This is a genomic window from Micromonospora sp. NPDC050276 (assembly GCF_044459545.1).
In the GTDB taxonomy this organism is placed as follows: domain Bacteria; phylum Actinomycetota; class Actinomycetes; order Mycobacteriales; family Micromonosporaceae; genus Micromonospora.
Genome location: NZ_JBITJA010000002.1, coordinates 345468 through 400633, shown reverse-complemented (window position 1 = coordinate 400633; position 55166 = coordinate 345468). Strand labels below are relative to the sequence as shown.

The following is a 55166-nucleotide window of genomic DNA, read 5'->3' as shown; positions in this document are numbered from 1 at the left end:
GCCCGGCGCCGGGCCGCGTGGCGGTCATCGGGTGCGCTCCGCGAGCGTTCGGACGATCATGTCGGTGGTGGAGCGACCGTCCAGGTAGGGCACCACCACGGTGTTCCCGCCCCACCGGCGCAGGACCTCCGCCTCCGGCAGGGTGGCGGTCGCGTCCCCACCGCCGGTGGCGTAGTCGCCGCCCTTGACCCAGACGTCGGGGCGTACCCAGGACAGTGCCGCCTCCGGGGTCGGCTCGTCGAAGATGAGGACCGCGTCGACGCAGCTCAGGGCGGCCAGCAGTCGGCTGCGGTCCCCCTCGGACTGCACCGGCCGGTCCGGCCCCTTCAACCCGGCCACGCTGGCGTCGGAGTTCAGGCAGACGATCAGGCAGTCGCCGAGTTGCCGCGCGGCCTCCAGGGTGGCGACGTGCCCGGCGTGCAGCAGGTCGAAGCAACCGCCGGTCGCCACCACCGTGCCGCCCGCGGCCCGCACCTCGCCGAGAAGCGTGGCGACGGCGGCGACCCCGACCCGGTCGGCCCGAGCACCGCCCTGGGTACGCGACCCGGGCGTGCTCCCCATCCGCACCCCCGGCGTCGACGGCGGCAGTGCCGCCGCGACTCCCCCACCCGCCACGTACGCGGACGCCTCGGCGACCGCCGCCTGCACCGCCTCGGAGACCAGCGCGCCCTGGGCCAACGCGAGGCTGGCGGCGGCCGCGAACCGGTCGCCCGCCCCGCAGGTGTCTCCCTCGGCGCTGCCCGGTGTCGGCACCACCAGCGGCGTCGACCCGGCGTGGCAGAGCAGCGCGCCGTCACCACCCAGCGTCACCGCGACCGCGCCGGCTCGCCAGCGCCGCCGTAGCCCCTGCGCGCCACGGGACGCGGTGGCCAGTCGGGAGGCACCGGGCAGCGCGGGGACCAGCTCGCGGACCTCCGACTCGTTCGGGGTGGCCAGGTGGACGCCGGGCACCGCCGCCGGGCCGCGCGGATGCGGATCCCACACCACCGGCGCGCGGGTGGCGGCCAAGGCGTCGCGCAGCGCGGGCTGCCGGGCCACCCCCCGGCCGTAGTCGCTGACCAGCACCGCCGACGCCGCGCCGATCACCCGGAGCACCTCGTCGGAGGGCTGCCCCGGCTCCCCGGACGTGCCGCCGCGATCGTGGCGCAGCAGCACCCGTCCCCGGGCCCGCAGCCGGATCTTCTCCGGCGTCGCCCCGTTGAGAGCCAGTGGGTACACCCGCACGCCGGCGGCGCCGAGCAGAGCGCTCAGTCGGGCCCCGCCCGCGTCGTCGGCGAGAGCGGTCACCAGCACCACCTCGGCGCCCTGCGCGGCGGCGAACACCGCCGCCAAACCGGCCCCACCGGGCCGGTCGGTGGCCGAGGTCTCGTCGAGCACCGGCACCGGGGAATCCGGGCAGAGCCGGTTCACCACACCTTCCACATCCCGGTCGAGCAGGGTGTCCCCGAGCACCACCACCGGTCCCCTCACCCTTGCCTCCTCATCCTCACGCGTCGACCTGTTGTCCGGTCCCACCGTCGAGCACCACCTCGACCCCGGTGCGCACCGGGGTCGAGAGCCGACCGGCCGGCGCGGGCTCCCCGGGCGCGCGGTGGACGATCCCCGGTTCGGCGGCCGCTGCCAGCGCGGCGGGCAACTCCTGTTCGAGGTACTCGCAGAGCAGATGGCTGGTCACGAGATGCAGCTCCTGGACCACCTGGGTGTCTCCGGAGGCGACGGCCAGCACGTCGTCGCAGGCGTCGGCGAGCGGATTGGGGGCGACCCCGGTGAGCGCCCAGGTGGTCACACCGACGTCCCGGGCCGCCTGCGCGGCCGCGACCAGGTTGGGGCTGGTACCGCTGGTGCTGAGCAGCAGCAGAACGTCGCCGGGTCGGCCGTGGGCGCGCACCTGGCGGGCGTAGACGTCGGTGTAGCCGTAGTCGTTGGCGATCGCGGTGAGCGCGCTCGTCTCGGCGTGCAGCGCGATCGCGGACAACGGCTGGCGGTCGTCTCGGAGCTTGCCGACCAGCTCGGCGGTGAGGTGCTGGGCTTCGGCGGCGCTGCCGCCGTTGCCGGCGACCAACAGGCGACCCCCGGCGGCCAGCCGGTGCGCCAGGTCCGCGCCCCAGCGCGCCAGCTGTCGCTCACACCGCCGGTACGGCACCAGCGCCTCGGCCAGATTCGTCAGGTGGATGTCGAGCAGGCTGCCCGCCGGCATCAGGCCACCACCCGGGTCGGCCGGCGCACGGCGGCCACCTCGCTGTAGACCTCGACGAGCCGCTCGGCGGTGGCCGCCCACGAGTACCGCGCCCGGGCCCGCTCACGGGCCGCCGTCGCGTACGCGAAACGCCTGATCCGGTCGTCGAGCAGCCCCTGGATCGCGGTGGCCAGCGCGTGCGGGTCCCGGGCCGGCACGAGGTCACCGGTGGTCCCGTCGACCACGGTGTCCCGAATGCCGCCCACGGCCGTGCCGACGACCGGCACCCCACAGGCCATCGCCTCCAGCGGGGTCAACCCGAACGGCTCGTACCAGGGCGCGGCGACCAGCAGGTCCGCCGAGCGGTACCAGCGGCCCATCTCCTCCCGGGGCACCGCGCCGACCAGGTGCACCCGGTCGGCCACCCCGCACGACTCGGCGAGGGCCCGCAGCCGCCGCGCGTACGGGTCGGTCTCCAGCAACCCCTCGGGCGGGCCGCCGACGACGACGCACTCGGCGTCCGGGACCAGCGCCATCGCGCGGATCACGGTCTGGAAGCCCTTGCGCTCGACCAGCCGACCGACGGTGAGGATCCGGGCCCGTCCCGGTTCGCGGTCGGCCGCCGGCCCGAGTGGGGCGAAGGTGCTGAGGTTGACCCCGGAGGGCACCACGGTCATCCGGGAGCGAGGCACCCCCATCCGGACCAGCTCGCCCACCTCGTCGCGGCACTGCGCGACGATCCGGTCCACGGAGCGGCCCAGCTCCCGCTCGTAGGAGATTCGTCGGGCCGGGCTGGTGTCCTGCACACCCTGGTAGCGGCGCTTCACCGTGCCCAACGCGTGGTACGTCTGCACCACCGGCACCCCGGTCTGCCGGCCGGCGGTCAGTCCGGCCAGGCCGCTCATCCAGAAGTGCGCGTGGATCACCTCGGGCACCCAGTCGCCGCCCCGCCAACGCTCGATCAGCCAGCGACTGAAGTCCCGCATGTGCGGCAGCAGCGCGTCCTTGGCCACCGGCTCGGCCGGGCCGGCCGGCACGTGCACCACGTCGTACCCGTCCGGGCTGCGGACGGTCACCGGCAGGTCGGGCGCGTCGCGTCGGGTGTAGACCCGCACCTCGTGCCCGGCGGCGGCGAGCGCGGCGGACAGCTCCGCGACGTGCGTGTTCTGGCCGCCGGCGTCCTCCCCTCCGAGGACGGCGAGCGGGCTGGCGTGCTCCGAGATCATCGCGATCCGCATACTTCCTCCTCCAGCAGCCGGTCCCAGTCAGCGAGGAAACGGTCGAGGCCGTACCTGTCGCGCGCGGCGGTTCGCGCCGCCGCGCCGGCCTGCCGCGCGGTGTCCGGTTCGGCGATGAACCGGCGGGCGGCGTCGAGCAGGGTGTCGGTCCGGGTGGCGAGGGCGCCCGCCTCCGGAGGCACCGCCATCACCGCCTCGGTGGTGGCGAGCGCGACGACCGGCATGCCGATCGCCATCGCCTCGATGAGGCTGAGCCCGAGGGAGGTCCACCGGCACAGGTGCAGGTACGCCCGCCGTCGGGCCAGCTCGGCGTGCATCCGGTCCTGGGGCACGTCGTCGTGGCTGGTGAGCCGCTCGGCGGGCAGCCCCAGGTGGTCGGCCAGGCCGGCGACGCCCATGCCGAACACGTCCAGCGGCGCGATCTCGGCGAATCGGGGCAGCAGGTCGGTGCCGGTGACCCGACCTCGCCGGACCGGCTCGTTGATCACCACGGCGAGCCGGTCCAGCTCCCCGGTGTAGGACGCGGAGGGGGCGACGATGCCGTGGTCGACCACCGTGGTGCGGGTGGCGCCGGTGTCCCAGAAGATCTGGTTGAACCCGGTGACGTGGGCGATGAGCAGGTCGTCACGGTCGGCCATCGGGTGCCGGGTGTTGGGCACGTCGCCCTTGGGGGTGTTGTGCTCGACGTAGATCGCCGGCACGTCCCGGCCGGGGCGGCGGCGAAGCCACTCCTCGGCCCGGTCGATCTCCTCGGGGCGTTGCAGGATGACCAGGTCGACGTCGGTGCCCGGCAACTCCTCCGGAGTGACCTCGACCGCGCTGTCCGGCCACGGGTAGGTGCGGGCCCGGCCGAGGCCGTACGGGCCGCGGTCGGGTGTGGTGGGAATCAGGTAGCGGTGGCTGCCGTGCACGAACGACGTGGTCCAGGAGCCGTGCACGTGCCAGAGCAAGATGTTCATCGGCCGCCACCACCACTGACGGCGAGCGTCCGAAGCGCGTCGACCACCTCGTCCGGGTCGATGGCGCTGAGGCAGGGGTGCCCGGGGACCGGGCAGCTGGCCGCCCGGGTGTCCCGGCAGGGCGCGGCGGCGTCGCCGAGCCGGACGGTGGGCACCCGGTAGGGCCCCCACTGGCCGAACGGCACGGTCGGCGCGAAGAGACTCACGACGGGCACACCGGCCGCGGCCGCCAGGTGCGCCGGTCCGGTGTTGCCGACCACGACCGCGCTCGCGTCCGCGACGATCGCCGCCAGCCCGGCCAGGTCGGTCCGGCCACCCAGGTCGGTGCCGCCGGCCGCCGCGACCCGAGCGGTGACCGCGCGCTCGTCCGGGCCACCCGTGACGAGCACCCGGTGCCCGGCATCGGTCAACGCCCCGGCGATCCGGGCCGCCACCTCCGGCGGGCACGCCCGGCTCGACGCGGCCGACCCGGGGTGCAGCACCACGTACCCCGGGTCGCCGAGTTCGGCCGGGCGCGGCGGCACGGCGTCTCGGCGCAGCCGAAGCACGGGTTCGTCGCCGTCGGGCAGCCGGTGACCGGCGGCGGCGGCGAGGGAGAGGGCGCGTTCGGGTTCGGGCACGCCGACCGGCACCCGGTGCCGGATGTCCAGCAGCGAGCCCGGATAGTCGTCACTGATCGCCGCGATCCGGTCGATCCCCGCCATCCGCAACAGCAGCGCCAACGGCAGGGCGGACTGATGGAACGAGGTGAACACCACCGCCTGCTCCGCGCCGACCGCGCCGAGGCGCGCGGTCAGGCTCCGCATGGCCTCCGGATCGACCGGCCCGGGTGTGGGGTCGATCCACGGCAGCGGATGCTCGATGATCTCGTCGACGGCGGGCAGCAGGTCAGCGGCGGCACGGCCACGCGGCCCGCACAACAGCACCACCCGCTGCGCTCCGGCCGCGACGGCGCGGATCGCCGGCCCGGTGACCAGCACGTCGCCCGCCGAATCCGACCGGACCACCAGCGCCGTCCGTACCGGCCCGGTGGGCGGGGCCGAGGGCTGCACGGCCTGTTGGCGGCGCAGGATCTCCTGCACCGCCGCCGGCAGATCGGTGGCCACCCACCCGGCGGCGGCGATCTCCTCCGGCCGGGTCACCGGAGTGGGCACCAGCACGCCCGCGGCGCCGGCGGCCAGCGCGGCGGCGACGTCCCGGCCGATGTCGCCCACCATGACGCACCGGGACGCGGTGGTGCCCAGCTCGCGGGCCGCGGCGTGCACCAGACCGGGTGCCGGCTTGCGGCAGTCACAGCCGTCGGCGTCGTCGTGCGGGCAGACCAGCCACGCGTCGAAGCGGCCCAGCAACTCCTCGACACGGGCGTGCACCGCCCGCATCTGCTCCCCGGTGAAGTAACCCCGGGCCAGCCCCGACTGGTTCGTGACGACCGCCAGCCGCAGCCCGGCCGCGCGCAGCCGGTCCAGCGCCGCCCGCGCGCCCGGCACCGGCCGCACCTTCTCCGGGTCGCCGTTGTACGGGACGTCCTCAATCAGGGTGCCGTCACGGTCCAGCAGCACCGCGTCGTACAGGACGGGTCTCCGGCCGTCGACCTCGGTGCGACGAGGCCCGGCGGAACCGGCGCGGTCAGCAGCGGCATACACCCGGGCTGACCTGCGCTGATACGGATCCTCCTGGTCCTGTCGCACAGCCGGCGGGTTCCCGGCGCCCCGAGGAGTAAACGTCGTCGTCGAGGGGGTGGGCCAACGCCGCCAGCGACGCCCTGGTGGGCCTTACCCGCCGCGCCGGAGAAGCTAACCCGCCAGCCGTTAGCCCCTGCCGTGCTGCGGGTATGGAAGCCCAGTGGCGATTGTGGAGAAAGTGATCGACGCTCCCCCGCAGCAGGTGTTCGACGTGCTCGCCGACGGGTGGACGTACAGCGACTGGGTGGTGGGCACGGCACACGTGCGGGACGTGGACGACGCCTGGCCCCGGGTGGGCAGCCAGCTGCACCATCGAGCCGGGCCGTGGCCGCTCTCCCTGCAGGACGCCTCGACGGTGCTGGTCTGCGAACCGCCGCACCGGCTCGTGCTGAAGGCCGGGCTCTGGCCGGCGGGTGAGGCGATCGTGGCCTTCACCCTCCAACCGGTCGGCGAGGGTGCCACCCGGGTCCGCATCGGGGAGGACTTCGCCGCCGGTCCGCTGCGCTGGGTCCACAACAAGGTCAACGATCTGGTGCTGCACCGGCGCAACCGGGAGACGCTGGCCCGGCTCTCCGACATCGCCACCCGGCAGAGGGGGGCGCCGTGACACAGACCGTGGTGGTGACGGGCGCGAGCGCCGGCGTCGGTCGGGCCGTCGCCCACGAGTACGCGGCGCGCGGTGCCCGGCTGGCGCTGCTGGCCCGGGGCGACGCGGGTCTGGCCGCCGCCGAGCGCGAGTGTCGGCAGCGCGGCGCGACCGATGTGCGCGGCTACCGGGTCGACGTGGCCGACGCTGGTGCGGTGCAACAGGCCGCCGACGACGTGGTGCACCGGTGGGGCGAGATCGACGTGTGGATCAACAACGCGATGGTGTCGGTGTTCGCGCCGGTCTGGGAGATCCCGGCGCGCGAGTTCCGCCGGGTCACCGAGGTCACCTACCTGGGAACGGTGCACGGCACCCTCGCCGCGCTGCGGCACATGCGCGCGCACGGGCGAGGCACGATCGTGCAGGTGGGCTCGGCGTTGGCCTACCGGGGGATCCCGCTGCAGTCGGCGTACTGCGCGAGCAAGCACGCCGTCCAGGGCTTCAACGACTCGTTGCGCGCCGAACTGCTGCACGACTGCCCGGGGGTGAAGCTGTCCATGGTGCAGCTGCCCGCGGTCAACACGCCGCAGTTCTCCTGGGTTCGCACCCGGCTACCGCGGCATCCGCAGCCGGTGCCGCCCATCTTCACGCCGGAGTTGGCCGCCCGGGCCATCGTCTGGGCCGCCGATCGCGGCACCAGGGAGCTGAACGTGGGTGGCCCGACCTGGCAGGCCCGACTGGCCGACATCCTGGTCCCCGGTCTGCTCGACCGGAAGCTGGCCCGCGACGGGTACGACAGTCAGCAGACCGGCGAGAAGATCGATCCGGCGACCTGGCGGGACAATCTGGACCACCCCGGCGATGAGGAGACGGACCGGGGCACGGCCGGCGTCTTCCTCGGCCAGGCCCGTGATCGTTCGACGGCGCTCTGGGTCGGCACGCACAAGGCGGCGCTGTCCGGTGTCGCGCTCGCCGTCGCCGCGCTGGCCCTCAGCGCAGTCGCTCGCCGCCGACGCTGACCAGCGCAACCTCTTGACCAGGGCGTCAACCCCCCAATGCGGTGGGCCGCCGCGGTACGCAACGCCCGGGAGGGGTGCCTCTTTCCAACCTAATGCGGCAACTGGATACCCTTTCCATGACCCTTGTCCGCAAACCGAGGATGTCCGACATGATCAAGCCGGTGCAGTTGCCGTCGCCGTGGCGGGACGCACGCCTGACCGTCGTCGTGCCCACCTACAACGAGGCGGGCAACCTCCCGACGCTGGTCGAGCGGCTGCTCGCGCTGCCGCTGCCGGGGCTGCGCATCCTCGTGGCCGACGACAACTCCCCCGACGGCACCGGGGAGGTGGCCGACAAGCTGGCCATCGAACACCCCGACCGGATCGAGGTCGTGCACCGCGCCGGCAAGGAGGGCCTCGGCCGGGCGTACGTGGACGGGATGAGCCGGGCGATCGAGGGCGGCGCCGAGTACGTGGCGCAGATGGACGCTGACCTCTCGCACCCACCGGAGGCGTTGCCCGGGATGCTGGGCGCGCTGCTCTCCACCCAGGCCAGCGTGGTCATCGGCTCCCGGTACGTGCCCGGCGGCGAGCTGGACGAGAACTGGCCGCTGTACCGCCGGGCGCTCAGCGGCTGGGCCAACCTCTACGTGCACACGCTGCTGCGGGTCCGCATCCGGGACCTCACCGCCGGCTTCAAGATCTGGCGGGCCGACGCGCTGCGCGACATCAACCTGGAGCGGGTGCAGTCCAACGGCTACAGCTTCCAGGTGGAGATGCACTACCTCGCCACCAAGCTGGGGCACACCATCCTCGAGGTGCCGATCCGCTTCGAGGAGCGGCGCGACGGCGTCTCCAAGATGACGACCGCGACCAAGGTGGAGAGCGCCCTCATGCCCTTCCGCCTCCGCAGCAAACACCGCAACATCACCCGCTAACCCCACCCCACCCCACCCCCAGCCCGCCCCCACCCCGGTCGATCATGGAGTTGTGGTGCCCGTTGAAAAGCCGAGCGGGCGCTTTGTCACCCACCACAACTCCTTGATCGACGGGTGCGGGCGGGATCACGGCGGGGTGGGAGGCGGGGTCGGGTCAGGGGGTTGGGTAGATGGCTTTGTGGGCGGTGGTGATGGCTGCGGCGTAGGCGCGGCCGGTCAGGGCGCGGTCGCGGGCCAGCGCCGCGCGGGCCGCGTTCGCGCCCGGTGCGCCGTGCACACCGCCGCCGGGATGCGCCGACGCGCTGGCCAGGAAGAGCCGGTCCACCGGGGTGTCCGCCCGGCCCAGGCCCGGAATCGGCCGCAGGAACAGTTGCTGGTACGCGGCGGCGGTCCCGCCGCCCAGCGTGCCGCCGACCAGGCTCGGGTTGCTCTTTTCCAGGTCGGCCGGCCCGGCCACGTGTCGACCCACGATCAGGCGTCGGAAACCCGGGGCGGCCGCCTCCAGCACGTCCTCCATCCGCTGGACGTGCCCGGCGACGTCCTCGGCCCGCCAGTTCCGCCGGAACGGCAGATGGGTGTACGACCAGAGTGACTCGGTGCCCGGCGGGGAGTGACTGGGGTCGGCCACCGACATCTGCCCGACCAGCAGGAACGGGTCGCGGGGCAGCTCACCACGGGCCAACTCGCTGGCATAGTGGGTGAGCCCGTTCAGGTCCGCGCCGAGGTGCACGGTGCCGGCGCCGGCCAGTTGCCGGTTCGTCCAGGGCACCGGCGCGGAGAGCGCCCAGTCCACCTTCAACGTGGAGCCGTCCCAGCGGAAGTGCGCCAGGTCCTCCATCAGCCGCGACGGCAACGCCGCCGCGCCGACCAGGTCGAGGTAGAGCGCCGGCGCCGGCACGTCCGCGAGTACGGCCCGTCGGGCCCGCCACAGCGTGCCGCCCTCCGTCCGGACCCCCATCGCCCGGCCCCGGGCGGTGAGCACCCGGTCGACGCGGGCACCGTAGAGGATCGCGCCGCCGCGCTCCTGTAGCCGATCCACCAGCGCGTTCGTGATCTGTTGTGCCCCGCCGTCGGGCACCGGCCAGCCGACCTGCTGGCCGAGCATGGCCAGCAGCCAGCCGTAGACCCCGGAGCCGGCCTCCTCCGGGGACAGGTCGGTGTGCAGGGCGCAGCCGGCCAGCAGGGCCGGCCCGCCGGAACCGTCGAAAAGCTCGTCGCCGAGTTTGCGAACCGGCACGACCAGTCGCCGCGCCAGTCGCAGCGCTCCGGCGACGCGCAGCCGACGCAGCAGACCCAGCCCACCGCGTACCGGCGGGAACGGTGAAGTGATCGTCTCCAGCATCGGCTCGGCCACGTCGAGCCAGTCGGTGTACGCGTTGAGCCACCGCTTGCCGTCGCCGGGCGCGAACTGCTCCAGCGAGGCGGCGGTGATGTCCGGGTCCCGGTTGATCACCGCGGCGCGGCCGTCCGGCAGCAGGTGCGCCAACACGTCCGGTGCGTGCCGCCAGGACAACCCGTGCCGGCCCAGGTCCAGGCCGTTCAGCACCGGTGAGGCGTACCCGAGGGGGTAGAACGAGCTGTAGAGGTCGCTGAGGTAGCCGGGCGCGGTGACCTCGGCGGAGCGGACCGCGCCGCCGGGCACCGCCGTCGCCTCCAGCACCACCACGTCCCAGCCGGCGTCCGCCAGCAGGTTGGCCGCCACCAGGCCGTTGTGCCCGGCGCCGACGACGACGGCGTCCGCGCTCTGCGCGGCGGTGGTTGTCATCAGATCCGCCTACCCGGCGCGCAACCGGGCGAAACGCGTTTGCCTCGCCCGGGCCGGGGCATCCAGCGCCGCATGTACACGGTTGCGCAGCTGGTGGGCGGAGTGTGGGGTGCGGGCGGCGACGGCGGCGAGCTGGTGGTGCGTGATCCGGCGGACGACGCGCCGGTGAGCACGGTGCCGGTCGCCACGGCGGACGAGGTGGGCAAGGCGACCCAGGCGGCCCGCAACGCGGCGGCCCAGTGGGCGGCGACCTCGCCGGCCGAACGGGCGGCGGCGCTGCACCGGGCCGCGGACGCGGTGGCGGCGGTCATCGAGGAGTTGACGGCGGCGGTCACCGCGGAGATGGGCAAGCCACTGGCGGACGCCCGTGGTGGCGTCGAGGCGGGAATCGGCACGCTGCGACAGTATGCGGAGCTGGCGCCCCTGCGGGGCGGACGCACGCTGAACGGCGAGGCCGACGCGCTGGACTTCCTGACCCCGCAACCGCGCGGTGTGGTCGCGGCCATCACGCCCTGGAACGACCCGGTCGCGGTCTCCTGCGGACTGCTCGGCGCGGCCCTGGTGACCGGCAACGTGGTGCTCTACAAGCCGAGCGAACGGACGCCGGCGACGGGCTGGCTGCTGGCCCGGGCGCTGGATAAGGCGCTGCCGGCCGGCGTGTTGTCGCTGCTCACCGGCGGCCCGGAGGTGGGCGCGGCGCTGGCGGCACAGGAGGTCGACGTGGTGGCCCACGTCGGTTCGACCGCGACCGGGCGGGCGATCGCCGCCGCCGCGGCCCGCAGCGGCGCGAAGGTACTCCTGGAGAACGGGGGCAGTGACCCGCTGATCGTGGACGCGGGCGTCGATCCGGAGTGGGCGGCGGAGCAGGCCGCCCTCGGCGCGTTCGCCAACGCCGGGCAGATCTGCGTGGCGGTGGAACGGCTCTACGTGCACCGGGAGGTGGCCGAGGACTTCGTGGCCGCGTTGGTCCGACGCGCCGAGGCGCTGCGGGTCGGGCCGGGGCGGGATCCGGGTACCGAGTTGGGCCCGCTGGTCGACCGGCGGCACCGGGACCACGTACATGGGCAGGTCGCGGCGGCGGTGGCGGACGGCGCACGGGTGCGGACCGGCGGCGAGGTGCCGGACGGGGCGGGGGCCTTCTACCCGGCCACCGTCGTCACGGACTGTCGCCACGACATGCCGCTGGTCCGCGAGGAGACGTTCGGACCGGTCGCCCCGGTGGTGGTCGTCGACTCGTTCGACGAGGCGCTGCGCTGCGCGGCGGACTCCCCGTACGGGTTGGCCGCCACCGTCCTGACCCGGTCGATGAGTCATGCGCAGCGGGCCTGGCGGGAGCTGCCGGTGGGCACCGTCAAGGTCAACGCGGTGTTCGGGGGCGCGCCGGGGGGCGCCGCGCATCCGCGCCGGGCCAGTGGCCAGGGCTTCGGGTACGGCCCGGAACTGCTGGACGAGTTCACCGCCACCAAGGCGGTGCACATCGAGGCGCCGGGCGGCGGGCACTGGTGAGCAGCACGGGCGGACGCAGGGGTGGCGCGTCCGCCCGTACCGCGTCGGTGGTGCTGGGCGGCGGCCGTCAGTCGCCGCGCGCCTTGCGGGTGGCGCGGTCGTTGGCCTTCTCGATGGCCGTGACCAACTCGGGCTTGGTCATGCTGGACCGGCCGGGTACGTCGAGTTTGCGGGCCACCGACATCAGGTGGTCCTTGGTGGCGTTGGCGTCCACCCCACCCGCGGTGGGGGCGCGCCGTTCCGGTCCGCCACCGGCGGCCTGCTGGTCGCTGGGGCCCTTGCGGCCCTTCGGCTCCCAGTGGTCGCCCACCTTCTCGAACTGATGCTTCACGGCGGCGAAGGCGGTGCGGTGCGACCGCTCCCCCTCGCCGTAGGTCTCGACCGCCGAGTCGTGCGTCTTCTCCCAGGTGCGCTGCGCCTTCTCCGGGGAGCGTCGCAGCGTGCTGGGCAGGTCCTCGCGCCCGGGCATCTCGTCCTCCTCCGTGTCGACAGGGTCCTGGTGACCGTTCCCCGGTGGCGCGGCGGCAAACCCTAGCGGCACCCGCCGAACGCTGGGCGGGTTTGTCGATTTCGTGATCCGGGTACCGGCGGGCCAGGCCAGACCGGACGACCGGTCATCCGGCGGCCGGGGCGCAGGGAGCGGGCATGACGACCACGGAGCCCGGTACGACGCTCGACGGCACACCGGGCACCCCGGTGCCGCCGCGGATGCGGCAGTTGAGCTGGCGGACCTGGCGCGGGGTGCTGGTCCGCAGCGTGCAGAACTTCGTCACCGACAACTGCTCCGACTGGGCCGCCGCGCTGACCTACTACGGCGTCCTGGCGCTCTTCCCGTCCGCCATCGTGGTGGTGGCGCTGGTCGGCCTGGTCTCCAGCGGCGAGCAGACCGTCGACACCGTCGTCGACCTGGCCAACCAGGTGGGCGCCGGGGCGGTGCTGACCGACGACAAGGACGGCGTGGTCGGGGTGATCCGAGCCGTGGTGTTGGAGCAGAGCAACCCAAAGCTGCTGCTGAGTTTCGGCCTACTCGGCGCGCTCTGGTCCGCGTCGGGCTTCATCGGCGCGTTCACCCGTGCCTCGAACGCCGTCTACGGGGTAACCGAGGGCCGCCCGGTCTGGAAGCTTCGGCCGCTGCAGATCGGCCTGGCGGCGATCACGCTGGTGCTGCTCGCGGTGGTCGCCCTCGGTCTGATCGTCAGCGGACCGGTCACCGATGCGGTCGGCGACCTGATCAACGCCGGCGGCCTGGCCCGTACGACGTGGAGCCTGGCGAAGTGGCCGGTCCTCGCCATGATCATGATGGTGCTGCTGTCCCTGCTGTTCTGGATCGCCCCGAACGTACGTCAGCCCCGGTTCCGCTGGCTCACCCCGGGCGGCGCGGTTGCCCTGGTCTCCTGGGCGGTGGCGTCTTTCGGCTTCGGCCTCTACGTGGCCAACTTCGGCTCGTACGACACCACCTACGGCAGCCTGGGCGCGGCCATCGCGTTCCTGGTCTGGCTCTACCTGTCCAACTCGGCGCTGATGCTCGGCGTGCAGATCAACGCCGAGGTGCAGCGTGGGCGGCAGTTGCAGGCCGGCGACCCGGACCCGGAGGACCCGGTGCTGCCCCCGCGCAAGCCGGCCGAGGACTGAGCCCCGTTCCAGGTCGGATGTCCGGTCTCCGGCCGGGCCGAGGGCCGGTTCATGACCCGGTGCCGGTTTATCGGGCGGGGTGCCGGGTAGCGCAGAAGGCATGGAGCGTGGCAACAGCAAGCACGGACCGAGGATCGACGAACAGATGAGCCAGGAGGTCAGCGGCCTCGTACAGGGGCCGGGGACCGGTGGCTCTCGGGTCGACGAGTCGCGGGTGCCGGAACCGGCCGGCGAGGACCAGCCGGAGACGACCACCGCCCCGGCCGGCGACCTGCGCACCGGCACCCCACAGGGGATGAGCTCCACGGACGTCGAGCAGCGCAGCCGGCTGGGCCGGTTCATCTCGATGAGCGCGCTGCCGGGCGACCGCCTGGTGCTCATCGCCAGCGCCCGGGAGAACGAGGCGCCGGACGACATCGTGGCGGCGCTGGAGCGGCTGCCCGAGGGCACCGTCTACCAGACGGTCTCCGAGGTGTGGGCCGCACTCGGCAACAAGAACGAGACAACTCGCTGGTGAGCAGGATCGCCCCCGATCCGAGCAAGCACCAGTGGCTGAAGGAGGTTCCCCAATGAGTGGCGTTACCGAACACGTGGACGTTTCCGTGCCCGTACGCACCGCGTACGACCAGTGGACGCAGTTCGAGGAGTTCCCCGAGTTCATGGAGGGCGTGCAGGAGGTCCGGCAGCTCTCCGACACGATGACCCACTGGACGGTGGACATCGCCGGGGTGAAGCGCGAATTCGACGCTGAGATCACCGAACAGCTGCCCGACGAGCGGGTCGCCTGGCGCTCGACCGGCGGCACGCAGCAGGCCGGCGTGGTGACCTTCCACCGCCTGGACCAGGACAAGACCCGGGTCACCCTGCAACTCGAGTTCGAGCCGCACGGCGTGGTCGAGCAGGCCGGTGACAAGCTCGGCATCGTCGACCGGCGGGCCAAGGGCGACCTGGAACGGTTCAAGACCTTCATCGAGCGGCGTGGTCAGGAGACCGGCGCCTGGCGCGGATCGGTGGACCGTCCGCGGCCGTGATCTCGAGCAGTGACACCGATGGCCGCCAGGAGACTGGCGGCCATCGCCGTGTCCGAGCCTGGTCGTGCGGCGCCGTTTGCGATCATCGCGCCCGGGTACGGCGGTAGACATGACCGACGACAACATCAGGGTGTGGCGGGACGAGGAACGGCTGCCGTTGGAGGAGTTGGAGCGCGCCGTGTCGGGCTCCAGCCTCGACGGGCAGGCCGACGACGTGACGGGCAACGACGCTGGCGAGGAAGCCGCGTTCGGGCACGGGCCGGCGGCGACGGACCGCGAGGGGCAGGCCCAGAGCGGCAACAGCCGGGAGGCCACCGACCCACAGCGCGCCTACCGCCCGTCCACCACCGGCCGCACCGGGCCGGACGTCTGAGGATCGCTCCCGGGCTGGCCGGGCGTGGGACCCTCGTTCCCGGTCTGGGCGGGCGCCACCGGTGCGGAGGGCCCGGCGGTGGGTCGGCGCGCGCCCCACTCGTAGAGCACGATCAGCGCCAGCGCGAGCGCGAGCAGGGCCGAGCCCAGCACCTGCACCGACGTGTTGCCGATCAGCACGCCCAACCCGGCCGGGACGAGCGCCGCGCCGACGCCCGCGGCGCCGATCTGCAGCCCGATGGCCCGGTCCGCGTGCGCCGCGCCGACCCGCTCGGCGGTGGTGAGGGTGAGCAGCGGGAACACCGGCGCGGCGGCGAAACCGACCACGACCAGGCCGAGTACCGCCAGGACGGCCGGCCCGGGAACGGCGATCAGCGCCGCGCCCAGGGCCATACCGGCCAGGCTGGCGCGCAGCACCATCCCGGACCCCAGTCGCTCGGCCACCACCCCCTGCACCACCCGGCCGACGAAGAGGCTCCCCCAGTACGCGGAGACGCACCCGCCGGCCAGCGCCGGGCCCAGCCCACGGCCCTCGGTCAGCAGCAGGAACGCCCACAGCCCAGCGGACACCTCGATGGCCACGTACAGCACGAAGGCGAGCGTCCCCGACCAGACCGCCGGCAGCCGTAGCGTGTCCCGAGCCGGAACCCGGATGGTCGGTGCCGGCCCGGCAGCCGTGGCGGCGATCGTGGCCTGAACACCGACGTCCGCCTCGGTGGGCGCGGTGGCGTCCGGCTCGGTGCTGGCCGGGACGCCGCGGTGCCAGGCCCGCACGGTGAGCGCGAACGCGGCGGCGAGGACGAGTTGGGCGGCGGCGATGACGCCGTAGCCCCAGCGCCAGGACAACCCCGTGCTCAGCACTCCGGTCATGATCAGTGGACCGATGGCCACGCCGAGGCCGAAGAAGGCGTGCAACCAGTTCATGTGCCGGGGGCCGAAAGCCCCGGCGGCGTACGCGTTGAGCCCGGAGTCGACCGCGCCGGAGCCGAGCCCGAGCAGCAGCGCACAGCCCACCAGCACCGCCAGCACCGGGCTCACCGAGTAGCCGGTCAGCGCGAGGCTGGCCAGCAGGGTGCTGCCGGCGAGCAGGGCGCCCACACCGACCCGGGCCAGCGTGAATCCGGCCAGCACGCTGGAGGTGAGATAGCCGACGGTGCCGGCGGTGAGCACCCACCCGACCGCCTCGGTCGGCACGTCGAAGTCGCCCCGGATCGAGGGCCAGCCGACGCCGAGCAGCCCGTCGGGCAGGCCGAGACTGACGAACGCGAGGTAGGCCAGCAGGAGCAGCGAGGGACGGGGGCGCGCGAGCGTGGTGGACACGGGACACCATCCTGCCGCAGGCGCACCCTAGCGCCGTCGGCACCCGATCGCTCACTGCGCAAAGAAGTCGTGTCCGTACGGTTGAGAAAACGGACAGCTCATCCAGAATCGGCCGATCGGAGGACGGCAAGCCGCCTCGTTCGCGTAAGAATTTCGGGATGCATCATGGCTCCGGAATCCTCTCGACGCGTCAGCGCCGGCTCGCCTGGCTCGGTTTCCTGCTCGCCGCGCTGCAGGCGCCCGTGTCCGCCTGGCTCGTCACCGACGAGTCGTGGCTGTTCAGCCTCTGCGTCGCGCTCATGGTGGCCACCGTGATCATCGCCGACGACGCGGCGCGGCGACGCCCCGCCGACGCGACAAGCGACTAGCCAGCACTGCCCGGCCGGGCCTCGTGCCCCGGCCGGCCCCGACTGCGGCGGCGTTCCTTCATCTCCGCCTCGTAGAGGTGACGCCGCCCGCCCACCAGCTCGTCGCGGGCCTGCCGGTCCAGCTCCCGGAACAGCGTGTGGTAGCCGTCGTCGAAGTCCTCGACGATCTGGAACGTCCACCGTCCGGCGATGACGTTGCGGCCCCGCAGCTCCGTGTCGATCCGGTCGGCGAGCCGCGGATGCCCGGCGGCGCGAAACTGCTCCACCGCGTCGTCGAGCATCAGGTCGGCGTGCCCGATCAACTGGTGCATCGAGTACAGATGCCCCCGGGCCCGCTCCACACACTCCAGCGCCTCGCTGAGCTTGCCGAGCGCGGCGACCGTGGCGTCGCTGACCCCGTCCGGTCGGCGATGCCGCTCGTCGGGTCCGTCCGTCTGCTGTCCCATCCGTGCCTCCGTGCCCTGTGCCGTCATCCGCGGGTGGTTCTTCTGCTGCCCCGTCTGTACCGGATCAACCCCTGCGGCCAGCGGCGATCGGACCAGTGGGGCAACGACCTCCGCCGAGCGGCCGAGGTCGACCCGGTGACCCGTCGGTTAGCCTCGGTCACCATGCGTGTGCCGTTCAACCGGGTCGCCGCCCGTACCGCCGTCGACTCGGCGCGGTCCACCCTGGCCGCCCTCACCGTCTCCGTGGGCACCGTCGGGCTCGCCGCCGCCACCGCGCGACCGGGGCTGTTGGCCCAGGTCGACCAGCACGCGGCGGCCGTCCGGGACAGCCTCGACGGGGACCGCACGCCGCTGACCGCCGCGGCGCTCGCCGGCTACGCCGAGGGGGTGCGCGCTGCCGCCCTGGAGCACGGGTGGGTGCCGCCGGCCGCGCCGGTGGATTGGAGCCAACCGGACTGGCTGCTCACCCGACTGGTCGCGGTCTGCGCACTGGCCCGCTCGCTCGACCGGGACTGACCGCGCGGGACTGACAGACGCGCGGGGAGGGCGCTCCGCGTGGTCCGCGGAACACCCTCCCCACGCCGTGCCGTTACCTCCCGCTACGAGCGGTACTGCTGGGCTTCGTCCACCCGAGGCATGGCCTGGGTGCGGTCACCCCCACGGTCGGCCATCTGCCGCTCCACGTCACTACGCCCGGCCGACGTGGCCTGACGCTGCTGCTGCACCGCCCGGGCCTCCTCCGCCGCCCGACGCAGCCAACCGTCCCAGCGGTTCTGCATCGGCTTCACGAGACCACCGCCGACGCCGACGATCAGGATGCCGGCCACCGTGGCGAGCACCGCGATCAGCACCGGAGTGGTCACCGTGGTGGCGATACCCACCTGGTTCAGGGCAGCGATCACACCGAGCGCGATGATGAAGATCGCCGTCAGGTCGGCCAGGACCTTGCCGTACGAGAGCCCTCCCAGCGCCCCGGTGACCAGATCCCGGACGGCGTTGGCGATCGCGGCCGCGATCACCACGATGACGATCGCGATGAACGCGCGCGGCAGCCAGGAAACCACGCCGCTGATCAGGTCACTGATCGCGTTGGGCCCCCAGACTCCGAAGGCGAACTGCAGCGTGAACAGCAGTACGGCGTAGTACGCCAGTCTGGCCAGAATGTCGCTGGCGTCGTACTTCGTTCTCTCCAGGGCCCGTTTGATCCCACCGCGTTCGACCGCCTGGTCGAAACGCACCCGTTCCAACACCGTATCCACGATCTTGAGGACGGCTCTGGCGATGAGCCAGCCGACCACGAGGATGACGATGAAGGCCACTGCCTTCGGGATGAAGAGCAGCACCGACCTCCAGGTGTCGGCGATGGCATCGCCGATGTCGGCCTGCCGGACCGCGAGGGTTTTCAGCATGATGTCCCTCCTGTCGCATGGACTGCGCCGGGCGCATACCCGGCGAACGGTCCGGCAGTCCGCGCAGCGCGCGGCGTTTTTTGCGACAGACCTCCGGACCGGGGCTCTGAACTGCCCAAACGGCCATCCCGACGGACGCGGCGACGGCCCACCGCAGTGATCGGATGCCTTTTCCAGCCGGCCGACTAGGCTGCGAACATGCCAGGAACGGTCGGGCGAGTCCCTACGCCAGCAACCCCGGGCCCGGGCGCACCCACCGGGTCCGGCGCGGCCGCCGGCGTACTCGCCCACGACTGGGCCCGCACCCCACTGGGCCCACCCGACGACTGGGACGTGGCGGTCCGGGTCGTGATCGAGCTGATCCTCGCCTCGCCAATGCCGATGGCCCTCGCGTACGGCGACGATCTCGTCCTGCTCTACAACGCCGGCTACGCCGAGTTGCTGGGCGCCAAACACCCGAGCGCCCTCGGCCGCCCGGCCGCCGAGGTGTTCGCGGAGATCTGGGCGCTGCCCGGTGTCGGCGAGGTGATCGAACGCAGCTACCGGCAGGGCGTGCCGTTCCTGGAGAAGGAGTCCACGCTGCCGCTGGTCCGGGGGCACTCCCCCACGGTGGAGCAGGCGGTCTTCACCCGGGCCTACTCGCCGGTGCGCGACAGCGCCGGGCAGATCGTCGGTGTGTTGACGGTCGCGGCCGAGACCACCCACGTCACTGAGCAGCTGCAGAGCCTCAGCGAGGTGGCCGCAGCGCTCGCCGGCACCCTCACCCTCGACGACGTGGCCCGGGTGGCGCTGCGCTACGCGATCACCACGTTCGACCCCGACCAGGCGTCGTTCGCCGTCGACGAGGGCGGCGGCGGCTGGCGCATGGTGCGCCGGGTCCGTGGCGAGTTGCTGGACGAGGCCGACGAGCGGCTCCCCCCGCTCTGGCGCCGGGCGGCGGCGGACTGGTCGGCCCCCGTGGTGCAGGCGGCGCGCTCCGGCGGCCCGTCGTTCACCCGCGACGGGCAGCCACTGCGGGACACCGCCGTGGACCGCCACGACCAGAAGATCCGCGCGATGGCGGCACTGCCCCTGGGCACCTCGGTGGTTCGCGGCGGGTTGGCGGTCGGCTACCAGGCCCCACACACCTGGTCGCCCGCCGAGCGGGCGCTGCTGGCCGCCTCGGCCGAGCTGATCGGCCAGGCGGCGGAGCGAGCCCGCCGGTTCGAGACCCAGCACGGCACGGCCCAACTGTTGCAACGCAGCATGTTGCCGGAGCACCTGCCGGATCTGCCCCGGTTGCGGATCGCGGCCCGCTACGACCCCGGGGTGGACGGCAACGCGGCCGGTGGCGACTTCTACGACGCGTTCCTGCTGCCCAACGGCTCGCTCGGCGTGGTGCTGGGCGACGTCGCCGGGCACGACGTGCAGGCCGCCGCGCGGATGGGCCAGGTCCGGGCCGCGCTGCGCGCCCTGGCCCTGGTCGACCCGGCGCCCGACGCGGTCCTGGCCGGCCTGGACCGGCTGGTGACCAGCCTCGGCGCGGAGGCCGGCACCCACGAGTTGTTCGTCACCGTGGCGTTCGGGGTGATCGACGCGGAACGGCGGGAACTGACCCTGGCCAGCGCCGGTCATCCCGCGCCGCTGATCCGTCGCGGCGATTCGGAGGGTCGGTCACACGCCGAGTACATCGACGTACCGGCCGGCCCCCCGCTCGGTCTGGGCGGCCGGCCGGGCACCACGACCGTGGCGTTCCGTCCCGGTGACACCCTGCTGCTGTTCAGCGACGGAGTGGTGGAGCGCCGCCGGCAGAGCCTGAGCGCCGGGCTGGCCACCCTGGGCGACGCCGTCGCCAAGGCCGGCAGCGGCGACCCCCGCGCGCTCTGCGCGGTGGCCACCGCGGCGGTGCCGGGCGGCACGGAGGACGACGTGGCCGTGCTGGCGGTGGAGCACGCACTCAAGCCGAGCCGGTCGGCGAGCATGGAGGTGCCCGCGGAGCCGACCGCACCCAGCCGGGTCCGGCACTGGATGACCGGTCAGCTCACCGAGTGGCAGGTGCCCGAGTCGGTGATCGGAGCGGCGGTGCTCTGCACCAGCGAACTGACCACCAACGCGTTGCTGCACGCCGGCACCGCCGCCCGGGTGGAGATCGACCTCAGCCCCGAACGGCTGCTGGTCTCGGTCGCCGACTCCGGCACCCGGGGCACCGTGACCCGGGCCCGTACCGACACGTTGAGCAGTCGTGGCCGCGGCCTCGGCCTGATCGAGGAACTCAGCGACGCCTGGGGCACCGACCCGTCGGTCCGCGGCTCCACGGTCTGGTTCGAGATCCTCACGCCACCACGCCCGTGAGACCACCCCGGACGGGGTAGGAGGACGCCCATGCCTACCGACAGTCCCACCGGAGTCCTCTTCGACGTCGACGGCACCCTGGTCGACACCACCTACCTGCACACCGTGAGCTGGTGGGAGGCGTTGCGGCAGACCGATCAGCCGGTGCCGATGGCGATGGTGCACCGCTCGATCGGGATGGGGTCGGACAAGCTCCTCGACCACCTCCTCGGCCCGGAGCGGGACCGCGACGCCGACCCGAGGCTGCGCGACGCGCACGACACCCTCTACGCCGAGTACTGGGAACGGCTCACGCCGCTGCCGCGGGCGGCCGACCTGCTGCGCGCCTGCGCCGAGCGGGGGTTGCGGGTGGTGCTCGCCACCTCCGCCGCGGAACCCGAGGTGGGCGCGCTGCGTCGGGCGCTGGCCGCCGACGACGTGATCGACACGATCACCTCCTCGGCGGACGCCCAGCAGAGCAAGCCGGCACCGGACATCCTGGTCGCCGCGCTGGAGCAGTCCGGGTTGGCCGCCGAGCGGGTGGTCTTCGTCGGCGACTCGGTGTGGGACGTCGTCGCGGCCGGCGCGTTGCACATCCCGTGCGTGGGTCTGACCTGCGGTGGCACCAGCCGCGGCGAGCTCGCGGGCGCGGGTGCCGTGGCGGTGTACGACGACCCGGCGGCGCTGCTGAATGAGTTGGCGGACTCGCCGCTCACCCGGCCCCGGTGAGGCTCACTCCGGTCCGCCGGCGCGTACGCGCATAGCCGGAGCCCGTGCGGGGCAAGGTCTGTCACCACCTGCCCCGCACCTCGCGGGTGCGGCTGAAGGGTGGTGCCGTGGAGCCGGTAGATGTGGCGTTCGCGCTGGTGGGCCTGGGCGCTCTGCTCGCGGGCATCCTGCCGCGGGTGCTGGAGCAGCGCCCGCTGTCCATGCCGATCGCCTTCCTCGCCCTCGGCATGCTGGTATTCCTGCTGCCGGTCGGGCTGCCGTCACCGGATCCGCTGGCCCATCCGGAGCTGACCACCCACCTCACCGAGATCGGGGTGATCGTCGCGCTGATGGGCGCCGGGCTCAAGATCGACCGGCCGTTGAGTTGGCGACGCTGGTCGTCCACCTGGCGGCTGCTGGCGATCGCGATGCCCCTGTGCATCGCGGCGGTGGCCCTGCTCGGCTGGTGGTGGGCGGGGCTGGTGCCGGCCGCCGCGCTGTTGTTGGGCGCCGCGCTGGCCCCCACCGATCCGGTGCTCGCCGCCGACGTGCAGGTCGGCGAGCCGACCGACGTGGAGGATTCCGAGGACGAGGTCCGCTTCGCCTTGACCTCCGAGGCCGGTCTCAACGACGGGCTGGCGTTCCCGTTCGTCTACGCCGCGATCGCCATCGCCTCGACCAGCCTCGCGCCGAGGGACTGGATGGCCGAGTGGTTCACCGTGGACGTGCTCTGGAAGATCGGCGTCGGCGTCGGCGGTGGCCTGCTCATCGGCTGGCTGCTGGGCAAGCTGTTCTTCCGCGCCCCCAGCACGCTACGACTGGCCCGGCACGCCGAGGGCTTCCTGGCGCTGGCGGCCACGTTCCTGGCGTACGGGCTGGTGGAGGTGGTCGGCGGGTACGGCTTCCTGGCGGTGTTCGTGGCCGCCCGGGCCATCCGGGCCGCCGAGCGGACCCACGAGTTCCACTCGGTGCTGCACGACTTCGCCGAGCAGGTCGAACGGCTGCTCACCCTGGTCCTGTTGCTGCTGCTCGGCGGCGCGATCGTGGGCGGCCTGCTGGGTCCGCTGACCTGGCCGGCGGCTGCCGTCGGGCTGGCACTCGTGTTCCTGGTCCGGCCGCTGATCGGTTGGTTGTCGCTGCGCGGGGCCCCGGGACGCCCGGCCGAGCACTGGGTCATCTCGGCCTTCGGCATTCGTGGCGTCGGTTCGTTCTACTACCTCGCGTACGCGACCACGAAGGCGGACTTCCCGCAGGCGGAGCTGCTCTGGGCGACCGTCGGACTGGTGGTGCTCGTCTCCGTCGTGGTGCACGGCATCACGGCGACACCGGTGATGCAGTTGCTGGACCGAGAGGGTGAGCGGACCGCCGACCCGGCCGAGCGGGATGCCGACGCCCAGCCGGTCGCGGCCGGGCACGCCTGAGCGGGCAGCTCAGGCCAGCCGGGCGGCCAGCGCCCGGCCCAGGTCCCGGCCGGAGAGCCAGGCGCTCTGCACCCGGGGCTTGCCGAACGCGTCGCCGGCCAGGCCGATCCCGTCGTCGTCCAGGTGGTGGGTGGTGCTGGTGGGGTCACCGGTGGGCTTCGCGTACGTCCAGCGGTGCACGTGCACGTCGGCGGCCTCCTCGGGCAGCCCGAGCAGGTCCCGGACGGCCTGCTCGATCGCGGGGCCGGCACCGGTGGGTTGGGCCAGGTGCCCGGCCGCGAACTCGGGCACGGTGTGCGCGACCAGCACCGGCGCACCGTCACCGCGCCGGTCGCCGTCGTCGCAGACGAGGTTGAGGACGGGGTGCTCATTGACGAACGCGCCCCGGAAGTCCGGCCAGCGCCGGGTCGGGAACCGCAGCACCGCGGCCAGGGACGGCGACCAGCGCTGCGCCTGCACGACCCGGGTGGCGTCGGTCAGGGCCGGGTCGAGCAGCAGCGCGGCCTGCGGGCCCGGCATGGCCAGCGCGACCGCCGCGCACGGCTGCCCGTCCACGACCGGGCCGGGCTCCACGGTGAGCACCAGCCGGTCGAGGGTCACCGGCACCCCGCCGGCCAGGTGTTCGACCAGTGAACGCAACCCACGCGGGGCGGCGAAACGCATCGGCCCGGGCACGTTCTGGCGCCCGTTCCGGTCGTACGCCTGGAAGGTGTCTGTCCACTCGCGGACCAGCCCGGCGGCGCGCCACTGCTCGACCTGGGCGGCGAAGTCCGGGTCGGTGGCGGTGAAGTAGGCGGCGCCGATGTCGGCGGGCCGGCCCTGAAAGCGTTTGCTGGCCATCCGGCCACCGCAGACGTGCCCCCGCTCCCGGACCTGCACCGGCACCCCGGCCCGGGTCAACTCGACCGCGCAGGCCACCCCGGCGATGCCCGCCCCGACCACCACCACACTCGACCGGTGCACGCTCATCCGGTGATGGTAGGCGGCGGTCGGCGGGCATGAAGCACCAATGATCGGGGTACTGGCACACCTGTTCGAAGAAGGGATGATGACGATGACGAACCCGAGCAACCAGCACGCCGACCCGCGCGGCGGGATCAAGGACCCGGACGAGTGGGTCACCGGCGACGAGCCGCCGACGGCGGCCCAGGAGTCCTACCTGAACACACTCGCCCGCGAGGCCGACGCGGAGGTCCCCGACGACCTCTCCAAGGCCGAGGCGTCCAAGCAGATCGACGAACTCCAGGCCCAGACCGGCCGAGGCCGGTAACGCAGCCACCCTCGCCCGCGATCTTGCACTTTCTGTCGCGACATACCGCACATTCAGCGCACTTCGGCAACAGAAAGTGCAAGATCGCGGGGGGTCAGGGGCGGGGGAGTTGGTGTAGACGTACCTCGGTCAGGTGGCCGGCGTGGATCTTAGCGGTCTGGTAGGTGGCGTGGGGTTGGGAGCGGCGGTCGGTGGGTGAGCCGGGGTTGAGCAGGCGCAACCCACCGGCCGCCTCGGTGTCCCACGGGATGTGCGAGTGACCGAAGACCAGCAGGTCGACATCGGGAAAACGGGCCGCGCACCGCTTCTCGCGCCCGGTCCGCGGCCCGGTTTCGTGCACCACCGCGACCCGCAGGCCGTCGAGCTCGACCCGGGCCACCTCCGGCAGCCGGGCGCGCAGCGCCGGGCCGTCGTTGTTGCCGTACACCCCGATCAGTCGGCGTGACCGCGCGGTCATGGCGTCGAGCAGCGCCTCGTCCACCCAGTCGCCGGCGTGCACCACCACGTCGGCCGCCTCGATGGCCGCCCAGAGGGGCCCGGGCAGGTCCCGGGCCCGCTTCGGTACGTGGGTGTCCGCCGTGAGCACCAGCCGCATGCCGGCATTGTCCCCCGGGTCCCGGCCGTCCGCCGGGGGGACGTGGGTGGACGGCCGGGCTTCGGCTCAGGAGCGCACCGGAGAGAAGTACGCCGGAGGCGTTCCACGCTCGCGCAGCGCCGGGTCCCGGTCGACGTCGGTCAGCACACCAGCGGCGTTGATCAGGCCGATGTGCGAGAACGCCTGCGGGAAGTTGCCCAACTGTTCCCCGGTCAGCGGGTCGATCTGCTCGGCGAACAGGCCGAGGTCGTTGACCCGTGCCGCCAGCCCTCGGAACAGCCGGTGCGCCCGGTCCCGCTCGCCGGCCAGCGCCAGGCAGCACACCAGCCAGAACGAGCAGATGAGAAAACCCGCCGGGTCGCCGTCCCAGCGCCGCAGCAGGCCGTCGTGGGAGAGGCGCTGCTCCACCGCGCGGATCGTCGAGAGCATTCGCGGGTCGTCGGCCCGCAGGAACCCGACCAGCGGCATCACCAACACCGACGCGTCCAGGTCGTCGGACTCGAAACTCCCGGTGTACGACTGGAGCCGCTCGTTCCAGCCGCGCTCCAGCACCTCCGCACGCACCGCGTCGCGGGCGGCCGCCCAGCGGGCCACGTCCGGCGGTTCGCCGAGCACGTCACCGAAGCGGACCGCCCGATCCAGCGCGACCCAGCACTGCACCTTCGAAGACACATGGTGGTGCTGTACGCCGCGCTCCTCCCACATGCCCGCGTCGGGTAGCGCCCAGCCCCGCGCGGCCTGGTCGGCGAGCACCCGCAGGACGTGGTGCACCTCCGGGTCCAGCGGCTCCAGCTTGTCGCGCATCAACCAGGCGGCATCCATCGCCTCGCCGAAGATGTCGGTCTGCCGCTGCTGCCACGCGTCGTTGCCGATCATCACGGGCGGGCTGTCGCGGTACCCGCCGAGCTGTTCCAGGCGGTGCTCGGTGAGGTCCCGCTCCCCCAGCACCCCGTACATGATGGGCACCGGCTTGTCGTCGATGCGACCCATCGCCCGACCCAGCCAGGCGAACTGCCGCTGCACCTCGCTCAGGCAGGCCGTCCGCCACAGCGCCCGCAGTGTCAGACTGAAGTCGCGGACCCAGACGTAGCGGTAGTCGTAGTTGCGGTCACCGCCCAGTTTCTCCGGCAGTGAGGTGGTCACCGAGGCCACCACCGCGCCGCTGGGCCGGTACGTCATCCCCTGCACCACCAGCCGGCTGCGCCGCACCTGCTCGGCGTAGAGCCCGTCGTACGCGTGCTCGGCCGACCAGGAGCGCCAGCCGGCCACGGTGTCGGCGATGGTCTGGTCGGCGTCCGGCACCTCGGGCAGTGGGGCGTCGTAGGTCGGGGCGTACCCGAGGGCGAAGTTATGGGTCATGCCGGCACGGGTGGTGAACGTCCCGACGGCCTCACCGTCGCCGACGGTCAACCGCACACTGCCGCGCAGGGTGAGCCGGGCGGCCCCGGCGATGGCCTCCAGCATGTCCTCCCGCTCGATCAGGTACGCGACGGTGCGGCCGTACTCGAAGCGCGGCCGGTAGTGCAGCCGCATCGGCACCGCGCCGGACAACCCCTGCACCGACCGGACCAGCACCTGCGGCGAGTGCAGGCCGATGTCGTGACCTCGAGAGCCGGGCTCGAAGGCGAGCGCGTCGGTCAACGCGACCGTGCCGTGCGCGGTGTGGAAGACCGTTCGCAGCACCAGGGTGTCGTCAAGGTAGTCACGTTCGACGCGGTAGTCGCCCTCCGGCCGGATCGACCAGTGCCCGGCCCCGTCGTCGAGCAGCCGACCAAACACCGACGGGGCGTCGAACCGGCCCGGGCACCACCAGTTCACCGAGCCCGTGCCGTCCACCAGCGCCGCGCTGCGGCCGTCGGCGAGGAACCCGTAGTCGCTGATCTGTCCGCTCTCCACTCGACTGGCTACCCGGGCAGTCCGGGCCCATTCCCCTGCTGCCCGACGGCGGTCTCCGCGTTACCGGTCGTCCTGGGCGGGAACCCGGGGAGCTGACGAGGGAGGATGCTCATGACGTCAGCTTCGGGGCCGACCGCCGCCTGGCGGTCCGGCACACAGGGTGGCGACCTGCTTCCAACCGGGCCGGCTGGCCGCCTGTCGACACCGGCCGGCGACGGCCACGGGCCGGAAACGGGCCCGCCGACCGTGACGATCGGCTCGTACCCGGACTATCCGGCCGCGCAGCGGGTCGTCGACTATCTGGCCGACAACCGCTTTCCGGTGGAGCACAGCGCCATCGTCGGCACCAACCTCACCCTGGTGGAGACGGTGCTCGGGCGGATGACCACCGGTCGAGCCGGCCTGCTCGGCGCCGGCACCGGAGCCTGGTTCGGGCTCTTCATCGGCCTGCTGTTCGGCATCTTCACCGTCGGCAACTGGCTGGCGGTGATCCTGGTCGGCCTGGTCATCGGTGCGATCTGGGGTGCCGTGTTCGGCGCGGTCGCCCACGCGATGACCGGCGGGCAGCGCGACTTCACCTCGGCCAGCTCACTGCGCGCCGGCCAGTACGCGGTGACCGTCGACGCGCAGCTCGCCGACCAGGCGCGACAGCTGCTCGGTCGGATGCAGATGTCCAGCTCGGCCACGAACGCCCGCTGAGCGACGACCGGCCGCCCGCCCCGGCAGCACTCGGGGCGGGCGGCCGTTCAGTCGTGGTACGCCAGCTCGCCGGCCCGCAGGGGCACGTCGACCCGGTTTTCCGGAGGTGCCAGCGGGCAGGCCCAGCGGTCGTCGTAGGCGCAGCTCGGGTTGTAGAGGTAGTTGGCGTCCAGCCGGACCCGGTCGCCGGGCAGCAGCTCGACGCCCCGACCAAAGGTGCCCTTCACCGTGTCGGTGAGGTAGCGACCTCCCCCGTAGCTCTCCCGCCCGCAGGTACCGTCGCGCAGCGGCACGAACAGCCCGCCCCCGTACGCCTCGATCCACCACAGGGTCAGCGGCCCCCACGGCGTCTCGGCCACCGCGACCCGCCGGTACGCGATCACCCCGTCCGGGCCACCCGTGTCGATGTGCAGCTCGCCGGTGGCCGAGCGCAGCGGCGCCTCGACCACGGCCTCGGGGTTGGCCGGGAAGTAGCGCACCCCGGCGAAGCCGGGCCGCTCCGCCGGTGGGATCGGGCTCTGCGGGTGGGTGGCGAAGAGTTCGTCGCGGCCGGCGCGGAAGCCGGTCAGGTCGACGTCGGACAGGTACAGCCGGGCCACCCGCTCCCGCCAGTCGGCCAGCTCCAGATCATCCACGCCACCGAGCCTATGCGGTGACGCGCGGCGGCTCAGCGCGACGGCCAGTTGGTGAGGACGGCGTCGAGGGCGTCCAGGGTGCGTGACCACGATTCGTCGGTGGGGCGCGGGGTGTGCCGGAAGCCGCCGGTCCGCTCCAGGCTCACGAACCCGTGGAACGTGCTGTGCATCATCCGCACCGCATCGGTCTGGTCGGGCTCGGCGAGCCGGTAGCCGCGCAGGATCGCCCGGGTCATCTCGGCGTGCCGGACGCCCGCGCTCGCGGCGGCGGTCTCCGGGTCGAGGTCGATCTGCATGGCGGCGTAGCGGCCCGGGTGCGCTCGGGCGTAGTCGCGGTACGCGTTGGCGAAGGCCACCAGCGCGTCCTTGCCAGCCCGCCCGGCCAGCGCGGCGGCGACCCGGTCGGCCAGCTCCGCCAGCGCCAACAGGGCGATCCTGACTCGCAGGTCGTGCGCGTTCTTGAGGTGGAAGTACAGGCTCGCGTCCTTCACCCCGAACTGGCGGGCGAGCGCGGCGACGGTGACGTTCTGCACGCCCACCTCGTCGGCCAGCTCGGCCGCGGCCAGCGTCAGGCGCTCAATGGTCACCCCGGCACGTGCCATCCAACACACTCCCCTAGCTTTTTGCCTAGGAAGACTAGGCTGGTACCTATGTTAGCCCCAACCGAGTCCGCCATCCGCGCGTCCTTCGTCAACACCACGCAGGGCGAGGCGAAGCGGTTGGCCGTACCGACCGATCTCGACTTCCGACCCTGGGACGACCTCGACTTCCTCGGCTGGCGCGACCCCTCCGCGCCACAGCGGGCCTACCTGGTGGCCGAGGCCGACGACGGGCTGATCGGGGTGGCGCTACGGGTCGCACCGCAGCAGACCGGGCGCGTCCGACGCAGCATGTGCTCGCTCTGCCTGACCACGCACACCGGCGACGGCGTCTCACTGATGACCGCCCGCAAGGCCGGGTCCGGTGGGCGGCAGGGCAACTCGGTCGGTCTGTACGTCTGCTCCGACCTGGCCTGCTCCCTCTACGTGCGGGGCAAGAAGCACGCCGGACCGCGCATGCACGAGACGCTGACCCCGGCGGAGAAGGTCGAGCGCACCAGGAGCACGCTCACGGCGTTCCTCCGCAAGGTCACGCAGTGACGGCTGCCACGACCCCGGCTAGCGGTCGGTAGCCAGGCGGGCGTGCAGGTGCTCGTCGTAGCGGCGGCCGTCGCCGTACCGGTACGACTCGCGCAGGGTCCCTTCGGCCGGGTAGCCGGCGTGCTCGGCCACCCGGCAGGACGCCGGGTTGGCCACCGCGTGGCACAACTCCACCCGGTGCAGCCCGAGATCCGCGAACGCCCAGTCGGTGAGCCGGACGACGGCGCGCACCGCCACCCGACGCCCCCGCGCGGCGGGCACCGTCCAGTAGCCGATGGACGCGTCGCCGTGGTGGATGTGGTGCAGCGACACCGAGCCGAGCAGGCGGCCGTCGCCCGCCGCGGTCACCGCCATCGAGGCATGGTCACCGGCGGACCAGTCGGCCCGGCGGCGCACCCAGAGCAGCGCGACCTCGTCGTCGATCGGGCCGTCGCCCTGCGGGTTCCACTGCGCGATCCCCGGATCGCGCAGGGCGTCGCGCACCGCCGGGGCGTCCTCATCACGCCAGGGTCGCAGCAACAGGTCGGCGGCGGCGAGTTCCACGTGTTCCACGAGGCCGGAGTCTGGCACAACACGCGGCCTGCGCGCCGTCGGATTAGCGGAGAGCTTCTTCAAACCTGCACGATTCGGCCACCGGAGCGCGAAGAAGTGACCCAGGCAACGTCAAACCACATTAGTTAAATTTTGAAAGAGTGCTATCGTCGTGGGCATGACCGAGAGCCTGGACAGCACCCGAGAGGCCGCCTGGCGCGCCTACATCGAGGCCAGCCAGCGTCTCTACACGCAGCTGGAGGAGGACCTGCGGGTCGACAGCGACCTCAGCTTCGCCGACTACCACGTGCTGGTCCTGCTCTCCGAGGCGCCGGGGCAGCGGCTGCGGATGGGCGAGCTGGCCAGCCGGTTGATCTTCTCGCCCAGCCGCCTCACCTACCAGGTCTCCTCCATGCAGCGCCGTGGCCTGGTCAGCAAGGAGCCCTGCCCGGACGACCGGCGCGGCAGCGAGGCCGTGCTCACCGCCGCCGGGCTGCTCGCCCTGCGGGAAGCCGCACCCCACCATCTGGCGTCGGTGCGCACCCACCTGATGGACGACCTCGACGACGCCGAGGTCGCCTGCCTCACCCGGATCTTCGATCGGCTCGGCGAGCGCCTGCGCGCATCGCGGGTCAACTCGACCACCCCCGCCACACGTTAGGAGCCTTCGATGCCCGCGATCACGGTCGACAACGTTCTCGTCCTGCCCCGCCTGCCCCGACTCGACGAGAGCACCGCGTTCCGCCCGGTCCGCACGGTGACCACCGCGCCCAGCGGCTTCGAGGGTGAGGGCTTCCCGGTCCGTCGTGCCTTCGCCGGGGTGTCGACCACCGACCTGGACCCGTTCATCCACCTCGACCAGATGGGCGAGGTCGACTACGCGCCGGGCGAGCCCAAGGGCACCCCGTGGCACCCGCACCGCGGCTTCGAGACCGTCACGTACATCATCGACGGAGTCTTCGACCACCAGGACTCCAACGGCGGTGGCGGCACCATCACCGACGGCGACACGCAGTGGATGACGGCGGGCAGCGGCCTGCTGCACATCGAGGCGCCGCCGGAGCACCTGGTGGTGAGTGGCGGGCTCTTCCACGGCACCCAGCTCTGGGTCAACCTGCCCCGCTCGGCCAAGATGAACCCGCCCCGCTACCAGGACATCCGGGGTCGGGAGTCGGGGCTGCTCACCACGCCCGACGGCGGCGCGCTGATCCGGGTCATCGCCGGCGAGATCGCCGGGCAACGCGGCCCGGGTTCGACCTTCACCCCGATCACCGTCACGCACGTCACCGTGCAGCCGGGCGCGCAGGTCGACCTGCCCTGGCGGCCCGACTTCAACGCCCTGGTGTACGTGCTGGGCGGTCGCGGCACGGTCGGCACCGGTCGGCGGCCGGTGCGTACCGGCCAGCTCGCGGTGCACGGCCCGGGTGACGCGCTGCGGTTCAGCGCCGACGCCACGCAGGACAGCAACACCCCGGCGCTGGACCTCTACATCATGGGTGGTCAGCCGATCCGGGAGCCGGTGGCACAGTACGGCCCGTTCGTGATGAACACCCGCGACGAGCTGCTTCAGGCGTTCGAGGACTTCCAGGCCGGCCGCCTCGGCGTGATCCCCACCGAGCGGCTCCCGCACACCGGCGGCCAGGGCACCCGGCCCTGACCACCGTCGCGCACTGAGATCAGCGCCGGAGCCTCCGGTTCACCCGGGGGCTCCGGATGCCGACTCAGGAAACCGCGAAGATCCCGGCGACTCCCAGAATCACCATCACCAACACCGCTACCAGCGCACCCCGTTCGCTCTCCACCGCCGGCTCGCGGTCCTCGGTCACGGGATTCGTCGTGTTGCGGGGCATGGTGTGGCCTCCTCGGCTGTTGTCGCGTCGCTTGCGATGGCGTCGGCCAGGTCACCGGCCTGTCCGCCTGGCGTGCGGACCCGGGTCGGGGGTCCTACCGTGAGGACGTTGCCGACCTCCAGGGGGGCTGGACGGTGCCGTTGCAGGACTGGTTTCTCACCGCAGAGGAACGCGTCAACCCGGTCTCTGGGTTACCCGTGTGGACCACGGGAAACCTCACCGAACCGTTGATTCACGGTGCCGCGTACTTCGACCGGCTGGTCGACGAGGTCGAGGCGTTGGGCCCCGGCGACCATCTGTTCTTCACCGACTGGCGGGGTGACCCGGACCAACGGCTGCGCCCGGACGGTCCGACCGTGGCACAACTCTTCGCGCAGGCCGCCCAACGCGGTGTGGTGGTCAAGGGGCTGATCTGGCGCTCGCACCTCGACGTCCTGGCCTACAGCGAGGCCGAGAACCGCGATCTCAGCGAGACGGTCTCCGCCGCCGGCGGCGAGGTGTTGCTGGACCAGCGGGTCCGGCGCGGCGGCTCGCATCACCAGAAGCTCGTGGTGCTGCGGCACCCGGACGCGCCGGAGCGGGACGTCGCCTTCACCGGCGGAATCGACCTGTGCCACAGCCGCCGCGACGACGCCGCTCACCACGGCGACCCGCAACCGGTGCAGATGTCGCCACGCTACGGGCCCAACCCGCCCTGGCACGACGTGCAGCTCGCGGTGCGCGGGCCGGCGGTCGGCGCGCTGGACACCCTGTTCCGGGAACGCTGGACCGACCCGATGCCGCTGGATTCGGAGAACCCGCTGGCCCACCTACGGGATCGGCTGCGCGGCTCGGACCTGCGCCCCGATCCCCTGCCCGAGCAACCAGCGGATCCCCCGCCCTGCGGTCCGCACCAGATCCAGGTGCTGCGCACCTACCCCGCCGTCCGTCCGCGCTACTCGTTCGCGCCGGACGGAGAGCGCACCGTGGCGCGGGGCTACACCAAGGCGGTACGCCGGGCCCGCCGGCTCATCTATCTGGAGGACCAGTACCTCTGGTCGGCGGAGGTGGCGGACCTGTTCGCGCGGGCGCTGCGGGACAATCCGGACCTGCACCTGATCGCCGTCGTCCCCCGGCACCCGGATGTGGACGGCAAGCTGGCGTTGCCGCCGAACATGGTCGGGCGCGAGCAGGCGCTGTCGCTGTGCGAGCGGGCCGCGCCGGACCGGGTGCACGTGTTCGACGTGGAGAACCACGCCGGCGGCCCGGTCTACGTGCACGCGAAGGTGTGTGTGGTCGACGACGTCTGGGCCAGCGTGGGCAGCGACAACTTCAACCGCCGGTCCTGGACCCACGACAGTGAGTTGTCCTGCGCGGTGCTCGACGACACCCGCGACCACCGGGAGCCCACCGACCCCGCTGGACGGGGCGACGGCGCTCGGACGTTCGCCCGGGACCTGCGACTGCGACTGTGGCGCGAGCACCTGGACCGGGACCCGGATGGCGCGGACGACAGCGACCTGCTCGACCCGGCAGACGCCGTCGCGGCGGTCACGGCCGCCGCCGACGCATTACAGCAGTGGTACGACGACGGCCAGGTCGGCGAACGGCCGCCCGGACGGCTGCGCCCGCACCGCCCCGAGCGGCTGCCGTGGTACACCCGCGCCTGGGCGCTGCCGGTGTACCGGCTGGTCTATGACCCGGACGGCCGGCCGCTGCGGGCGAGACTGGCCGCCACCTGGTGAACCGGCCGGGCCGGCTCCGGCGCGGCGACCGCGTGCACGCTCAACCCACCGGGGTAGGCGAACGAGGAGCGCGGCGAGTAGTAGCCGAAACCGATGGTCAGCGGGTTGGCCGGGCGCAGCGCGTACAACGGGTGGTCGGGCTGGAGGAACTCCACCGACTCGATCTCGAACGGGGCGACCGGCTCGGCCACGAACGGGTAGGCCGAGCTGAGGAGCTGGCCGTCGCGCCGGGTGAAGTAGCGGTGGTGCCCACTGCTGATCACGTGCCCGGTCTCCCCCACCCGACACCGGGCCCGGATCAACGGCGTGCCGTCGATCTCCGTCTCGGAGAGCAGGTTCTCGCCGTTCACCTCGATCTGGGTGCGCCCGGCGAGCACCGGGGCGCCGCGGGCGGCAGCGTACTCACGAACCCGCCGGCTGGATGCCACGTAGTGGGTCCACCAGCCCCCCGGGTTCAGGCCGCCGGGCGCGTCGACGCCGAGTAGCGAGACGCCGAGGTAGGTCAGCGAGTACGCGCCGAAGCCGGAGGTCTGCGTCTCGTCGTCGACGATGTACTGGTTGAGGAAGACCTGCCGGTCGGGGCGGGGGCAGAGCCCCGGCGGAACCAGTGCGGCGACCGCGTCGGGATCCGCCGGCAGCCAGCTGAAGTAGAGGGTGCGACTGTTCACGACGAGCTGGGGAGCGGCTGGATCGAGCACGGTGCCTCCGAACCGGGTGTGTACACGCGACGCTACGGCCGGTCCCACCAGCGGGACAACGACGGATAGTCGACACTCCTGGCGAGATGTCGGATTTCGTGTTGACCACTCGACGTGGCGCGGGAACCGACCGGCCGAACCGGTAGGACGAGCGGGCAGCCGCCCATGGCCGGAAAACGGGGTAAGGCTCCGCACAGCCACCCCGACTTCCGTATGGTTTGTCCCTTTCGCGATCTAATACCCTTTAAGTACATCAGCCTTTCGGCTAGATTTCGGGGAGACGATCAGGTTAAGGTGACTCCCGAACGGCCCATTGGAAGCTAAACCAAAGCGTCACGTCTTTTTGTCCGCGGACGAGGTGCAGGGAGGACCACCCATGACCGCGCCAACGATCACCGAGCAGCCGAGCACCGCCGTCAAGGCCACCACCAAGCTCGATCCGCGCGCTCTCACCGACAGCGCCGCCGACCTGCTCAACGCGATGGCGGCGCTGCCCACCAACCACCCGTCGCGCGCCGCACTGCGGGACCGGGCGATCGAGGCCTGGCTGCCGCTGGCCAACCACCTGGCCCACCGCTACAGCGGGCGCGGTGAGCCGAACGACGACCTGGCGCAGACCGCCGCGATCGGTCTGATCAAGGCCATCGACAAGTTCGACCCCTCGCGCGGCGTCGACTTCGCCGGGTACGCGATTCCCACCATCATCGGTGAGCTCAAGCGGCACTTCCGGGATCGCACCTGGGACATCCGGGTGCCCCGCCGGCTCCAGGAGCTCCGGCTGGCCATCTCCGACGCCAACAGCTCGCTGTTGCAGACCCTCGGCCGCTCGCCGACGGTCGCCGACATCGCCGCCCACCTCAAGCTCACCGAGGAAGAGGTGCTGGAGGGCCTGGAGGGCGCTCGCGCGTACAACGCCGTGTCGCTGTCCACCCCGACCGGCGACGGCGAGCGCGCCACCGAGCTGGGCGACATGCTTGGCAGCGAGGACAACGAGTTCGAGCTGGCCGAGCTGCGGGTCGCCCTCGGCCCGGCACTGGCCACCCTCGACGAGCGCGAGCAGAAGATCCTCACGCTCCGCTTCTACGGCAACCTGACCCAGTCGCAGATCGCCGACCAGATCGGCGTCTCGCAGATGCACGTCTCCCGCCTGCTGACCCGGGCGCTGACCAAGCTGCGCGGCCAGCTCGACGGGACGTACTGAGTAGTTCACGACCAGAGGGCCGGGTCCGGCGGACCCGGCCCTCTGGCGTGGCCGCACTGTCACGCGAGCGTGACAGTGCGGCCACGGAACGTTCCATTGGGGCTGCGTCAGCGGCTGACGGGCTCCCGCCACATCGGCCAGAACGGCGTGCCGTCGGGCACCCGGAACGGCTCGCCGGCCAGGTAGCCGTGCCTCGCGTACAGGTCCCGGCCGCGCGGGCTGCTCGCCTCCAGGTACGCCGGCATCGCGTTGGCGTCCAGCCAGGCGTGGTGGTGCCGCATCAGCGCGCTGCCCAGCCCCTGACCCTGCCGGTTTGGCCGGGTCGCCAGGAACGCGAGGTGGTGGTGAGCCGGATGCGGGTGGTTCGCCGCGAACAGCTCGTCGAGGTGCTGGAACCGGTCGGTCCACTCGCCACAGGCTGCGGCCAGACGGGCGTCGTAGTCCGCCGGCGGCGGCGTCGGCTCGCCGACCGACGGGAACCACACCGCGACCGAGGCCCGGTCCGCGGTGGCGTGCACCATGCCGTGCCGCATCGCGTGCTCGACCAGGATCTCGAAGTCTCCGGTCAGCACGGCCTCCCGCTTGCTCGCGTCGGGCACCAGCCAGGACGTCACCCTCAGTGCGGTGAACGCCTCGGCGATCCGACTCGCCACGAGGGCGGTCTCCTCCGGGCCGAGCCGCTCGATGACCACGCTCATCGGGTCGCCTCCACGCTGGCCGGCGCCTCCGGCCGGACGGCAGCGGTGGCGCTCGCCGCGCCCAGACCGATCCGGGCGTACGTGTCCGGGCGGTTGCTGCGCAGCAGCAGTGCCCACCCGATGCCCAGCACGGCAGCCACCGGGTACGCGACCGGCAGCGCCCAACGCAGGGTGGAGTCCGGCGCGACGCCGAGCAGGTTGGCGAAATTCGCGACGGCGAACCAGATGATCACGAAGAGCGCGATGGTGGCCAGGCCGGGTGCGATGGCCCGCCGCCAGAGAGTCTCGCCGCCGCCGGAGCGGGCGAAGTAGGCGATCACCGCGACCGAGGTGGTGGCGATCAACAGCAGGACGCCGAACCCGCCGGTGGTGCCGATCCAGAAGAACAGCTGGACCACCGGGTCCCAGCCGTTGAGGGCGTACAGCAGGATGACCAGCAGACCGAGGGCGCTCTGCGCCACCGAGGCGGCCCGTGGTGCCCCGCTGCGGGCCGAGGTCCGCCCGAACACCGCGGGCAGCACCCGTTCCCGACCGAGCGCGAACGTGTAGCGGGCCGTGGTGTTGTGGAACGAGATCATCGCGGCGAGCACGGAGGTCAGGAAGAGCACCTGGCCGATGGTGACCGCGGTGTCACCGAGCTGCGCGGCGGCCAGGTTGAAGATCAGCCCGACGCTCTGCTCACCGGCCTCGGCGACGATCTGGTCCGGCCCGACGGCGACCGTCATGGTCCAGGACGACAGCGCGTACAACCCGGCGATGATCGCCACCGAGAGGTAGGTCGCGAGCGGCACCGTCCGCTTCGGGTCCTTGCTCTCCTCGCTGAAGACCACCGCGGACTCGAAGCCGACGAAGCCGAGGATGGCCAGCACCAGCACCGCGCCGACACCCGGCACGAAGAGGTTGTCCGGCGAGAACGCGGTGAAGCTGACCTGACCGTCGGCCGGGTTGCCGATCTGTCCCAGGTCGAAGACGAGGATCACCACGACCTCGGCGATCAGCAGCGCGGCCAGCACCATGCCGTTGAGGTCGACCCGGAGCAGGCCGAGCAGGCCGACCAACGCCCACGCCACCAGGGCCACGACGGCCCAGTGCGGGTGCCCGCCGAAGATCCGGTCGAGCACCGGCTCGGCCGCCACGCCGATGGTCCCGTACAGCCCGACCTGGAGCGCGTTGTACGCGAGCAGCGCGACCCAGGCGGCGCCCACGCCGGCCGGTCGGCCGAGGCCCCGGGAGATGTAGGCGTAGAAGGCGCCGGCGTTCTCCACCCGCCGGGACATCGCCACGTAACCCACCGAGAACAGCGCGAGCACCGCAGCGATCAGCAGGAAGGCCAGCGGGATTCCGGTCACCCCGATCACGCCGTAGCCGGTGGTGACGACGCCGGCCACCACGGTCAGCGGTGCGGCGGCGGAGAGGACGAAGAAGATCACCGACGGGATGCCGAGGCGGCCTCGGGCCAGGGCTTCGGAGACGTTGCTGGGTCGGTCGACTGTCGATGTCGGGGGCATACGACTACTCCGATTGTCGAGGGGAGGGGTTGGGTTACCGGGGGATCAGGGGATGCCGCGCAGCACGGCGGCGCCGACTGCGGCCTCGGTGTGCCCGACGAGTTCCTTGAGGGGCGCCGGCAGCGCGGGGATGAGCACGTTCAGCCGGTGGTGCGCGCGGGGGCCGGCACTCCACAGCACCTCGCGGGTCAGCCCCGCGGCCACGACCAGGCCGAGTAGCAGGGCGTCCGGCACGCCGGGCGGGTCCGGTCGGTCCAGCAGGGCCCGCAACCGGGTGGCCGGCCAGGCCACCGCGTTGAGGTCGATCGGCAGGTAGCTGACCGTGCTGCGGAGCAGCCGGCGAGTCTCCTGGCGGCGCAGCACACCGGCACGCGCCAGCCGCTCCCCGACCGAGGTCGTCGCGCTCTGCGCCAGGAAGCTGAGCCAGGTACGCAGCTCCTGGTGTTGGGACTCGCCGACCAACTGGTCCAGCACGGTGTGCGCCAGCGCGTCCGCCGGCGGGCGCCGGTCGATGACGGCGACCCGCCCGGCCATGACGGTGATGTGTCCATAAAGGATCAGCTCGCCGAGGAGCCCGCCGGCGAGCCCGAGCCCGGTCGCCGCCGGGTGCAGTTTGGCCTTGCCACGACTGTCGTTGTGGGCGATCAGGAAGAACTCGTCGGCGATGAGCAACGGTCCTCCCGCACAGGTGTGTCCACAGTGAGCGCGACCGGGAAAGGATGCACCGACAGCTACTGCAACGCAACTCCCAGATTTGAAAGTTGCACTCCGTGCAGGCGCGACCTGCGGATCTTGTCGTGGCAGACTCGGACGGTGACCGCCACTCCCACCATCCGACCCGCCGCCAGCCCGACCGTGCGCCGCCGACGCATCGCGCGGGAGCTTCGCCAACTCCGGGAACGCGCGGGCATGACCCTCGATGTGGCAGCTCGTCAGCTCGACATGTCGAAGAGCAACCTCTCCCGGATCGAGACCGCGCAGATCGGGATCAAGCCGCGCGACGTCCGCGCCGCGCTCGCGCTCTACCAGGTGACCGGTTCGGACGCCGAGGCGCTGATCGAGATCGCTCGCGGGGCACAGCAGCGCGGCTGGTGGCAGAACTACAGCGACGTCCTCCCCGAGTGGTTCGAGTTCTACGTCGGGCTGGAGGCCGAGGCGGCGGCGCTGCGCACGTACGAGGCCGAGTCGGTGCCGGGGCTGCTGCAGACCGAGGCGTACGCCCGGGAGATCTATCGGCGCACGGCCGGCGAGGAGGGCCTGGAACGCAAGATCGCCGCTCGGCTGCACCGACAGGAGGTGCTGCACCGCGAGAACCCGGTCAACCTATCGGTGGTTGTCAATGAGGCGGTGCTCCTGCGCCCGGTCGGCGGCACCGCGGTGATGGCCGAACAACTGGTCCACATGAGCCGGATCGCACAGCTACCCAACGTGACAATTCAAGTACTTCCCTTCGCGGCCGGCGGGCATCCCGCGATGAGCACCCCGTACGTGATCCTCAACTTCGCCGATGCCGCCGATGCGTCCGTGGTTTACCTGGATAACCTCACGATGGGCCTGGCTCTGGAGGATGCCGATCAAGTGCTCGGGTATAGCCTTCTGCACGAGGAGCTGTGCCGGATGGCGCTCGATCCGACGGCGTCGGCGACCCGTCTTGAGCAGGCTTCTCGTAACTTTGCGTGACCGCGTCTGCGGCACGCCGACGCAGACGAGAGGTACCGCGGATGACGGCGTACGACCTGACCGGGGCGGACTGGCGCACCAGCACGCGCAGCAGCGGCAATGGCAACTGCGTGGAGGTCGCGACAGTCGACGGTCAGGTCGCCGTCCGGGACAGCAAGGACCGCTCCGGCCCGGTGCTCGCCTTCGGCGCCCCCGCCTGGCGGGCCTTCGTGCTCAGTGTCGGCGAGGTCCGTCGCCGCTGAGGTGCCCGCACCGGTGCGAGACTGGGCCGTGCTCTCCGACGTAACCCTCGACCTGCCGGTTCGCCCGGTCCTGCCGGCGCTGGTCGCGGCACTCGACGCGGCCGGCGCCGGTGTGCTGGTGGCCCCGCCGGGCACCGGCAAGACCACCCTCGCGCCGCTGGCGGTGGCCGACCGGGTGACCGGTCGGGTGGTGATCGCCCAACCCCGTCGGGTGGCGGCTCGCGCCGCTGCCCGGCGAATGGCCGAGCTGCTCGGCGAGCGGGTCGGCGAACGCGTCGGCTACGCGGTCCGCGGCGAGCGCCGGGTCGGCCCGACCACCCGGATCGAGGTGGTCACCACCGGTCTGCTGGTCCGCCGGCTGCACCACGACCCGGAGCTGCCCGGCACGGGCGCCGTGCTGCTCGACGAGTGCCACGAACGCCAACTCGACGCCGACCTCGCGCTGGCCTTCACCGTGGAGGCGCGGGCCACCCTTCGGCCGGACCTGTGGTTGCTCGCGATGTCGGCGACCCCTGACACCGACCGGTTCGCTGCGCTGCTGGGCGGGCCGACCCCGGCTCCGGTGGTACGGGCCGACTCGGCACTGCACCCGGTACAGCGGATCTGGTCGCCCCCGGCCCGCCCGATCGCCCCGCCGGGGGCCGGGCCGGTGGACCGGGCCCTGCTCGACCACGTGGCCGCCACCGTCCGGCGGGCGCTGCGCGAGCAGGACGGCGACGTGCTCGTCTTCCTGCCCGGGTCGGGCGAGATCGCGGCGGTCACCGGACGGCTCGGCGACCTGCGCGACGCGGTCGCGCTGCTGCCGCTGCACGGCCGTCAACGCGGCACCGAGCAGGACGCCGCGCTGCGTCGGGCCGACCGACGACGGGTCGTCCTGTCCACCGCGCTGGCCGAGACCAGCCTGACCGTTCCGGGCGTGCGGGTCGTGGTGGACGCCGGGCTGTCCCGGGTACCCCGGATCGACCTGGCCCGTGGGCTGGGCGCGCTGGTCACCGTGCCGGTCTCCCGCGCCGCCGCAACCCAGCGGGCCGGCCGCGCCGGCCGGGAGGGCCCGGGGTACGTCTACCGGTGTTGGTCCGCGGCGACCCATGAGCGGCTGCCCGCCCGCGCCGAGCCGGAGATCGCCACCGCCGACCTGACCGGTTTCGCGTTGGAGCTGGCCGCGTGGGGCCAGCCGGACGGCGTGGGGCTGGCGCTGCCCGACGCGCCGCCGGCCGCCGCGATGACGGTGGCCCGGGACACCCTGGCGACCCTGGGCGCGGTCGACGGCGACGGCCGGATCACGGCTCGAGGTCGGGCGATCGCCGCCGCCGGCGCGCACCCACGGCTGGCTCGGGCGCTGCTCGACGGCGCGGGTCGGGTCGGCGCCGATCGGGCGGCCGAGGTGGTCGCCCTGCTCGCCGAAGAGAGCGCGGCCGGCCCCGGCGACGACCTGGTCGCCGGTTGGCGTCGGCTGCGGGCCGGCGTGGACGCGGGCGCGACCGCCCGCTGGCGCACCGAGGTACGCCGGCTGCGCGTCGCGCTGCCGCCCGGCGCGCCGCCGAAGGGTCACGCCGACTCGACCGACCGCCCCGGCCCGGGTGGCCTGAGTGACGATCTCGCCGCCGGGCTGCTCGTCGGTCTGGCGTACCCGGAACGGTTGGCCCGGGTGCGGCGGACCGGTGGTTCGGCGTACCTGATGACCGGCGGGACCGCCGCGGAACTGGCGGCCGGCTCGGCGCTGGCCGGGTCCGACTGGCTGGCGGTGGCCGTCGCGGACCGTGCGCCCGGCGCGCCGTCGGCGCGGATCCGCCGGGCCTGTCCGGTGGACGAGGCGACGGCCCGGGAGGCGGCCGGCCCGTTGCTGCGCACCGGCCGCGAGGTCGGCTGGTCCGGCGGGGACGTGGTGGCCCGGGAGGTGACCCGGCTGGGCGCGATCGAGCTGGTCCAGCGACGCCTGGACCGACCGGACCGGGCGGAGGTGGCTGCGGCGCTGCTGACCGGCCTGCGCCAGGACGGGTTGGGACTGCTGCCCTGGACGCCAGCGGCGCGGGCGCTGCGCGAGCGGCTCGCGTTTCTCCGGCACCACCTGGGCGATCCGTGGCCGGAGGTCGGCGACGCGGCGTTGCTGGACGCCGCGCCGAGCTGGCTCGGCCCCGAGTTGGCCGCCGCCCGGCGCCGGGCCGATCTGGCGCGGGTGGACGTGTCGTCGGCGCTGCGGCGGCTGCTGCCCTGGGCGCAGGCCGCCCGTCTCGACCAGCTGGCCCCGGAGCGGATCGAGGTGCCGAGTGGGTCTCGGATCCGGCTGGACTACAGCGACCCGGCCGCGCCGGTGCTCGCCGTGAAGCTCCAGGAGACGTTCGGTTGGCCGGCAGCCCCCCGCATCGCCGACGCTCGGGTGCCGGTGCTGCTGCACCTGCTCTCCCCCGCCGGTCGGCCGGTGGCGGTCACCGCCGACCTGGCGTCGTTCTGGCGTACCGGTTATCCGCAGGTCCGCTCCGAGCTGCGCGGGCGCTACCCCCGGCACCCGTGGCCGGAGGACCCGGCAACGGCGACACCCACCCGGCACGCCACACCCCGTCGGCGCTGAGCGGCGGCCTACTCCTCGACGACGTCGGCCACCACGACGGTGACATTGTCCGGCGCGCCGGCGTGCAGGGCCAGATCGATCAGCTTGCCGGCGCAGGCGTCCCGGTCCGGGTAGCCGCCGAGCACCTCGGTGAGGGTGTCCGGCCGGACCACGTTGGAAAGTCCGTCGCTGCACAGCAGCCACCGGTCGCCGGCCCGGGGCACCATCGTCGCGTACGACGGGGAGACCTCGTCGCCCTGCAACGCCTGGGTGACCACGGCACGGCGCGGGTGGCTGCTGGCCTGGTCCGCGGTGATCACGCCCTGGTCCACCAGCATCTGGACGAACGTGTCGTCCCGGGTGATCTGCTTGAGCACACCCTCCCGGAACAGGTACGCCCGGGAGTCACCGACGTGAGCGAGGGCCAGGCAGCTGCCGGTACGGGCGAAGAGCAGGGCGGTCAGGGTGGTGCCCATGCCCTGGCGCTCGGGATCCTCGGCCACCGCCTGCCGGATCCGGGAGGTGGCCAGCGCGATGCCACCCTCGAGCGCGGCCACCAGAGCGTCCTCGGGGGTCTCCACGTCCAGCGGGGCGACCGCGTCGATGGTGAGGGCGCTGGCCAGGTCGCCGGCGGCCATCCCGCCCATGCCGTCGGCGACGGCGACGAGCCAGGTGCCGGCGTGCAGGGCGTCCTGGTTTCCGCTGCGGATCAGCCCACGGTCGCTCGTTCCCACGGAACGCAGCTTCAGGGTCATGGGAGGCAGCCTGCCAGGCGAAGGGCGCAGTTGTCTCTAGGAGATCAGGACGACGGCGCGTGGCGCGGCCAATCTCACGTCCGCGCGGCGGCGCGTCGCGCGCACCCGCCGGACTGACCGCCCTCGTCGAATGCCAGAACCCATCCAATCAGATCAATTGACAGGGAGTGCTGGCGCTGGAAACATCGAGCCGACACCTGGGAGCGCTCCCAGGTGTCCTGGCACCACTGTGTCACCACCACCGTCCCACTTTCCGTCCCGGAAGGACTCCCCGTGACGCCATCCCGACGCCGCCTCTTGTTGGTCGCGGCGACCACTCTGGCCCTCACCGGCGCGGGCGCCGGCGCGGCCCACGCCGACCCACCACCGGACGCCCCCGAGCAGATCGACAACGGCGACTTCAGCGCCGGCGTGAGCCCCTGGTTCTCCTTCGGCACCGGCCCGCTGGCGGTCACCGACGGCCGGCTCTGCACCACCGTCGCGGGCGGGTTGGCCAACCCGTGGGACGCCGGTATCGGCCAGGACGGCGTGCCGCTGATCGCCGGCGCCGAATACACCCTCGGCTTCTCGGTCTCCGCGACTCCCGGCGCCGCGGTGAAGGCCGTGTTGCAGCTCGGCAGCGCCCCGTACACCACGTACGCGGCCGTGGACGCCACCGCGACCGGCACCGCCCAGCGGGTCGAGCAGACCTTCACCGTCCCGGACAACAACCCCAACGCCCAACTGATCTTCCAGGTCGGCGGCGCCGCCCAGGCGCAGACCATCTGCCTGGACGACGTCTCGCTGCGCGGCGGCGAGCCCCCCGAGCCGTACGTGCCGGACACCGGGCCGCGGGTACGCGTCAACCAGGTCGGCTACCTGCCCAGCGGCCCGAAGAACGCCACGGTCGTCACCGAGTCCACCGAACCGCTGCCCTGGCAGCTGCGCAGTGCCGCCGGTGCCGTCGTGGCCAGCGGCACCACCGCCGCTCGCGGTGTCGACGCCGCCTCCGGGCAGAACGTGCAGACGGTCGACTTCTCCAGCTACCGCACCCCCGGCACCGGGCTCACGCTCACCGTCGACGGCGAGACCAGCCACCCGTTCGACATCTCCGGCACCCTCTACGACCAGCTGCGCTCCGACTCGCTGCAGTTCTTCTACGCCCAGCGCAGCGGCATCGCGATCGACGGCGACCTGATCGGCGACGAGTACGCCCGGCCCGCCGGCCACCTCGGCGTCGCACCCAACCAGGGCGACACCAGCGTGCCCTGCCAGCCGGGTGTCTGCGACTACTCCCTCGACGTGCGCGGCGGCTGGTACGACGCCGGCGACCACGGCAAGTACGTGGTCAACGGCGGCATCGCCACCTACCAACTGTTGAACACCTTCGAGCGGACCAAGACGGCCGCCACCGCCAACGGCGGCGCGGAACTCGCCGACGGCACGCTGCGGGTGCCCGAGCGCGACAACGGGGTGCCGGACATCCTCGACGAGGCCCGCTGGGAGCTGGAGTTCCTGCTGCGCATGCAGGTGCCTGCCGGCAAGCCGCTCGCCGGGATGGTCCACCACAAGATCCACGATCAGAACTGGACCGGGCTGCCGCTCGCCCCGCAGGACGACCCGCAGCGGCGCGAGCTACACCCGCCGTCGACCGCGGCCACCCTCAACCTGGCCGCCACCGCCGCCCAGTGCGCCCGGCTGTTCGCCCCCTACGACGCGGCGTTCGCGGCCCGCTGCGGCACTGCCGCGAAGACGGCCTACGCCGCGGCCAAGGCCCACCCAGCGGTGTACGCCAGCCCGACCGACGGCACCGGCGGCGGCGCGTACGACGACAGCAACGTCACCGACGAGTTCTACTGGGCGGCGGCCGAGCTGTACCTGACCACCGGGGCGCAGAACTACCTGACCGACCTGACCGCCTCCCCGCACCACACGGGGAACGTGTTCGACGCCCGGGGCTTCGGCTGGCAGAGCGTGGCCGCGCTGGGCCGCCTCGACCTGGCCACCGTGCCGAACGGGCTGCCCGCCGCCGACCTGGCCCGGGTCCGCGCCTCGGTCACCACCGCCGCCGACGCGTACCTCGCCGAGCTGCGTCGTCAGGCGTACGGGCTGCCGATGCCCGGTGACGCCAACAGCTACTTCTGGGGTGGCAACAGCAACGTCATCAACAACGCGGTGGTGCTGGCCACCGCGTTCGACCTGACCCGCAACCCGGTCTACCGCGACGGCGCCGTGCAGGCGATGGACTACATCTTCGGTCGCAACGCCCTGAACATCTCCTACGTCACCGGGTGGGGTGAGCACGCCGCGCAGAACCAGCACAGCCGGATCTTCGGCCACCAGCTCGACCCGAACCTGCCCCGACCGCCCGCCGGCTCCCTCGCCGGTGGCCCGAACGCGGCCCTCCAGGACCCGTTCGTGGCGCAGTTGCTCGCCGGCTGCGCGCCGATGTTCTGCTACGTCGACGACATCAACTCGTACTCGACCAACGAGGTGGCGATCAACTGGAACTCGGCGCTGGCCTGGATCGCCTCGTTCCTGGCCGACCAGGGCGACGCCGGCGCGGTGCCGCCCAGCACCTGCTCGGTGGGCTACACCAATTACGGCGCCTGGCAGGGCGGCACCGGGTTCACCGCCCAGCTGACCGTCCGCAACACCGGCGCCACCACCATCAACGGCTGGAGCGTGCGCTTCGCGTTCACCGGTGACCAGCGGGTCCGCGAGGCGTGGCTGGCGAAGGTCACCCAGTCCGGCGCGACGGTGACCGCGCGCAACGAGTCGTACAACGCCAAGATCGCGCCCGGTGGCACTGTGACGTTCGGCTTCAACGCGACCACCGGCGGCGGCGCCAACCCTAGCCCCGGCCTGGTCACGGTCAACGGAGCGGCCTGCTCGCTGACCTGATCAACGTCCTGGTGGCCGCCCTCGGCGGGCGGCCACCGGGACCGCACGTTTCGCGCGGCCGGCGGGTCAACCGCCGGCCGCGTTGTGCTTCGCGACCAGGCCGGGGAGTTCGTCCAGCGAGTCGACCCGGAACAGGCACCGCTCGGCCACCGTGGCGGGGTCGAGGATGTGCCCCCACGGGCCACGCCGGATCAGGCACGTCTTCATGCCAGCCTCCAGGGCCGGGCGCACGTCGTTGTCGGGCCGGTCGCCCACGTACAGGATCGACGACGCGACGCCACCGCCCGCGGCGACGACCCCCTCGAAGAACGCCGGTGCCGGTTTCGCCACGCCCCACCCGTGCGACGTGCCGATCACGTCCACCGGGAGGTCGAGGGCGCGCAGGGTCGCCTCCGCATGAGCTGGCTGGTTACCGGCCAGGCCCACGAACAGACCCTGGTCCCTCAAGGACTCCAGGCATCCCCGCGCGTCCGGGTAGAGGTCCTCCTCGGCGAACGACTCCGGCTGGCCGGCAGCGGCCCGGCACTCCAGCTCCGTCGTGAGATCGAAATCGGGCCGGAAGACCCGGAACGTCTCCTGATAGTTCAGACCCCGGGCGATCACCGCACCGAAGACCGCCGAGAACGTGTGCCGGGGGACGCCGAGCCAGTCGGCCCAGGCAGCGAACTCGTGAGACTCGTCGAGAATCGTCCCACCAACGTCGAAGAAGACCGCGTCAATCATGTCCGCCCCCGTCAGGCTCGCGCGCCGGTGAAGCATAGACGGGGATACGAGCGACCGGCGCCCGCGTGATCACGTGATGGTGCACGGCCGGCGGTGCGTTGACCGTTCGGAGCGGGCTGGTGCCGCCGGCTGGCGCTGTCGAGTTGATGCCGTCAACGATGCGCGGGAGCGCGACAAAACCGGTGGATCAGATCCTCCGAGTGAGTCATGGTGGCGCGATGGCGGGTGACGAACTGGCCGGCGCGGAGCGTCGGGTGTGGGCGACGATGCCGACGGGGACGCGGACCGCGCTGGCCGGACTGTCCGGCGCGGACCTGCGCACCCTCCTGCTGACCGTGGCTCGCGACCGTGCGGCCAGCGTGCGCCCGTCCGAGCTGCTACGCCGCTGGCGCGAGGACCGCTTCGTCCGCCCGGCCCGCGCCGACCCGCGCGCCCTCGCTCGGCTGGAGGCCTGGCTGTGGCAGCTGCTGCCGGCCGACGTCGCCGGGGTGGAGCTGTCGCCGGTCGTACCGGTCGGCACCTGCTCGGCGGTCGCACCGGTCAGCCAGAACAGGGTCGTCACCACGATGCGCGCCAGCGAGGTGCTGAGCGACCCCACCAACGCCCTCGCCATCGAGGCGGCCGTGCGTCGCCGCCGCCAGAGCGAGGTGCACCTGGCCACCGCCCAACGGGTGCTGCGGGCGCAGGACTTCGGCGGCGACGCGTCGGCGCACTTCCGGCTCTTCACCCTGGTGTCCACCGCCCGGGACACCGGCTCGGGCGACACCCAGGCCCGGCTGCTGGTCCGGCACCTCACCTACTGGCGGACCGTCCTCGCCGAGTTGGCGCCTACCGTCACGCCTCAGCTACACGTCACCACCTTCGACGACCGGATCATCCAGGAGCGGCTGGCCGACACCGTCCGGCCGGCGCTCGCCGGGGACGCGGTGCCGCTGGTGGACGAACCGGAGCGGACTCGCGGTCGCGGCTACTACACGGGGTGCGCCCTGCGGATCACCGTCCTGGGTGGCGGCCTGGAGATCGGCGACGGCGGTCTCACCGACTGGACCGCCCGACTGCGCGGCGACGCCAAGGAACGCTGCCTCGTCTCGTGCCTCGCCACCGAACGTCTCGTCGACCACGTGGTCCACTGAGGCGACTCACGCGGTGGCCGCGCTCGGATCCGGTGGCCGCGCTCGAATCCGGTGGCCGCGCTCGAATCCGGTGGCCGCGCTCGAATCCGGTGGCCGCGCTCGGATCCGGTGGCCGACTTCTGCCCTTCCGACCCGGTTGCCGACCGCTGGCCAGCCGATGGTCGACCCGCCGGCCAACCACTGGGGCCGGCGGATCGACCGTCACCGAGTCGAACAGCACCTACGAGCTGCGCGGGAATGCCTGGACAGCGCAGCCGGCCGGACCTTTCGAAGTGCCGCGCAGCACGCTGAGATCGGCGACGAAAGTGTCGCACACCTGTTCTATTCTCGGTCCATGTTGGAAGGGCTGGCGCAGGCGGAGGCTGCGGTCGTCGACTGCCTCGACGCGCCGACCTGGGCTCTTCCGGAGCACGACCTCGTCGCGGCAATCGATGCCGCGCACCGGCTCGAGCAACGCCTGGCGGCCGTGCGACTCGCCCTGGTGCGCGAGCTGGACGGCCGTGGCACGGCCAGGACGCAGGGCGCGTCGTCGACGGCGGCGTGGCTGCGGGACCGGTTACGGCTGAGCGTCTCCGCTGCTCGCCGGCTGGTCGAGCTGGCCGCGACGCTCGACACCGCCCCGGCCAGCGTGCGGGACGCGTTGGCAAGCGGAGCGGTCGACCTGGAGCAAGTGCGGGTCATCGCCGACACGGTCCAGACCGTGCACACCGCCGCCGACGCGCAAGCCGCCGACAAGGCCGTCGGCGTCCTCGTCGACTGGGCTGCCCAGTTCGACGCCACCCAGCTCCGCAAACTCGGCACCCGCATCCTCGACCACGTTGCCCCGGAGGTCGCCGACGCCGCGGCCGAGGCGGCGTTGCGAGCGCAGGAGTCCCGCGCCGCCCAAGACCGGCACGTCACCATCAGCGAGCAACCCGACGGCCGGCTGCGGCTCTCCGGCATCCTGGACACCGAAGCCGCCGCCGTGCTGCGCGCCGCTATCGACCCGCTCACCACGCCGACCGGTCCCGACGACAACCGCACGCCAGGGCAACGCCGCCACGACGCCGTCGCCGACGTGTTCCGGCTCGCTCTACGCACCGGTGAGTTACCCGAGAACGGCGGCGACCCCGCCCAGGTCGTCGTCACCACCGGCTACGACGGGTTGACACGACAGTTGGGCAGCGGCGCGCTCGACACCGGCCTACACCTCACGCCCGAGGCCGTGCGCCGCCTCGCCTGCGACGCCGCCATCCTGCCCGCTGTCCTCGACAGCGCTGTCAACCACTCGACGTGGGCAGACAACGCCGCCTCATCACCGGCCCGCTCCGCCGCGCCCTGGTGCTACGCGACCAGGTCTGCGCCTTCCCCGGCTGCGACCGCCCACCGCGCTGGTGCGACGCCCACCACATCCGGCACTGGGCCGACGGCGGCACCACCAGCCTGGCAAACGCCGTCCTACTCTGTGGCCACCACCATCGGCACATCCACCACGGCGATTGGACCGTCCACCTGGGCGGAGACGGCCACCCGGAATTCATCCCACCGGCCTGGCTCGATCCCGACCGGCTCCCGCGTCGCAATCAGTACCACCGGCGAACGTGACCACAACTCCCGCACCAGCCATGACCGCACCAACGGCGCCCCTCGTCACCGGCGCAAGAGCCGGAGAGCCGACTCACCGAGCCGCCCGACCTCGCCACATCACCGCACCGCACCGCCCCGCCCCGCCCCGCCACACCACCGCGCCACACCACCACGCCACACCACCACGCCACACCACCCCGCCACACCACCCCGCCACACCACCGCGCCACACCACCGCGCCACACCACCGCGCCACACCACCGCGCCACACCACCGCGCCACACCACCCCGCCACACCCCGCCACACCACCGCGCCACACCACCGCGCCGACTTTGAAGAACACGTCGGCGGCCGGCTGTGATGGGTGCCCCACCGCGCGGGGCCGCGCCGGCGCAGGCGTCGGTCATAGGGTCGGTGAATGGGCACCCGGGCGGGGTTTCGCGACCGCTGGCGGTCACTGTCACCGCTACCGCCGCCCGGTCGGCTACGCACCCTGTCGCTGGCCACCCTCGCCAACACGGTCGGCACCGGGCTGTGGGTGACCGGCGCGGCGCTCTACCTCACCCGCGTCGTCGGGCTGAGCCCGACCGAGGTGGGCCTCGGGCTGAGCCTCGCCGGCCTGGTCGGGCTCACCGCCAGCGTGCCGCTCGGCGGACTCGCCGACCGCCGCGATCCACGGACCCTCCGGGCGGTCCTCCAGGTGGCGCAGGCGGTCGTTGCCGCCGCGTACCTGCTGGTGGGTTCGTTTCCGGTCTTCCTGCTGGTGGCCACACTGGACGCGTTGCTGGTCTCCGGCAATCTGGCGGTCCGCGCCGCGCTGGTCGCCGCGGTCGGCGGTCCGGAGGGTCGGGTGCACGCCTTCGCCACTCTGCGCGCGGTGGCCAACCTGGGCGTGGCGCTGGGTGCGGCGTTGGCCGGGTTCGCGCTGGTGGCGGACACCGGGTGGGCGTACCGGCTGCTGGTGCTCGGCAACGTCGCCACCTATCTGGTCTCGGCGGCGCTGGTCATGCGACTCCCGGCGTACCCGCCGGCCCGGCGACCACTGCGGCAGCGAGCCGGCCGGGCGCTGCGCGACGGGCCCTTCCTCGCGGTCGTCGGAGCCTCGGCGGTGCTCTCCCTACACGGGGTGGCGCTGACGCTGATCCTGCCGCTGTGGGTGGTGACCCGCACCGACGCGCCGCCGGTGACGGTCTCCGCCACGCTGCTGGTCAACACGCTGCTCACCGTGCTGTTGGCCGTACACCTGAATCGGGGTGCCCGGCACGCGTTGCCGGCGGCGACGACGATGCGCCGCGCCGGGCTGGTGCTCGCGGCCGGGATGCTGCTGTGGGCCCTGACCGGCGCCGTCGCGACCACGCTGGCGATCGTCCTGCTGTTGGGCGCCACCGTGATCTACACCCTCGGCGACCTGTGGCACGCGGGGGCCGGGGCGGCACTGGCCTACGACCTCGCCGCCCCGGATGCCCTCGGCGCCTACCAGGGGGTCGACACACTGCTCGCCGGGCTGGCCCGCGCGGCGGGCCCGGCATTGCTGACCTGGCTGATCCTCGACGGCGGCCCGCTCGGCTGGCTGGCCCTGGCCGCGCTACTCGCCGGCACCGGTCTGGCCGTGCCGCCGCTCACCCGGCGCGCCCTGAAGAACCGCGCCGAACCCGCCCCGGCCAGCTGTCAGCCGATCTCCTCGTCGACGTAGCACCAGCGCCAGGCCTCGCCCGGCTGCGCCGAGCGGATCACCGGGTGGCCGGTGGACGCGAAGTGCTTGCTCGCGTGCTGGTTCGGCGAGGAGTCACAGCAGCCGACCTGCCCGCAGCTCAGGCAGGTGCGCAGGTGCACCCAGTAGGTGTCGCCGATGGCCACGCAGTCCGCGCACTCGTCGGGGGTGCGCGGCTCGGCGGTACCGGCCTCGGTCAGATGCTGGCAGCTCACTTCTCCACCTCCCGCAGCAACGACTCCTCCAGGTCCAGGTCACGATAGGCCCGCACCAGCACCTCCTCAGGGATCCGACCGGAGTCCCGGGCAGCCCGGAACACGTCCCGCTCGGCGTCGATCATCTCTTGTCGCAGCCGACCGTACGCCTGCGACGGGGTTTCCCGCTCGTCGCCGCCGAGCCGTTCCCACGCCATGTTGGTGCGGTCCTCCACGGCACGGCGCAGCCGGTCCACCACCGCCTCCGGGGCGCTGTCGGCCAGCTCGTCGAGACGCTCCTGGGCGGCCCGACTTGCCTGCTGCTGCACACCGGCCGCGGACAACGCGTCCTGCACCGGGTCGTCCTGCGGCAGCCGCAGCCGCCGGGCGACCAACGGCAGCGTGGCGCCCTGACCGACCAGGGTGAAAACGATCACGGCGAAGGCCAGCCAGATCAACAACGCCCTGGGGTACGGCTCGTCGCCGGCCAGGGTCAGCGGCAGGGCCAGCGCGGCGGCGAGGGTCACCACACCGCGCATGCCGGCCCAGCCGATGATGATCGGGAACTTCGGTGACGGCCGGGCGTCACGGCGGCGGACCCGGGGGACCAACCGGGCCAGGTAGGTGGCCGGAAAGAGCCAGACGAACCGGGTCAGGAAGACGGTGGCGAGCACCGCGAAGGTGATCAGGATGAGTGAGCCGATCGGCTCGTCGAGATCGCGCAGGACCTCCCGCAGTTGGAGCCCGACCAGCAGGAAGACCAGACCCTCCAGCAGGAAACGGACCAGCCGCCAGAACGCGCCGACCTGCAACCGGGACGCCGCCGACAGCAGCTGGGGCAGCTTGTGCCCGAGCACCAGACCGGTGACGACCACCGCGACCACAGCGGAGGCGTGCAGGTGCTCGGCGGTGAACACCACCGCGAACGGGATGATCAACGACAGCGCGTTGTCCAGCAGCGGGTCGGTGATCCGCCGGTGCAGGAAGCCGAACACCACTGCCCCGAGCGCCCCGATCAGGATGCCGCCGCCGGTGGACCGCAGCACTTCGACGGCGATCTCGGCCGTGCCGACGGCCGAGCCGATGGTGGCCAACGTCGCGACCCGCAGCAGCACCAGCGCTGTCGCGTCGTTGACCAGGCTCTCGCCCTCCAGGATGGTGACGACCCGGCGGGGCAGGCCGACCCGGCGGGCGACGGCCGTGGCGGCCACCGCGTCCGGCGGGGCGACCACCGCCCCGAGGGCCAGGCAGATCGCGAACGGCAGCTGCGGCAACAGCAGGTGCAACACCAACCCGACCACGAACGCGGTGAACAGCACCAGACCGACCGCGAGCAACAGGATCGGCCGGATGTTGTTCTTGAACGCCGGCACCGAGGTCTCCAGCGCGGCCACGTAGAGCAGCGGCGGCAGGATGCCGACCAGCACCAACTCCGGGTCGAGTTCCACCTGCGGGAAGCCCGGCACGAACGACAGCGCCAGACCGAACACGACCAGCACGATCGGCGCGAGCAGGCCGAGTCGGCGGGCCAACGCGGCGCCCAGGGTGGCGATCGCCAGGAAAACGACGACCGGAAACAGGCTTTCCATGGGGTACGAGCCTAGGGGTACGCCGATCCGGCCTCGATCAGCCGCCGGGGCGCAACTTCGGCAGCACCTCCGCGCCGAACGCGTCGATGAAGCCGCGCTGCTCCTGCCCGACGTGGTGCAGGGCGATCTGGTCGAAGCCGAGCTGCGCGTACCCCTCCAGCCAGCCGACGTGCCGGCCCAGGTCGGACGACACGTTCACCACCTCGGCGACCCGCTGCGCCGGCACGTCGGCCGAGACCACGTCGAAGTGCTCGACCGTCTCCAGGTCCCAGCAGACCGGCGGGGCGAAGACGTTGCTGCGCCACTGGTCGTACGCGATCGCCTCGGCCTGGGCCTGCTCCGGCGCCCAGGAGACGTGCACCTGCAGGTGCAGCGGGCCGCGCCCGCCCGCGTCCCGGTACGCGTCGATCATCTCGCGCAGGTGCGCCACCGGGGCGTTCACGGTGATCAACCCGTCCGCCCACTCGGCGCACCAGCGGGCGGTGGCCACGCTGACGGCGGCGCCGACCAGCGCGGGCGGCTGCTCGGGGCGGGTCCACAGCCGGGCGCGATCCACCCGGACCAGGCCGTCGTGGCTGACCTCCTCGCCGGCCAGCAGCGCCCGGATCACGTCCACGCACTCGCGCAGCCGGGCGGCGCGGACGTCCTTGCGCGGCCACGGGTCGCCGGTGATGTGCTCGTTGCTGGCCTCGCCGGTGCCCAGCGCCGCCCAGAACCGGCCCGGATACATCGCGCCGAGGGTGCCGATCGCCTGCGCGATGATCGCCGGGTGGTAGCGCTGACCGGGTGCGTTGACCACGCCGAACGGCAGGCCGGTGGCCTGCAACGCCGAGCCCAACCAGGACCAGGCGAAGCCGGACTCGCCCTGCCGGGCGCTCCACGGGGAGAAGTGGTCGGAGCACATGGCGGCGTCGAAGCCGGCCCGCTCGGCGTGCATCACCGCCTCCAGGAGGGCGCGCGGACCGATCTGCTCATGCGAGGCGTGGAACCCGAACGACGTCATGGGCGCACTTCCTACCCACGACGCCGGCAACTGAAGCGCGCCGCCGAATGAAGCGTGCCGCGCCCCGAACTACTCGGCGTGCGCGCCCGCACCGGCCGAGGCGGCGCCCTCGCCCACCCAGACGGTCTTGGTGTTGCAGAACTCCCGCATGCCCAACGCGGACAGCTCCCGCCCGTAACCGGAGTTCTTCACACCCCCGAACGGCAGCTCCGGGTAGGACGTGGTCATCCCGTTGATGAAGACGTTGCCCGCGTCCAGGTCGGTGGCGAAGCGCTCCTGCTCGGCCGGGTCCCGGGTCCAGGCGTTCGAGCCGAGCCCGAAGCTGGTGCCGTTGGCGACCTCGATGGCCTCCTCGTACGACGACACCCGGAACAGGCCGGCGACCGGGCCGAAGACCTCCTCGGACCACATCCGCATCTGCGGGGTGAGGTCGGTGACCACGGTCGGCGGGTAGAACCAGCCGTCGCCGGTCGGCGGCTCGCCGCCGCAGAGCACGGTCGCGCCGTTGTCCACCGCGTCGCGGACCTGGGCGTGCACCTCGTCGCGGCCACGCTCACTGGCCAACGGCCCGACGTCGGTGTTCGGGTCCATCGGGTCGCCGACGCGCAGCGCGGCCATCTTGGCGGCGAACGTCGAGGCGAAGGCGTCGAACACGTCGGTGTGCACGATGAACCGCTTCGCGGCGATGCAGGACTGGCCGTTGTTCTGGCAACGGGCGGTGGTGGCCACCTCGGCGGCCCGGTCCACGTCGGCCGAGGGCATCACCACGAAGGGGTCGCTGCCACCGAGTTCGAGGACGGTCTTCTTCAGTTCCCGGCCGGCGATCTGGGCGATGGACCGACCGGCTGGCTCGCTGCCGGTGAGCGTGGCGGCGCGCACCCGGGGGTCGCTGAGGATCCGGTCCACGGCGTCCGAGCCGACCAGCACGGTGGTGAAGGCTCCCTCGGGGAAACCGGCCCGCCGGAACACGTCCTCCAGCAGCAGCGCGGTCTGCGGCACGTTCGAGGCGTGCTTGAGCAGGCCGGTGTTGCCGGCCATCAGCGCCGGGGCGGCGAAACGCATCACCTGCCAGAGCGGGAAGTTCCACGGCATCACCGCGAGCACCACGCCGATCGGCTGGTAGCGGATGAACGCCCGGGTCGCCTTCACGGCGGCGGCGTCGGCCGGCTCGTCGGCGAGGAACGCCGGCGTCTTGTCGGCGTAGAAGCGGGCGGCCGTGGCGCACTTGGTCACCTCGGCCTGCGCCGCGACGTACGTCTTGCCCATCTCCGTGGTCATGATCCGGGCGATCTCGTCGCGCTCGGCGTCGAGCAGGTCGGCGGCGGCGTTCATCCACCCGGCACGCTGGTCGACGGTCGTCGCCCGCAACTGCTGGAACGCGAGGTCGGTGCGCTCGATGGCACCGTCGAGCTGCTCGGTGGACATCGCCTCATAGGTCTTGAGCACCTGTCCGGTGGCGGGGTTGGTGGTGGCGATGTGGGGCATCTCGTCCTCCTGTCACTCGAACAACGAGTGGCGTACGCCCGGCTCCTCGCGGCGGCGGGCGGCGCGGCGGCGCTGGATGATGACCAGGTCGACCACGGCGACCACCGCGAAGATCGCACAGACCACGCCGAGCCAGGCGATGCCGGCCCAGAACGCCAACACCGCGAAGACCACCATGATCACCAGCCCGAAGCCGGCGAGGGTGAGCCGGAGGTTCAGCGCGCTGTACGCGTGGCCGACCGTGCCACGGGCACGCCGGGGCTGCGATCTCGTCATACCCCCGACCTACCCCCGATCGGCCGGGTTAACCGGCCGCTGCCCGCTTCCACACCGGGTGCGTCGGT

General features: G+C 72.7%; 55 protein-coding genes and 1 pseudogene (1 of these 56 only partly in view). 27 read left to right on the top strand and 29 right to left on the bottom strand.

The window, feature by feature from the left end; genetic code table 11:
• The 6 genes in view from ACIBF8_RS05035 to ACIBF8_RS05010 are tightly spaced (at most 16 nt apart) and all read right to left on the bottom strand, a layout consistent with a single transcriptional unit that may run on beyond the window.
• Nucleotides 1-28, bottom strand: partial view of an SDR family oxidoreductase gene (locus ACIBF8_RS05035; protein WP_396781064.1) — the start only. It extends 674 nt beyond the left edge of the window; only the first 28 of its 702 coding nucleotides appear in the window; its start codon is at nt 26-28; the stop codon falls past the left edge of the window.
• A complete protein-coding gene (locus tag ACIBF8_RS05030; protein WP_396781063.1) occupies nt 25-1470 on the bottom strand; it encodes a PfkB family carbohydrate kinase in 1446 nt (481 codons plus the stop codon). The genes ACIBF8_RS05035 and ACIBF8_RS05030 overlap by 4 nt, the downstream gene beginning before the upstream one ends.
• 16 nt (nt 1471-1486) lie before the next feature.
• Nucleotides 1487-2200 (bottom strand): SIS domain-containing protein, encoded by a 714-nt coding sequence (locus ACIBF8_RS05025; RefSeq protein WP_396781253.1) that lies wholly within the window; start codon nt 2198-2200, stop codon nt 1487-1489.
• A complete protein-coding gene (locus ACIBF8_RS05020; RefSeq protein WP_396781062.1) occupies nt 2197-3414 on the bottom strand; it encodes a glycosyltransferase in 1218 nt (405 codons plus the stop codon). The genes ACIBF8_RS05025 and ACIBF8_RS05020 overlap by 4 nt, the downstream gene beginning before the upstream one ends.
• Nucleotides 3399-4373 carry a glycosyltransferase gene (locus ACIBF8_RS05015; RefSeq protein WP_396781061.1) on the bottom strand — a complete coding sequence of 325 codons (975 nt, stop codon included), beginning with the start codon at nt 4371-4373 and terminating at the stop codon, nt 3399-3401. Before ACIBF8_RS05015 ends, ACIBF8_RS05020 begins: the two co-directional genes overlap by 16 nt.
• Nucleotides 4370-6061, bottom strand: a complete 1692-nt coding sequence (locus tag ACIBF8_RS05010; RefSeq protein ID WP_396781060.1) for an HAD-IIIA family hydrolase — start codon at nt 6059-6061, stop codon at nt 4370-4372. Before ACIBF8_RS05010 ends, ACIBF8_RS05015 begins: the two co-directional genes overlap by 4 nt.
• 172 nt (nt 6062-6233) lie before the next feature.
• On the opposite strand from ACIBF8_RS05010, the gene ACIBF8_RS05005 reads away from it, so the two are divergent.
• The 3 genes from ACIBF8_RS05005 (at nt 6234) to ACIBF8_RS04995 (ending at nt 8577) form a co-directional block, all read left to right on the top strand.
• Nucleotides 6234-6662, top strand: coding sequence for an SRPBCC family protein (locus ACIBF8_RS05005; RefSeq protein ID WP_396781059.1), 429 nt, complete (start codon nt 6234-6236; stop codon nt 6660-6662).
• On the top strand, nt 6659-7660 hold the full coding sequence (locus ACIBF8_RS05000) for an SDR family oxidoreductase (protein WP_396781058.1): 1002 nt from the start codon (nt 6659-6661) through the stop codon (nt 7658-7660). The genes ACIBF8_RS05005 and ACIBF8_RS05000 overlap by 4 nt, the downstream gene beginning before the upstream one ends.
• A gap of 149 nt (nt 7661-7809) precedes the next feature.
• Nucleotides 7810-8577, top strand: coding sequence for a polyprenol monophosphomannose synthase (locus tag ACIBF8_RS04995; protein ID WP_396781057.1), 768 nt, complete (start codon nt 7810-7812; stop codon nt 8575-8577).
• 154 nt (nt 8578-8731) lie between these two features.
• Here the strand turns inward: ACIBF8_RS04995 and ACIBF8_RS04990 are convergent, their stop codons facing one another.
• Entirely contained in the window at nt 8732-10342 is a 1611-nt protein-coding gene (locus tag ACIBF8_RS04990; RefSeq protein WP_396781056.1) for a phytoene desaturase family protein, read from the bottom strand.
• A 72-nt stretch (nt 10343-10414) separates the two neighbouring features.
• Here ACIBF8_RS04990 and ACIBF8_RS04985 point away from each other — a divergent pair, with 72 nt between their 5' ends.
• Complete coding sequence (locus ACIBF8_RS04985) at nt 10415-11848, top strand: aldehyde dehydrogenase family protein (protein ID WP_396781055.1); 1434 nt, start codon at nt 10415-10417, stop codon at nt 11846-11848.
• Between the two features lie 67 nt (nt 11849-11915).
• Here ACIBF8_RS04985 and ACIBF8_RS04980 read toward each other — a convergent pair whose 3' ends face one another.
• A complete protein-coding gene (locus ACIBF8_RS04980) occupies nt 11916-12317 on the bottom strand; it encodes a ChaB family protein (protein WP_210785235.1) in 402 nt (133 codons plus the stop codon).
• A gap of 176 nt (nt 12318-12493) precedes the next feature.
• Here ACIBF8_RS04980 and ACIBF8_RS04975 point away from each other — a divergent pair, with 176 nt between their 5' ends.
• From ACIBF8_RS04975 to ACIBF8_RS04960, 4 genes are all read left to right on the top strand, one after another.
• Nucleotides 12494-13480 carry a YihY/virulence factor BrkB family protein gene (locus tag ACIBF8_RS04975; RefSeq protein WP_396781054.1) on the top strand — a complete coding sequence of 329 codons (987 nt, stop codon included), beginning with the start codon at nt 12494-12496 and terminating at the stop codon, nt 13478-13480.
• A gap of 100 nt (nt 13481-13580) precedes the next feature.
• On the top strand, nt 13581-13997 hold the full coding sequence (locus ACIBF8_RS04970; protein WP_088947320.1) for a DUF2795 domain-containing protein: 417 nt from the start codon (nt 13581-13583) through the stop codon (nt 13995-13997).
• A 52-nt stretch (nt 13998-14049) separates the two neighbouring features.
• Nucleotides 14050-14511 carry an SRPBCC family protein gene (locus tag ACIBF8_RS04965; RefSeq protein WP_396781053.1) on the top strand — a complete coding sequence of 154 codons (462 nt, stop codon included), beginning with the start codon at nt 14050-14052 and terminating at the stop codon, nt 14509-14511.
• Nucleotides 14512-14620: 109 nt separating this feature from the next.
• Nucleotides 14621-14884 (top strand): hypothetical protein, encoded by a 264-nt coding sequence (locus ACIBF8_RS04960; protein ID WP_203120654.1) that lies wholly within the window; start codon nt 14621-14623, stop codon nt 14882-14884.
• On the opposite strand, the gene ACIBF8_RS04955 is transcribed toward ACIBF8_RS04960, so the two are convergent.
• Entirely contained in the window at nt 14842-16203 is a 1362-nt protein-coding gene (locus tag ACIBF8_RS04955; protein WP_396781052.1) for an MFS transporter, read from the bottom strand. The genes ACIBF8_RS04960 and ACIBF8_RS04955 overlap by 43 nt on opposite strands.
• A 158-nt stretch (nt 16204-16361) precedes the next feature.
• Here ACIBF8_RS04955 and ACIBF8_RS04950 point away from each other — a divergent pair, with 158 nt between their 5' ends.
• Nucleotides 16362-16571, top strand: a complete 210-nt coding sequence (locus ACIBF8_RS04950) for a hypothetical protein (protein ID WP_396781051.1) — start codon at nt 16362-16364, stop codon at nt 16569-16571.
• Here the strand turns inward: ACIBF8_RS04950 and ACIBF8_RS04945 are convergent.
• On the bottom strand, nt 16568-17017 hold the full coding sequence (locus tag ACIBF8_RS04945) for a hypothetical protein (RefSeq protein WP_396781050.1): 450 nt from the start codon (nt 17015-17017) through the stop codon (nt 16568-16570). The genes ACIBF8_RS04950 and ACIBF8_RS04945 overlap by 4 nt on opposite strands.
• A gap of 162 nt (nt 17018-17179) precedes the next feature.
• Here ACIBF8_RS04945 and ACIBF8_RS04940 point away from each other — a divergent pair, with 162 nt between their 5' ends.
• On the top strand, nt 17180-17533 hold the full coding sequence (locus ACIBF8_RS04940; RefSeq protein WP_396781049.1) for a DUF6401 family natural product biosynthesis protein: 354 nt from the start codon (nt 17180-17182) through the stop codon (nt 17531-17533).
• Nucleotides 17534-17616: 83 nt separating this feature from the next.
• Here the strand turns inward: ACIBF8_RS04940 and ACIBF8_RS04935 are convergent, their stop codons facing one another.
• The gene (locus ACIBF8_RS04935; protein ID WP_396781048.1) at nt 17617-18426 is read right to left on the bottom strand and encodes a hypothetical protein; all 810 of its coding nucleotides are present in this window, start codon (nt 18424-18426) and stop codon (nt 17617-17619) included.
• Between the two features lie 198 nt (nt 18427-18624).
• Here ACIBF8_RS04935 and ACIBF8_RS04930 point away from each other — a divergent pair, with 198 nt between their 5' ends.
• The 3 genes from ACIBF8_RS04930 to ACIBF8_RS04920 all read left to right on the top strand — a co-directional run bounded on the left by ACIBF8_RS04930 (nt 18625) and on the right by ACIBF8_RS04920 (nt 22865).
• Nucleotides 18625-20757, top strand: coding sequence for a SpoIIE family protein phosphatase (locus ACIBF8_RS04930; protein ID WP_396781047.1), 2133 nt, complete (start codon nt 18625-18627; stop codon nt 20755-20757).
• A 30-nt stretch (nt 20758-20787) separates the two neighbouring features.
• Complete coding sequence (locus ACIBF8_RS04925) at nt 20788-21465, top strand: HAD family hydrolase (RefSeq protein WP_396781046.1); 678 nt, start codon at nt 20788-20790, stop codon at nt 21463-21465.
• A 107-nt stretch (nt 21466-21572) separates the two neighbouring features.
• Nucleotides 21573-22865: a cation:proton antiporter gene (locus tag ACIBF8_RS04920; protein WP_396781045.1), complete on the top strand. Its 1293-nt coding sequence runs from the start codon at nt 21573-21575 to the stop codon at nt 22863-22865.
• A 9-nt stretch (nt 22866-22874) separates the two neighbouring features.
• On the opposite strand, the gene ACIBF8_RS04915 is transcribed toward ACIBF8_RS04920, so the two are convergent.
• Nucleotides 22875-23813, bottom strand: a complete 939-nt coding sequence (locus ACIBF8_RS04915; protein ID WP_396781252.1) for an NAD(P)/FAD-dependent oxidoreductase — start codon at nt 23811-23813, stop codon at nt 22875-22877.
• Nucleotides 23814-23913: 100 nt separating this feature from the next.
• On the opposite strand from ACIBF8_RS04915, the gene ACIBF8_RS04910 reads away from it, so the two are divergent.
• Nucleotides 23914-24135 (top strand): DUF3072 domain-containing protein, encoded by a 222-nt coding sequence (locus tag ACIBF8_RS04910; protein WP_396781044.1) that lies wholly within the window; start codon nt 23914-23916, stop codon nt 24133-24135.
• A 94-nt stretch (nt 24136-24229) separates the two neighbouring features.
• On the opposite strand, the gene ACIBF8_RS04905 is transcribed toward ACIBF8_RS04910, so the two are convergent.
• Nucleotides 24230-24730: a metallophosphoesterase family protein gene (locus tag ACIBF8_RS04905; RefSeq protein WP_396781043.1), complete on the bottom strand. Its 501-nt coding sequence runs from the start codon at nt 24728-24730 to the stop codon at nt 24230-24232.
• Between the two features lie 66 nt (nt 24731-24796).
• Entirely contained in the window at nt 24797-26626 is a 1830-nt protein-coding gene (locus ACIBF8_RS04900; RefSeq protein ID WP_396781042.1) for a glycoside hydrolase family 15 protein, read from the bottom strand.
• 111 nt (nt 26627-26737) lie between these two features.
• Between ACIBF8_RS04900 and ACIBF8_RS04895 the strand changes: the two genes are divergently transcribed.
• Nucleotides 26738-27325, top strand: a complete 588-nt coding sequence (locus tag ACIBF8_RS04895) for a general stress protein (RefSeq protein ID WP_396781041.1) — start codon at nt 26738-26740, stop codon at nt 27323-27325.
• Between the two features lie 47 nt (nt 27326-27372).
• On the opposite strand, the gene ACIBF8_RS04890 is transcribed toward ACIBF8_RS04895, so the two are convergent.
• Together ACIBF8_RS04890 and ACIBF8_RS04885 are read right to left on the bottom strand one after the other, a co-directional pair.
• Nucleotides 27373-27960 (bottom strand): DUF1684 domain-containing protein, encoded by a 588-nt coding sequence (locus ACIBF8_RS04890; RefSeq protein ID WP_396781039.1) that lies wholly within the window; start codon nt 27958-27960, stop codon nt 27373-27375.
• A 32-nt stretch (nt 27961-27992) separates the two neighbouring features.
• Complete coding sequence (locus tag ACIBF8_RS04885; RefSeq protein ID WP_396781038.1) at nt 27993-28547, bottom strand: TetR/AcrR family transcriptional regulator; 555 nt, start codon at nt 28545-28547, stop codon at nt 27993-27995.
• A gap of 63 nt (nt 28548-28610) precedes the next feature.
• Between ACIBF8_RS04885 and ACIBF8_RS04880 the strand changes: the two genes are divergently transcribed.
• Nucleotides 28611-29099: an FBP domain-containing protein gene (locus tag ACIBF8_RS04880; protein ID WP_396781037.1), complete on the top strand. Its 489-nt coding sequence runs from the start codon at nt 28611-28613 to the stop codon at nt 29097-29099.
• An 18-nt stretch (nt 29100-29117) separates the two neighbouring features.
• Here ACIBF8_RS04880 and ACIBF8_RS04875 read toward each other — a convergent pair whose 3' ends face one another.
• The gene (locus tag ACIBF8_RS04875) at nt 29118-29651 is read right to left on the bottom strand and encodes a GNAT family N-acetyltransferase (RefSeq protein ID WP_396781036.1); all 534 of its coding nucleotides are present in this window, start codon (nt 29649-29651) and stop codon (nt 29118-29120) included.
• 157 nt (nt 29652-29808) lie between these two features.
• Here ACIBF8_RS04875 and ACIBF8_RS04870 point away from each other — a divergent pair, with 157 nt between their 5' ends.
• Together ACIBF8_RS04870 and ACIBF8_RS04865 are read left to right on the top strand one after the other, a co-directional pair.
• Nucleotides 29809-30291 carry a MarR family winged helix-turn-helix transcriptional regulator gene (locus tag ACIBF8_RS04870; RefSeq protein ID WP_396781035.1) on the top strand — a complete coding sequence of 161 codons (483 nt, stop codon included), beginning with the start codon at nt 29809-29811 and terminating at the stop codon, nt 30289-30291.
• A gap of 9 nt (nt 30292-30300) precedes the next feature.
• Nucleotides 30301-31287, top strand: a complete 987-nt coding sequence (locus tag ACIBF8_RS04865; protein ID WP_396781034.1) for a pirin family protein — start codon at nt 30301-30303, stop codon at nt 31285-31287.
• A gap of 64 nt (nt 31288-31351) precedes the next feature.
• Here ACIBF8_RS04865 and ACIBF8_RS04860 read toward each other — a convergent pair whose 3' ends face one another.
• The gene (locus ACIBF8_RS04860) at nt 31352-31480 is read right to left on the bottom strand and encodes a hypothetical protein (protein ID WP_363615624.1); all 129 of its coding nucleotides are present in this window, start codon (nt 31478-31480) and stop codon (nt 31352-31354) included.
• 134 nt (nt 31481-31614) lie between these two features.
• Here ACIBF8_RS04860 and ACIBF8_RS04855 point away from each other — a divergent pair, with 134 nt between their 5' ends.
• Entirely contained in the window at nt 31615-33204 is a 1590-nt protein-coding gene (locus ACIBF8_RS04855; protein WP_396781033.1) for a phospholipase D family protein, read from the top strand.
• On the opposite strand, the gene ACIBF8_RS04850 is transcribed toward ACIBF8_RS04855, so the two are convergent.
• A complete protein-coding gene (locus tag ACIBF8_RS04850; RefSeq protein ID WP_396781032.1) occupies nt 33153-33902 on the bottom strand; it encodes a hypothetical protein in 750 nt (249 codons plus the stop codon). The genes ACIBF8_RS04855 and ACIBF8_RS04850 overlap by 52 nt on opposite strands.
• Nucleotides 33903-34278: 376 nt before the next feature.
• On the opposite strand from ACIBF8_RS04850, the gene ACIBF8_RS04845 reads away from it, so the two are divergent.
• Nucleotides 34279-35103 (top strand): SigB/SigF/SigG family RNA polymerase sigma factor, encoded by an 825-nt coding sequence (locus ACIBF8_RS04845; protein ID WP_396781031.1) that lies wholly within the window; start codon nt 34279-34281, stop codon nt 35101-35103.
• Nucleotides 35104-35210: 107 nt separating this feature from the next.
• On the opposite strand, the gene ACIBF8_RS04840 is transcribed toward ACIBF8_RS04845, so the two are convergent.
• Genes ACIBF8_RS04840 through ACIBF8_RS04830 form a run of 3 tightly spaced genes read right to left on the bottom strand, consistent with a single transcriptional unit; the run spans nt 35211 to nt 37981 of the window.
• Entirely contained in the window at nt 35211-35801 is a 591-nt protein-coding gene (locus ACIBF8_RS04840; RefSeq protein ID WP_396781030.1) for a GNAT family N-acetyltransferase, read from the bottom strand.
• A complete protein-coding gene (locus ACIBF8_RS04835) occupies nt 35798-37309 on the bottom strand; it encodes an APC family permease (RefSeq protein ID WP_396781029.1) in 1512 nt (503 codons plus the stop codon). Before ACIBF8_RS04835 ends, ACIBF8_RS04840 begins: the two co-directional genes overlap by 4 nt.
• Before the next feature lie 45 nt (nt 37310-37354).
• Nucleotides 37355-37981, bottom strand: a complete 627-nt coding sequence (locus ACIBF8_RS04830; protein ID WP_396781028.1) for a GPP34 family phosphoprotein — start codon at nt 37979-37981, stop codon at nt 37355-37357.
• 183 nt (nt 37982-38164) lie between these two features.
• On the opposite strand from ACIBF8_RS04830, the gene ACIBF8_RS04825 reads away from it, so the two are divergent.
• From ACIBF8_RS04825 to hrpB, 3 genes are read left to right on the top strand one after another with little or no spacing between them, the layout of a single operon-like run.
• The gene (locus ACIBF8_RS04825; protein WP_396781251.1) at nt 38165-38989 is read left to right on the top strand and encodes a helix-turn-helix domain-containing protein; all 825 of its coding nucleotides are present in this window, start codon (nt 38165-38167) and stop codon (nt 38987-38989) included.
• 41 nt (nt 38990-39030) lie between these two features.
• The gene (locus ACIBF8_RS04820; protein WP_396781027.1) at nt 39031-39231 is read left to right on the top strand and encodes a DUF397 domain-containing protein; all 201 of its coding nucleotides are present in this window, start codon (nt 39031-39033) and stop codon (nt 39229-39231) included.
• 28 nt (nt 39232-39259) lie between these two features.
• Entirely contained in the window at nt 39260-41800 is a 2541-nt protein-coding gene (gene hrpB / locus ACIBF8_RS04815; RefSeq protein ID WP_396781250.1) for an ATP-dependent helicase HrpB, read from the top strand.
• Between the two features lie 8 nt (nt 41801-41808).
• On the opposite strand, the gene ACIBF8_RS04810 is transcribed toward hrpB, so the two are convergent.
• On the bottom strand, nt 41809-42534 hold the full coding sequence (locus ACIBF8_RS04810) for a PP2C family protein-serine/threonine phosphatase (protein WP_396781026.1): 726 nt from the start codon (nt 42532-42534) through the stop codon (nt 41809-41811).
• Nucleotides 42535-42807: 273 nt separating this feature from the next.
• Between ACIBF8_RS04810 and ACIBF8_RS04805 the strand changes: the two genes are divergently transcribed.
• On the top strand, nt 42808-45417 hold the full coding sequence (locus ACIBF8_RS04805; RefSeq protein WP_396781025.1) for a glycoside hydrolase family 9 protein: 2610 nt from the start codon (nt 42808-42810) through the stop codon (nt 45415-45417).
• Nucleotides 45418-45483: 66 nt separating this feature from the next.
• Here the strand turns inward: ACIBF8_RS04805 and ACIBF8_RS04800 are convergent, their stop codons facing one another.
• Entirely contained in the window at nt 45484-46140 is a 657-nt protein-coding gene (locus ACIBF8_RS04800) for an HAD family hydrolase (protein WP_396781024.1), read from the bottom strand.
• Nucleotides 46141-46358: 218 nt separating this feature from the next.
• Here ACIBF8_RS04800 and ACIBF8_RS04795 point away from each other — a divergent pair, with 218 nt between their 5' ends.
• From ACIBF8_RS04795 to ACIBF8_RS04785, 3 genes and pseudogenes are all read left to right on the top strand, one after another.
• Entirely contained in the window at nt 46359-47273 is a 915-nt protein-coding gene (locus ACIBF8_RS04795; RefSeq protein ID WP_396781023.1) for a hypothetical protein, read from the top strand.
• Nucleotides 47274-47607: 334 nt separating this feature from the next.
• Nucleotides 47608-48857, top strand: a pseudogene (locus tag ACIBF8_RS04790) (DUF222 domain-containing protein).
• A 401-nt stretch (nt 48858-49258) separates the two neighbouring features.
• Nucleotides 49259-50533 (top strand): MFS transporter, encoded by a 1275-nt coding sequence (locus ACIBF8_RS04785; protein ID WP_396781022.1) that lies wholly within the window; start codon nt 49259-49261, stop codon nt 50531-50533.
• On the opposite strand, the gene ACIBF8_RS04780 is transcribed toward ACIBF8_RS04785, so the two are convergent.
• The 5 genes from ACIBF8_RS04780 to ACIBF8_RS04760 all read right to left on the bottom strand — a co-directional run bounded on the left by ACIBF8_RS04780 (nt 50509) and on the right by ACIBF8_RS04760 (nt 55098).
• Nucleotides 50509-50766, bottom strand: a complete 258-nt coding sequence (locus ACIBF8_RS04780; protein ID WP_396781021.1) for a UBP-type zinc finger domain-containing protein — start codon at nt 50764-50766, stop codon at nt 50509-50511. The genes ACIBF8_RS04785 and ACIBF8_RS04780 overlap by 25 nt on opposite strands.
• On the bottom strand, nt 50763-52334 hold the full coding sequence (locus tag ACIBF8_RS04775) for a Na+/H+ antiporter (protein ID WP_396781020.1): 1572 nt from the start codon (nt 52332-52334) through the stop codon (nt 50763-50765). The genes ACIBF8_RS04780 and ACIBF8_RS04775 overlap by 4 nt, the downstream gene beginning before the upstream one ends.
• Before the next feature lie 37 nt (nt 52335-52371).
• Nucleotides 52372-53337, bottom strand: coding sequence for a TIGR03885 family FMN-dependent LLM class oxidoreductase (locus ACIBF8_RS04770; protein ID WP_396781019.1), 966 nt, complete (start codon nt 53335-53337; stop codon nt 52372-52374).
• A 69-nt stretch (nt 53338-53406) separates the two neighbouring features.
• Entirely contained in the window at nt 53407-54822 is a 1416-nt protein-coding gene (locus ACIBF8_RS04765; RefSeq protein WP_396781018.1) for an NADP-dependent succinic semialdehyde dehydrogenase, read from the bottom strand.
• Between the two features lie 12 nt (nt 54823-54834).
• Nucleotides 54835-55098 carry a DUF6343 family protein gene (locus tag ACIBF8_RS04760; protein ID WP_396781017.1) on the bottom strand — a complete coding sequence of 88 codons (264 nt, stop codon included), beginning with the start codon at nt 55096-55098 and terminating at the stop codon, nt 54835-54837.
• Nucleotides 55099-55166: the final 68 nt, after the last annotated feature.

Coding starts and splice junctions, on each gene's coding strand:
- ACIBF8_RS05020 (WP_396781062.1), bottom strand. CDS start 3,414: ATGCGGATCGCGATGATCTCGGAGCACGCCAGCCCGCTCGCCGTCCTC.
- ACIBF8_RS05015 (WP_396781061.1), bottom strand. CDS start 4,373: ATGAACATCTTGCTCTGGCACGTGCACGGCTCCTGGACCACGTCGTTC.
- ACIBF8_RS04995 (WP_396781057.1), top strand. CDS start 7,810: ATGATCAAGCCGGTGCAGTTGCCGTCGCCGTGGCGGGACGCACGCCTG.
- ACIBF8_RS04990 (WP_396781056.1), bottom strand. CDS start 10,342: ATGACAACCACCGCCGCGCAGAGCGCGGACGCCGTCGTCGTCGGCGCC.
- ACIBF8_RS04985 (WP_396781055.1), top strand. CDS start 10,415: ATGTACACGGTTGCGCAGCTGGTGGGCGGAGTGTGGGGTGCGGGCGGC.
- ACIBF8_RS04980 (WP_210785235.1), bottom strand. CDS start 12,317: ATGCCCGGGCGCGAGGACCTGCCCAGCACGCTGCGACGCTCCCCGGAG.
- ACIBF8_RS04975 (WP_396781054.1), top strand. CDS start 12,494: ATGACGACCACGGAGCCCGGTACGACGCTCGACGGCACACCGGGCACC.
- ACIBF8_RS04970 (WP_088947320.1), top strand. CDS start 13,581: ATGGAGCGTGGCAACAGCAAGCACGGACCGAGGATCGACGAACAGATG.
- ACIBF8_RS04965 (WP_396781053.1), top strand. CDS start 14,050: ATGAGTGGCGTTACCGAACACGTGGACGTTTCCGTGCCCGTACGCACC.
- ACIBF8_RS04960 (WP_203120654.1), top strand. CDS start 14,621: ATGACCGACGACAACATCAGGGTGTGGCGGGACGAGGAACGGCTGCCG.
- ACIBF8_RS04950 (WP_396781051.1), top strand. CDS start 16,362: ATGCATCATGGCTCCGGAATCCTCTCGACGCGTCAGCGCCGGCTCGCC.
- ACIBF8_RS04945 (WP_396781050.1), bottom strand. CDS start 17,017: ATGGGACAGCAGACGGACGGACCCGACGAGCGGCATCGCCGACCGGAC.
- ACIBF8_RS04940 (WP_396781049.1), top strand. CDS start 17,180: ATGCGTGTGCCGTTCAACCGGGTCGCCGCCCGTACCGCCGTCGACTCG.
- ACIBF8_RS04935 (WP_396781048.1), bottom strand. CDS start 18,426: ATGCTGAAAACCCTCGCGGTCCGGCAGGCCGACATCGGCGATGCCATC.
- ACIBF8_RS04930 (WP_396781047.1), top strand. CDS start 18,625: ATGCCAGGAACGGTCGGGCGAGTCCCTACGCCAGCAACCCCGGGCCCG.
- ACIBF8_RS04925 (WP_396781046.1), top strand. CDS start 20,788: ATGCCTACCGACAGTCCCACCGGAGTCCTCTTCGACGTCGACGGCACC.
- ACIBF8_RS04910 (WP_396781044.1), top strand. CDS start 23,914: ATGACGATGACGAACCCGAGCAACCAGCACGCCGACCCGCGCGGCGGG.
- ACIBF8_RS04905 (WP_396781043.1), bottom strand. CDS start 24,730: ATGCGGCTGGTGCTCACGGCGGACACCCACGTACCGAAGCGGGCCCGG.
- ACIBF8_RS04895 (WP_396781041.1), top strand. CDS start 26,738: ATGACGTCAGCTTCGGGGCCGACCGCCGCCTGGCGGTCCGGCACACAG.
- ACIBF8_RS04880 (WP_396781037.1), top strand. CDS start 28,611: ATGTTAGCCCCAACCGAGTCCGCCATCCGCGCGTCCTTCGTCAACACC.
- ACIBF8_RS04870 (WP_396781035.1), top strand. CDS start 29,809: ATGACCGAGAGCCTGGACAGCACCCGAGAGGCCGCCTGGCGCGCCTAC.
- ACIBF8_RS04865 (WP_396781034.1), top strand. CDS start 30,301: ATGCCCGCGATCACGGTCGACAACGTTCTCGTCCTGCCCCGCCTGCCC.
- ACIBF8_RS04860 (WP_363615624.1), bottom strand. CDS start 31,480: ATGCCCCGCAACACGACGAATCCCGTGACCGAGGACCGCGAGCCGGCG.
- ACIBF8_RS04845 (WP_396781031.1), top strand. CDS start 34,279: ATGACCGCGCCAACGATCACCGAGCAGCCGAGCACCGCCGTCAAGGCC.
- ACIBF8_RS04840 (WP_396781030.1), bottom strand. CDS start 35,801: ATGAGCGTGGTCATCGAGCGGCTCGGCCCGGAGGAGACCGCCCTCGTG.
- ACIBF8_RS04835 (WP_396781029.1), bottom strand. CDS start 37,309: ATGCCCCCGACATCGACAGTCGACCGACCCAGCAACGTCTCCGAAGCC.
- ACIBF8_RS04820 (WP_396781027.1), top strand. CDS start 39,031: ATGACGGCGTACGACCTGACCGGGGCGGACTGGCGCACCAGCACGCGC.
- ACIBF8_RS04810 (WP_396781026.1), bottom strand. CDS start 42,534: ATGACCCTGAAGCTGCGTTCCGTGGGAACGAGCGACCGTGGGCTGATC.
- ACIBF8_RS04800 (WP_396781024.1), bottom strand. CDS start 46,140: ATGATTGACGCGGTCTTCTTCGACGTTGGTGGGACGATTCTCGACGAG.
- ACIBF8_RS04795 (WP_396781023.1), top strand. CDS start 46,359: ATGGCGGGTGACGAACTGGCCGGCGCGGAGCGTCGGGTGTGGGCGACG.
- ACIBF8_RS04785 (WP_396781022.1), top strand. CDS start 49,259: ATGGGCACCCGGGCGGGGTTTCGCGACCGCTGGCGGTCACTGTCACCG.
- ACIBF8_RS04775 (WP_396781020.1), bottom strand. CDS start 52,334: ATGGAAAGCCTGTTTCCGGTCGTCGTTTTCCTGGCGATCGCCACCCTG.
- ACIBF8_RS04770 (WP_396781019.1), bottom strand. CDS start 53,337: ATGACGTCGTTCGGGTTCCACGCCTCGCATGAGCAGATCGGTCCGCGC.
- ACIBF8_RS04765 (WP_396781018.1), bottom strand. CDS start 54,822: ATGCCCCACATCGCCACCACCAACCCCGCCACCGGACAGGTGCTCAAG.
- ACIBF8_RS04760 (WP_396781017.1), bottom strand. CDS start 55,098: ATGACGAGATCGCAGCCCCGGCGTGCCCGTGGCACGGTCGGCCACGCG.